The organism is Actinoplanes sp. NPDC048988, from assembly GCF_043197815.1.
Taxonomy (GTDB): domain Bacteria; phylum Actinomycetota; class Actinomycetes; order Mycobacteriales; family Micromonosporaceae; genus Actinoplanes.
On record NZ_JBICTW010000016.1, the window covers coordinates 151,506 to 208,566 of the forward strand.

At 71.5% G+C, this 57,061-nt stretch carries 44 protein-coding genes, 1 tRNA gene and 1 pseudogene (1 of these 46 running past the window's edge); 24 read left to right on the forward strand and 22 right to left on the reverse strand.

The window, feature by feature from the left end; all coding sequences use genetic code 11:
* Positions 1 to 204: 204 nt before the first annotated feature.
* Positions 205 to 1,551, forward strand: coding sequence for a D-alanyl-D-alanine carboxypeptidase family protein (locus ACGFJ7_RS36495; RefSeq protein WP_392646483.1), 1,347 nt, complete (start codon positions 205 to 207; stop codon positions 1,549 to 1,551).
* 67 nt (positions 1,552 to 1,618) lie between these two features.
* Here the strand turns inward: ACGFJ7_RS36495 and ACGFJ7_RS36500 are convergent, their stop codons facing one another.
* Positions 1,619 to 2,512 (reverse strand): LysR substrate-binding domain-containing protein, encoded by an 894-nt coding sequence (locus ACGFJ7_RS36500; RefSeq protein ID WP_360253970.1) that lies wholly within the window; start codon positions 2,510 to 2,512, stop codon positions 1,619 to 1,621.
* 81 nt (positions 2,513 to 2,593) lie between these two features.
* Here ACGFJ7_RS36500 and ACGFJ7_RS36505 point away from each other — a divergent pair, with 81 nt between their 5' ends.
* Entirely contained in the window at positions 2,594 to 3,004 is a 411-nt protein-coding gene (locus ACGFJ7_RS36505; protein WP_360253972.1) for a RidA family protein, read from the forward strand.
* Here ACGFJ7_RS36505 and selB read toward each other — a convergent pair.
* Positions 2,999 to 4,777 (reverse strand): selenocysteine-specific translation elongation factor, encoded by a 1,779-nt coding sequence (gene selB / locus ACGFJ7_RS36510; RefSeq protein WP_392646485.1) that lies wholly within the window; start codon positions 4,775 to 4,777, stop codon positions 2,999 to 3,001. The two genes, ACGFJ7_RS36505 and selB, sit on opposite strands and share 6 nt — an antisense overlap.
* Positions 4,778 to 5,214: 437 nt before the next feature.
* Positions 5,215 to 6,489, reverse strand: a pseudogene (selA, locus tag ACGFJ7_RS36515) (L-seryl-tRNA(Sec) selenium transferase); the annotation flags it as partial.
* A 635-nt stretch (positions 6,490 to 7,124) separates the two neighbouring features.
* Between selA and ACGFJ7_RS36520 the strand changes: the two are divergent.
* Genes ACGFJ7_RS36520 through ACGFJ7_RS36540 form a run of 5 tightly spaced genes read left to right on the forward strand, consistent with a single transcriptional unit; the run spans position 7,125 to position 12,725 of the window.
* On the forward strand, positions 7,125 to 9,881 hold the full coding sequence (locus ACGFJ7_RS36520; RefSeq protein ID WP_392646487.1) for a BTAD domain-containing putative transcriptional regulator: 2,757 nt from the start codon (positions 7,125 to 7,127) through the stop codon (positions 9,879 to 9,881).
* Positions 9,882 to 9,886: 5 nt separating this feature from the next.
* Positions 9,887 to 10,942: a class I SAM-dependent methyltransferase gene (locus ACGFJ7_RS36525; protein ID WP_392646489.1), complete on the forward strand. Its 1,056-nt coding sequence runs from the start codon at positions 9,887 to 9,889 to the stop codon at positions 10,940 to 10,942.
* A gap of 44 nt (positions 10,943 to 10,986) precedes the next feature.
* Entirely contained in the window at positions 10,987 to 11,610 is a 624-nt protein-coding gene (locus ACGFJ7_RS36530; protein WP_360253980.1) for an alpha/beta fold hydrolase, read from the forward strand.
* Entirely contained in the window at positions 11,586 to 12,257 is a 672-nt protein-coding gene (locus ACGFJ7_RS36535) for a phosphoribosyltransferase (RefSeq protein ID WP_392646491.1), read from the forward strand. Before ACGFJ7_RS36530 ends, ACGFJ7_RS36535 begins: the two co-directional genes overlap by 25 nt.
* 18 nt (positions 12,258 to 12,275) lie before the next feature.
* Positions 12,276 to 12,725 (forward strand): hypothetical protein, encoded by a 450-nt coding sequence (locus tag ACGFJ7_RS36540; protein WP_360253984.1) that lies wholly within the window; start codon positions 12,276 to 12,278, stop codon positions 12,723 to 12,725.
* Between the two features lie 133 nt (positions 12,726 to 12,858).
* Here the strand turns inward: ACGFJ7_RS36540 and ACGFJ7_RS36545 are convergent, their stop codons facing one another.
* From ACGFJ7_RS36545 to ACGFJ7_RS36555, 3 genes are all read right to left on the reverse strand, one after another.
* Positions 12,859 to 13,227 (reverse strand): plasmid mobilization protein, encoded by a 369-nt coding sequence (locus ACGFJ7_RS36545; RefSeq protein ID WP_360253986.1) that lies wholly within the window; start codon positions 13,225 to 13,227, stop codon positions 12,859 to 12,861.
* A complete protein-coding gene (locus ACGFJ7_RS36550; protein ID WP_360253988.1) occupies positions 13,224 to 13,502 on the reverse strand; it encodes a hypothetical protein in 279 nt (92 codons plus the stop codon). Before ACGFJ7_RS36550 ends, ACGFJ7_RS36545 begins: the two co-directional genes overlap by 4 nt.
* Positions 13,503 to 13,592: 90 nt before the next feature.
* Positions 13,593 to 13,686: transfer RNA gene (locus tag ACGFJ7_RS36555), tRNA-Sec, on the reverse strand.
* A gap of 41 nt (positions 13,687 to 13,727) precedes the next feature.
* On the opposite strand from ACGFJ7_RS36555, the gene selD reads away from it, so the two are divergent.
* Complete coding sequence (selD, locus tag ACGFJ7_RS36560) at positions 13,728 to 14,720, forward strand: selenide, water dikinase SelD (RefSeq protein ID WP_360253990.1); 993 nt, start codon at positions 13,728 to 13,730, stop codon at positions 14,718 to 14,720.
* A gap of 10 nt (positions 14,721 to 14,730) precedes the next feature.
* Positions 14,731 to 15,126: a MerR family transcriptional regulator gene (locus ACGFJ7_RS36565; RefSeq protein WP_360253992.1), complete on the forward strand. Its 396-nt coding sequence runs from the start codon at positions 14,731 to 14,733 to the stop codon at positions 15,124 to 15,126.
* Here the strand turns inward: ACGFJ7_RS36565 and nrfD are convergent.
* Genes nrfD through fdh form a run of 3 tightly spaced genes read right to left on the reverse strand, consistent with a single transcriptional unit; the run spans position 15,107 to position 20,164 of the window.
* The gene (gene nrfD / locus ACGFJ7_RS36570) at positions 15,107 to 16,051 is read right to left on the reverse strand and encodes an NrfD/PsrC family molybdoenzyme membrane anchor subunit (RefSeq protein ID WP_392646494.1); all 945 of its coding nucleotides are present in this window, start codon (positions 16,049 to 16,051) and stop codon (positions 15,107 to 15,109) included. The genes ACGFJ7_RS36565 and nrfD overlap by 20 nt on opposite strands.
* On the reverse strand, positions 16,051 to 16,956 hold the full coding sequence (locus ACGFJ7_RS36575) for a 4Fe-4S dicluster domain-containing protein (protein ID WP_360253996.1): 906 nt from the start codon (positions 16,954 to 16,956) through the stop codon (positions 16,051 to 16,053). Before ACGFJ7_RS36575 ends, nrfD begins: the two co-directional genes overlap by 1 nt.
* Positions 16,946 to 20,164, reverse strand: a complete 3,219-nt coding sequence (fdh, locus tag ACGFJ7_RS36580; protein ID WP_360253998.1) for a formate dehydrogenase — start codon at positions 20,162 to 20,164, stop codon at positions 16,946 to 16,948. The genes ACGFJ7_RS36575 and fdh overlap by 11 nt, the downstream gene beginning before the upstream one ends.
* 76 nt (positions 20,165 to 20,240) lie before the next feature.
* Between fdh and ACGFJ7_RS36585 the strand changes: the two genes are divergently transcribed.
* On the forward strand, positions 20,241 to 20,447 hold the full coding sequence (locus ACGFJ7_RS36585; protein ID WP_360254000.1) for a hypothetical protein: 207 nt from the start codon (positions 20,241 to 20,243) through the stop codon (positions 20,445 to 20,447).
* Here the strand turns inward: ACGFJ7_RS36585 and ACGFJ7_RS36590 are convergent.
* Positions 20,444 to 20,677: a hypothetical protein gene (locus ACGFJ7_RS36590; RefSeq protein ID WP_360254002.1), complete on the reverse strand. Its 234-nt coding sequence runs from the start codon at positions 20,675 to 20,677 to the stop codon at positions 20,444 to 20,446. The two genes, ACGFJ7_RS36585 and ACGFJ7_RS36590, sit on opposite strands and share 4 nt — an antisense overlap.
* 6 nt (positions 20,678 to 20,683) lie before the next feature.
* A complete protein-coding gene (locus ACGFJ7_RS36595) occupies positions 20,684 to 21,994 on the reverse strand; it encodes a TIGR04013 family B12-binding domain/radical SAM domain-containing protein (RefSeq protein ID WP_392646497.1) in 1,311 nt (436 codons plus the stop codon).
* 260 nt (positions 21,995 to 22,254) lie between these two features.
* Here ACGFJ7_RS36595 and ACGFJ7_RS36600 point away from each other — a divergent pair, with 260 nt between their 5' ends.
* The 7 genes from ACGFJ7_RS36600 to ACGFJ7_RS36630 are packed head-to-tail and all read left to right on the forward strand — an operon-like array spanning position 22,255 to position 27,372.
* On the forward strand, positions 22,255 to 22,599 hold the full coding sequence (locus ACGFJ7_RS36600) for a metalloregulator ArsR/SmtB family transcription factor (protein WP_360254006.1): 345 nt from the start codon (positions 22,255 to 22,257) through the stop codon (positions 22,597 to 22,599).
* Entirely contained in the window at positions 22,589 to 23,041 is a 453-nt protein-coding gene (locus tag ACGFJ7_RS36605) for an SRPBCC domain-containing protein (RefSeq protein WP_360254008.1), read from the forward strand. Before ACGFJ7_RS36600 ends, ACGFJ7_RS36605 begins: the two co-directional genes overlap by 11 nt.
* Entirely contained in the window at positions 23,034 to 23,441 is a 408-nt protein-coding gene (locus ACGFJ7_RS36610; RefSeq protein WP_360254010.1) for a DUF6069 family protein, read from the forward strand. The genes ACGFJ7_RS36605 and ACGFJ7_RS36610 overlap by 8 nt, the downstream gene beginning before the upstream one ends.
* 47 nt (positions 23,442 to 23,488) lie before the next feature.
* The gene (locus ACGFJ7_RS36615) at positions 23,489 to 24,199 is read left to right on the forward strand and encodes an ABC transporter ATP-binding protein (protein WP_360261274.1); all 711 of its coding nucleotides are present in this window, start codon (positions 23,489 to 23,491) and stop codon (positions 24,197 to 24,199) included.
* Positions 24,196 to 25,476, forward strand: coding sequence for an FtsX-like permease family protein (locus tag ACGFJ7_RS36620; protein WP_392646500.1), 1,281 nt, complete (start codon positions 24,196 to 24,198; stop codon positions 25,474 to 25,476). The genes ACGFJ7_RS36615 and ACGFJ7_RS36620 overlap by 4 nt, the downstream gene beginning before the upstream one ends.
* Before the next feature lie 44 nt (positions 25,477 to 25,520).
* Positions 25,521 to 26,726 carry a sensor histidine kinase gene (locus ACGFJ7_RS36625; RefSeq protein WP_392646501.1) on the forward strand — a complete coding sequence of 402 codons (1,206 nt, stop codon included), beginning with the start codon at positions 25,521 to 25,523 and terminating at the stop codon, positions 26,724 to 26,726.
* Position 26,727: 1 nt separating this feature from the next.
* Complete coding sequence (locus tag ACGFJ7_RS36630; RefSeq protein ID WP_360261268.1) at positions 26,728 to 27,372, forward strand: response regulator transcription factor; 645 nt, start codon at positions 26,728 to 26,730, stop codon at positions 27,370 to 27,372.
* Between the two features lie 465 nt (positions 27,373 to 27,837).
* Here the strand turns inward: ACGFJ7_RS36630 and ACGFJ7_RS36635 are convergent, their stop codons facing one another.
* From ACGFJ7_RS36635 to ACGFJ7_RS36645, 3 genes are read right to left on the reverse strand one after another with little or no spacing between them, the layout of a single operon-like run.
* On the reverse strand, positions 27,838 to 29,064 hold the full coding sequence (locus ACGFJ7_RS36635) for an ABC transporter permease (RefSeq protein ID WP_360261266.1): 1,227 nt from the start codon (positions 29,062 to 29,064) through the stop codon (positions 27,838 to 27,840).
* The gene (locus tag ACGFJ7_RS36640; RefSeq protein WP_392646503.1) at positions 29,057 to 29,725 is read right to left on the reverse strand and encodes an ABC transporter ATP-binding protein; all 669 of its coding nucleotides are present in this window, start codon (positions 29,723 to 29,725) and stop codon (positions 29,057 to 29,059) included. Before ACGFJ7_RS36640 ends, ACGFJ7_RS36635 begins: the two co-directional genes overlap by 8 nt.
* Positions 29,722 to 31,137, reverse strand: a complete 1,416-nt coding sequence (locus ACGFJ7_RS36645) for a peptidoglycan-binding protein (protein ID WP_392646505.1) — start codon at positions 31,135 to 31,137, stop codon at positions 29,722 to 29,724. Before ACGFJ7_RS36645 ends, ACGFJ7_RS36640 begins: the two co-directional genes overlap by 4 nt.
* Before the next feature lie 288 nt (positions 31,138 to 31,425).
* Between ACGFJ7_RS36645 and ACGFJ7_RS36650 the strand changes: the two genes are divergently transcribed.
* Both ACGFJ7_RS36650 and ACGFJ7_RS36655 read left to right on the forward strand, forming a co-directional pair.
* Positions 31,426 to 31,854: a hypothetical protein gene (locus ACGFJ7_RS36650; RefSeq protein ID WP_360261260.1), complete on the forward strand. Its 429-nt coding sequence runs from the start codon at positions 31,426 to 31,428 to the stop codon at positions 31,852 to 31,854.
* Between the two features lie 69 nt (positions 31,855 to 31,923).
* Positions 31,924 to 32,874, forward strand: a complete 951-nt coding sequence (locus ACGFJ7_RS36655) for a hypothetical protein (protein WP_392646507.1) — start codon at positions 31,924 to 31,926, stop codon at positions 32,872 to 32,874.
* Between the two features lie 47 nt (positions 32,875 to 32,921).
* Here ACGFJ7_RS36655 and ACGFJ7_RS36660 read toward each other — a convergent pair whose 3' ends face one another.
* Entirely contained in the window at positions 32,922 to 38,243 is a 5,322-nt protein-coding gene (locus ACGFJ7_RS36660) for a GH92 family glycosyl hydrolase (RefSeq protein WP_392646509.1), read from the reverse strand.
* A gap of 215 nt (positions 38,244 to 38,458) precedes the next feature.
* Between ACGFJ7_RS36660 and ACGFJ7_RS36665 the strand changes: the two genes are divergently transcribed.
* Together ACGFJ7_RS36665 and ACGFJ7_RS36670 are read left to right on the forward strand one after the other, a co-directional pair.
* The gene (locus ACGFJ7_RS36665; protein WP_392646511.1) at positions 38,459 to 39,118 is read left to right on the forward strand and encodes a Bax inhibitor-1 family protein; all 660 of its coding nucleotides are present in this window, start codon (positions 38,459 to 38,461) and stop codon (positions 39,116 to 39,118) included.
* Between the two features lie 45 nt (positions 39,119 to 39,163).
* Positions 39,164 to 39,364 (forward strand): VOC family protein, encoded by a 201-nt coding sequence (locus ACGFJ7_RS36670; protein WP_392646567.1) that lies wholly within the window; start codon positions 39,164 to 39,166, stop codon positions 39,362 to 39,364.
* Between the two features lie 237 nt (positions 39,365 to 39,601).
* Here ACGFJ7_RS36670 and ACGFJ7_RS36675 read toward each other — a convergent pair whose 3' ends face one another.
* Positions 39,602 to 40,702, reverse strand: coding sequence for a DUF3500 domain-containing protein (locus tag ACGFJ7_RS36675; protein ID WP_392646513.1), 1,101 nt, complete (start codon positions 40,700 to 40,702; stop codon positions 39,602 to 39,604).
* A gap of 218 nt (positions 40,703 to 40,920) precedes the next feature.
* Between ACGFJ7_RS36675 and ACGFJ7_RS36680 the strand changes: the two genes are divergently transcribed.
* Positions 40,921 to 41,559 (forward strand): hypothetical protein, encoded by a 639-nt coding sequence (locus ACGFJ7_RS36680; protein WP_392646515.1) that lies wholly within the window; start codon positions 40,921 to 40,923, stop codon positions 41,557 to 41,559.
* Positions 41,560 to 41,643: 84 nt separating this feature from the next.
* On the opposite strand, the gene ACGFJ7_RS36685 is transcribed toward ACGFJ7_RS36680, so the two are convergent.
* Positions 41,644 to 42,156, reverse strand: a complete 513-nt coding sequence (locus tag ACGFJ7_RS36685) for a GrpB family protein (RefSeq protein WP_360261248.1) — start codon at positions 42,154 to 42,156, stop codon at positions 41,644 to 41,646.
* A gap of 879 nt (positions 42,157 to 43,035) precedes the next feature.
* On the opposite strand from ACGFJ7_RS36685, the gene ACGFJ7_RS36690 reads away from it, so the two are divergent.
* Positions 43,036 to 44,448, forward strand: a complete 1,413-nt coding sequence (locus tag ACGFJ7_RS36690) for an NAD(P)/FAD-dependent oxidoreductase (RefSeq protein WP_360261244.1) — start codon at positions 43,036 to 43,038, stop codon at positions 44,446 to 44,448.
* 8 nt (positions 44,449 to 44,456) lie between these two features.
* Here the strand turns inward: ACGFJ7_RS36690 and ACGFJ7_RS36695 are convergent, their stop codons facing one another.
* The 5 genes from ACGFJ7_RS36695 to ACGFJ7_RS36715 form a co-directional block, all read right to left on the reverse strand.
* Positions 44,457 to 45,254 carry an ATP-binding protein gene (locus tag ACGFJ7_RS36695; RefSeq protein WP_392646516.1) on the reverse strand — a complete coding sequence of 266 codons (798 nt, stop codon included), beginning with the start codon at positions 45,252 to 45,254 and terminating at the stop codon, positions 44,457 to 44,459.
* A 72-nt stretch (positions 45,255 to 45,326) separates the two neighbouring features.
* Entirely contained in the window at positions 45,327 to 50,114 is a 4,788-nt protein-coding gene (locus tag ACGFJ7_RS36700) for a DUF4011 domain-containing protein (RefSeq protein ID WP_392646518.1), read from the reverse strand.
* Between the two features lie 1,027 nt (positions 50,115 to 51,141).
* Positions 51,142 to 53,319 (reverse strand): MMPL family transporter, encoded by a 2,178-nt coding sequence (locus ACGFJ7_RS36705; RefSeq protein WP_392646520.1) that lies wholly within the window; start codon positions 53,317 to 53,319, stop codon positions 51,142 to 51,144.
* Positions 53,320 to 53,331: 12 nt separating this feature from the next.
* Complete coding sequence (locus tag ACGFJ7_RS36710) at positions 53,332 to 53,898, reverse strand: TetR/AcrR family transcriptional regulator (protein ID WP_360261235.1); 567 nt, start codon at positions 53,896 to 53,898, stop codon at positions 53,332 to 53,334.
* 120 nt (positions 53,899 to 54,018) lie between these two features.
* Positions 54,019 to 54,774: a trypsin-like serine protease gene (locus ACGFJ7_RS36715; protein ID WP_360261233.1), complete on the reverse strand. Its 756-nt coding sequence runs from the start codon at positions 54,772 to 54,774 to the stop codon at positions 54,019 to 54,021.
* A gap of 230 nt (positions 54,775 to 55,004) precedes the next feature.
* On the opposite strand from ACGFJ7_RS36715, the gene ACGFJ7_RS36720 reads away from it, so the two are divergent.
* A protein-coding gene (locus ACGFJ7_RS36720; RefSeq protein WP_392646523.1) for an MMPL family transporter crosses the window boundary here: on the forward strand, positions 55,005 to 57,061 show its 5' portion. 157 nt of this gene lie beyond the right edge of the window; 2,057 of the gene's 2,214 nt are visible here — the first part of the coding sequence; it begins with the start codon at positions 55,005 to 55,007; its stop codon lies off the right edge, out of view.

The window sequence follows — 57,061 nt, forward strand, 5'->3', positions numbered from 1 at the left end:
GCCACAGCGCCCACCGCGCCACCCTCGAATCGGCCCGCCACAGCGCCCACCGCGCCACCCTCGAATCGGCCCGCCACAGCGCCCACCGCGCCACCCTCGAATCGGCCCGCCACAGCGCCCACCGCGCCACCTTCGACGCGGCCCGGCGCGTGGCCCGCTACGCCGCCTGGCGCGCGGACTGCGGAAGCCGATCTCACTCAGCCGATGAGCGCCGCGGCTCCGGTCACGGTGAGTGCCAAGTCTGCCGTCACAGTTCCGGGCACTCGCCCTTCCTCCGTCACACCCCCGCCGCCCGACCGCCCCGGCTCCACTGTCTACGGCGGCCAACACCCGGCGGCCCCGGCCCGCCGGCGCCGGCGTCTTCCCGTACTCATCGCCCTGGTTCTGCTCGTCGTTCTGCTCGGCGGCGGCGCCACCCTCCAACTGACGCGCTCGCTGCCGGCCGCCACCCTGACCACGTCGATCGCCGCCAGCATGAAGATCCCGGGGGCCGCGCCCGAGCTTCCGTGGCCGGCCACCGGCAGCGCCGAGCTCATGATCGAAGGGCTGGGCCGCATCGGCGGTTCCGGTAGCACCGCCGCCGCGCCCATCGGCAGCGTCGCCAAGGTTATGACCGCGTACGTGATCCTGCGTGACCACCCGCTCAGTGGCGCCGAGGAGGGGCCGACACTGACAGTGACCGCGGCCGACGTCGCGGACTTCGAGTCGCGGATCGCGAGCGGCCAGTCCCTCGTACAGGTGGAAGTCGGCGAAAGACTCACCGAGCGTGACGCCCTCGAGGCCCTGATGTTGCCCTCGGCCAACAACATCGCCCACCAGCTGGCCGTCTGGGACGCCGGGTCCGAGGAGGCGTTCCTGACCAAGATGAACGCCGCCGCCGAGGACCTGGGCATGAAGAACACCAACTACACCGACCCCAGCGGCTATCTGCCGACCACCACCAGTACGGCGCCCGACCAGGTCATTCTCGCTCGCGCCGCGCTCAAGAGTGCCGTCTTCGCCGAGATCGTGGCCCTGCCCGAGGCCGAGATCCCGGTCGTCGGCACGATCAAGAACTACAACGACCTGCTCGGGGTGAACGGCGTGTTCGGCATCAAGACCGGCTCCACCGACGAGGCCGGCGGTAACTTGGTGTTCGCCTCTCACCTCACCGTCGGTAGCCGCAAGCTGACCTTGGTCGGTGCCGTCTTCAATCAGCCGGGCGCGCAGACTCCTCAGCAGCTGGCCAAGGTCAACCGGGAGGTCAAGAAGTTGCTGACCGCCACGGCCAAGGTCGTCAAGGAATACACCCTCCTGCCCACCGATCCGGTCGGGCAGGTGGAGACGGCGTGGGGCGCCACCACCACGGTCCGCCCGGCCCAGGCTCTGAAGGTGGTCGGCTGGCCCGGCCTCACGGTGCCGCTCAAGGTCACCACAACGACGCCGTCGGCCGAGGTCACTGCGGCCCAGTCGGTGGGCACGGTGCAGGCTTCCGGTGTACGGGTGGAATTGCGCACCGACAGCGCCATCGCATCGCCGTCGGTGTGGTGGCGCCTGACCCGTACCTCATAATTATCCGAGCGGTTCGTCGGCGATCGGTTGCCATTCTCAAGGCAGCCGGTCGCGACGGCCGGAATGGTCAGATCCCCGGCACGGCGTGCGCGAGAAAGCGCAGGAATTGACTGACCGCGGGCGGCATCGAACGACCGGCCACCGTTGCCGCGTACACCCGCCGGGTCGGCTCGTCGTCGCGATGAAGGCGTAACAGAGCAATGTCGGGCGGCGTGCTCCGCAAGGCGAGCGCGGGCACCAGCGCCACTCCCAGTCCCGCCGCGACACAGCCCAATTTCCCCGTCCATTCCGCGGCCACGATCTCGATCCGCGGCTGGAACCCGTCGGGCAGGCTGGCCCGCAACAGCGTCTCCTCCGCGTTGGCCGACCCCGCGATGAACGGGTCGCCGGCCAACTCCGCCAGCCGGACCGTTCTCCTGTTCGCCAGCGGATGATCCAGCGCGACGGCCACCAGGAGACGCTCGTCCAGAATGTGCCGCAATGCGAAGCGATTGGCGTCAATAGGACCGGTCGGTGACGAACTCACCACGGCCACGTCCGCCTCACCCTCGGCGAGTTTTTCCAGCAGCGTCGGGGTCAAACCCTCGACCAGACCCAGAGCCACTTGCGGGTACGCCTTGCGAAAGCCGGCAAGCGCACGAGGCACCAACGCCGCCAAGGCCGTGGGAAAAGCACCCACGCGGAGCCTGCCACCGCCGAGTTCCCGCAATTCCGCCACGGCCTTCCGGGCATGCGAAAGCCGATTGAGTACGGCCTCCGCGTGCGGCAGAAGCACGCGTCCTTCCTCGGTCAGCGCCACCCCGCGCGGCAACCGGTCGAAGACCTGCGCACCCCATTCCGCCTCGAGCACGCCGATCTGCCGGGACACCGCCGACTGCGTGAATTGAAGCTGTTTCGCGGCGGCGGTGATCGAGCCCAGACGAGCCACGGTCCGGAACACTTCCAGCAGCTGGGTCTCCATGCCGAGCCATGCTAGCGCCGCATCCCGTCCATGCCAGACATTCGCTGGTCGCATACGTGGCCCCTCCGTACCGTCGAGCCCATGCCGAATTTGACCCTCGACAACCCCGCCACCGTCGCCGCGCCCTTCGGCGACCGATTCGCGCACGTGGCCCGGGCCGACCTGCCCGGCGGCGGCGCCTTGTTGCTGCTCTCCGGCCAGGTCGCCGTCGACGCCACCGGCGCCGTGGTGTCGCCCGGCGACGCCGGCGCTCAGGCCACCCGCGTCTTCGAGGTCATCACCGAGCTGCTGGCCGCGCACGGGGCGGCCCTGACCGACGTCATGCACGTCCGCACGTTCATGACGAGCCTCGACGACCTGCCCGCGTACGGCGCCGTCCGACGCCGTTTCTTCCCCGGGAACCCACCGGCGAGCACCACGGTGGAAGTCAGCCGCCTGTTCCTGCCCGGCGCCGTTCTGGAAGTGGAGGTGACGGCGATCGCCCGGCTATGACCCGATCGTCCGCCGGTCGTCGGGCAGCCGGCGCGTGTGGCCCTTGCGGTCGAGCAGCTCCAGCAGCGGCACGGCCACCCGCCGCGTCGTGCCCAGGGCTTGGCGTGCCTCGCTCAGCGTGAACGGCTGCGGCAGCGCGGCCAGCAGACGAACAGCTTCCTCGACCGCGCCCGCGCGCAGAACCACCTGCGGCGTGAGCCGAAGAAGCAGCCCCGTCCGCTCGGCCGCCGCCACCTGCCGCGCACCCAGACCGAGCGCCGCCAGGTCGTAGGCCTCAGGCGCGGCGAACGCCCCAAGCCCGTCGAACGCCTTGCCCACCAGCCCCACCAGCTCGTCCGGCGCCCCCGTCGGGCCCGCCACCACCCGCCCGTTCCGCACCACGACCGGAGGCCGAACCAGTGCCGTCACCAGGATCCGATCCGGCAGTCCCAGCCGATGCCGAAGCGCCTCCACGGGCATGCCCGCCTCGAGCGGGTGCTCCCTGGCGTACGCGGCCACCTCCTCACCGAGCCGCCCACCAAGCGCCGACCAATGATCCGGATCGGCGTACCAGTCCCCCGCCACCGGCTGCCCAGCCGCCGCGTCCGCGGGTGACATGGGCTCGGACGATGGGGTGGGCAGGAGCACGCCCATGGCGGCCAGGTCGGCGCCTTTGATCAGGAGGCGGCGGCTGAGTTCGGAACGGAGCGACGGGTGGGCGTCCATGCTGGTCAGCTGGGCGGCGCGGGCTGCGGCGGCGCCGCGGCGTTTGAGGCCGGGAGGTGCTACGTCGAGGATGGTGACGCCGCCGGCCACGTGGTGGCGGCCGGGGTCGCGGAGCAGGGCCCGGTCGCCGATGCGCAGGGGCAGGGGATGAGAGAGACGCAGGCGGGCGGTGTCGGTGCCGAGGGGGCGGATGTGGACCGGAACGGCGGCGGAGCCGACGTGCAGGGTGGCCTGGGCGGGGAGGTCGGCCACGGGGTCGCCGTGCACGCGGACGTCGACCAGACCGGCGAAGCGGAACCGGCCCGGGGTGAGCAGGGCGTCGCCGCGGCGCAGGTCGTCGCGGGGAGTGCCGCGCAGGTTGACGGCCACGCGGGCCACGGCGGTCACCTCGTCCCGCTGCTGTCCCATGCTCTGCAGGCCGCGGACCCGTACCGTGCTGTCGCCCAGGGTCAGTTCGTCGCCGGTGCGGAGCCGGCCGGCGCCGAGGGTGCCGGTGACCACCGTTCCGGCGCCCTTGACCGTGAAGACACGGTCGATCCACAGGCGGACCGGTCCCGGCTCGGCGGCCGGCAGGCGCCCGGTCAGACGGTCGAGCGCGGCCCGCAGATCGTCGAGACCGGCCCCGGTGACCCCGCTGACCGCGACCGCCTCCACGTCGCCGAGCGACGTTCCGGCGATCTCCGACCGGGCCAGCTCGATCGCGGCCTCCGGCTCGGCCAGATCGCTGCGGGTCACCACCAGCAGCCCGTGCCGCACGTCCAGCGCGTGCAGGGCGGCCAGGTGCTCGGCCGACTGTGGCATCCACCCCTCATCGGCCGCCACCACGATCATCGCCGCCGGCACCGGCCCTACCCCGGCCAGCATGTTCGGCACGAAACGCTCATGCCCGGGTACGTCGACGAACGCCACCGTCTCCCCCGACGGCAGCCCCATCCAGGCGAACCCGAGGTCGATGGTCATCCCCCGGCGCCGCTCCTCGGCCCACCGATCCGGCTCCATCCCGGTGAGCGCCCGAACCAGAGTCGACTTCCCGTGATCGACGTGCCCGGCCGTAGCGATGACGTGCACGCCTACTCCCCCGCCACCGCCGGCGCCGGAGGCGCACCACTCGGTGCCGCCCCGGCCGGCACGGCGGGTCCGTCCGTAGCAACAGGCGCCGCGGTTCCAGCCGTCGCGGCCGCTCCGGCCGAAACGGCGGGTCCGTCCGTAGCAACAGGCGCCGCGGCTCCAGCCGTCGCGGCCGCTCCGGCCGAAACGGCGGGTCCGTCCGTAGCAACAGGCGCCGCCGCTTCAGCCGTCGCGGCCGGTCCGGCCGGAACGGCGGGTCCGTCCGTAGCAACAGGCGCCGCGGCTTCAGCCGTCGCGGCCGCTCCGGCCGGAACGGCGGGTCCGTCCGTAGCGACGGGTGCCGCGGTTCCGGCCGTCGGGGGCGGGCCGGCCGGAACGGCGATCGCCGTCGGGTCGATGGCGGCACGCGGTGTGGACGCCAAGGCCCTGCCGGCGGTCAGGATCGCGGCGGTCAGCTGGGGGTCGGCGTCGACGGGGACGCAGCGCAGGTCCAGGAGGAGGTGGCCCCGTTCCACGCGGCCGACCACGGGTGTTGCGCCTGTGCGCAGGGTGTGGGCGTACGTCTCGGGCAATGAGAGGGACCACGACGGAAGGGTGACCTCGGGGGCGCCGCCGCCGCCGACCACCGCCGACGACTCGGTGAGGGTGACCGGAATGCCCTGGGCGGCCAGGTGGGCGCGGACGGCCTCCGTTCGGGTGCGCAGGGCGGACGGGTCGGCGCGCAAAGCCTGCCACGTGGGGGTGAGGGGGCCGGTCAGGGTGGCCTGGAGCGCGGCCAGGGTGAGCTTGTCGACGCGCAGCGCGCGGGCCAGGGGGTGGCGGCGCAGGCGCTCGATCAAGGCAGGCTCGCCGAGGAGGAGGCCGGCTTGGGGGCCGCCCAGAAGCTTGTCGCCGCTGGCCGTGACCAGGGCGGCGCCGGCGGTCAGGGTCGTGGTGGCGTCGGGCTCGCCGGGGAGCAGGGGGTCGGGGTGCAGCAGGCCGGAGCCGATGTCGGCCACCACCGGTGGGTCCAGGGTGGCCAGGGCGGCGACGGGGGTGTCGCTGGTGAAGCCGCGGATCACGAAGTTGGAGGGGTGGACCTTCAGGATGAAGCCGGTGTGGGGGCCGATGGCCCGTTCGTAGTCGCGCAGCGTGGTGCGGTTGGTGGTGCCCACCTCGCGGAGGCGGGCGCCGGTCGACTCGAGCAGGTCGGGCAGGCGGAAGCCGTCGCCGATCTCCACCATCTCGCCTCGGCTGACGATGATCTCGCGGCCGGCGGCCAGGGCCGTGGCCGCCAGGACCAGGGCGGCGGCACCGTTGTTGACCACGTGGACGTCGCCGGCGGCGGGCACGGCGGCGGCCAGGGCGGCCATGGTGGCGCGGCCCCGGCGGGCGCGGCGGCCGGTCTCCAGGTCGAGTTCGACGTCGGTGTGCCCGGCGGCGGCGACAATGGCCTCGCGGGCCGCGGCCGACAGGGCGGCGCGGCCCAGGTTGGTGTGCAGGACGACGCCGGTGGCGTTGAGGACCGGGCGGGGACCCCGGGGCAGTGCGGCCAGGGCGGCGTCCACGGCGTCAGCCGGCGCCAGCTCACCGTCGCGGACCCGCTGAAGCGTGGCGACGACGGCGGCCTTGACGGCCGCACGGCCCAGCGTCCCGGCGGCGGCCAGAAGTTGAGGATCGGCCAGGACCGCGTCGGTACGGGGTACCCGCCGCCGCGGATCCGCCGAAGCCACCGAAGCCGCCGAAGAGCCTGAAGCCGAAGCGGCCGGCGAGCCCGAGGCAGAAGCAGCCGGCGAGCCCGAGGGAGAAGCAGCCGACGAGAGGACAGCGGACGGACCCAAAGCCGGAGTGGCCGGCAAGGCGGTGGCGGCCGAACCCGAGGCCGGGGCGGCCGACGAAGGTATGGCGGGCGAACCCGAACCCGCAGTCGCCGGCAAGGCGGCGGCCGAACCCGAAGCCGGGGCGGCCGACGAAGGTGTAGCGGCCGACGAGGGTGTAGCGGCCGACGAGGGTGTAGCGGCCGACGAGGGTGTAGCGGCCGACGAGGGTGTAGCGGCCGACGAGGGTGTGGCGGCCGACGAGGGTGTGGCGGCCGACGAGGGTGTGGCGGCCGACGAGGGTGTGGCGGGCGACGAGGGTGTGGCGGGCGAACCGGAAGCCGGGGCGGCCGGTGAAGGAGCGGCGGGCGACGGTGGAGTGGACGGCCGCGGATCCTCGGGGGCGGCCGGTGCGGGGCCGGTCGGGTGTGGATCCTGGGGCATGGGACCAACCTACCGCCAGGGGTGGTTGACCATGCGGGGTGCGGTGGGGTCGCGTACGGGCGGAAAGTGTCTTGGTCTGTGGTGGGTCAGCGGCCGAGAATGGGGCCGTGAGCGTCGAGGTGTGCCTGCTGGGGCCGGTCGAGCTGCGCGTCGGCGGGCGGACGGCGGCTCTCACCGGGGCGCCGCAGCGGGTACTTCTGGCCCGGCTCGCGCTGGCCGGTGGGCGGGTCGTGCCGGTCGGTGAGCTGATCGAGGCGCTCTGGGAAGGTGAGCCGCCCGCGAACGCCCTGGGCAATCTGCACAGTTACGTGTCGCGGCTGCGGCGGCATGCCGGTGGGGACGTCATTCGGCGGGAACCCGGTGGCTATCGGCTTGTCCTGCCGGACGGGGCCGTCGACATCGGCCGGGTCGAGCGGCTTGTCGCCGCCGCCGGCCGGCAGGGGGACGAGCAGGCCGCGGACACGCTCGCCGAGGCGCTCGGGGTGTGGCGGGGTGATCCGCTGTCCGGTGTGGCCGGCCGGCTGAGCTTCGCGCCTGATGTGGCCCGGCTCGCCGAGTGGCGGCGGCACCTGCGCGAGGAGTTCCTGGATCGGCGGGTGGCGGCCGGCCGTGGGGCCGAGGCGCTGCCGGAGATCGAGGCCTGTGCGACGGCCGAGCCGATGCGGGAGCGGCCCCATCTGCTCTGGATGCGGGCTTTACATCAGACCGGCCGTACGGCCGAGGCGCTGGCCGTGGCGCGGGCGTTCCGGGACCGGGTAGTGGACGGGCACGGCGTCGATCCCTCGCCGGCCCTGGACGAGTTGCGACAGCGCATCCTCGGTGCGGATCCCACGCTGCGGCCGGCCGTCCGGGCGCCGCGGGCGGCGCGGCCGGACCGGTTCTTCGGGCGGCGGGACGAGATGGCCGTACTGCGGAAAGCCCTGTCCGACAGCCGGGTGACCACGATCGTCGGGCCCGGTGGGGTGGGCAAGACGCGGCTGATGAGCGAGGCGCTGACCGGGGACGAGCTCGTCGTGGAGCTGGCCGAGCGGTCCGTGCCGGACGATGTCGGCGCGGCCGTGGCGGGGGCGCTCGGGCTGCGGGCGGCGCCGCGCGGTGCGGTGGCGGCGGTCGCGGAGCGGCTGGGCGGGTCGGCCGTGGTTCTGGTTCTCGACAACTGCGAACATCTGCTTGCGGCGGTACGGGACCTGGTCGCTCAGATCGTGTCGCGCTGCCCGCGGGTGCGGGTTCTGGCCACCTCCCGGCAGCGGCTCGGGGTGCCCGGGGAGCGGGTGCTGCGGCTGCGGCCGCTGCCCGAGGAGGACCAGGTGGCGCTGTTCTGCGATCGGGCGGCCCTGCTGCGGGCCGGGTTCTCCCCCGACGCGCGCAGCCGGGAGCTCGCGGCCGAGGTGTGCCGGCTGGTGGACGGGCTGCCGCTCGCGGTCGAGCTGGCGGCCCGGCGGGAGGCGGTGTTCGGGCTGGCCCATCTGCGGGATCGGCTCGGCGCCGGGTTGCAGGTGCTCGACCCGGCCCGCGGCGGCGACCGGGCCACCGCGGTCGCGGCCACCGTCGAGTGGTCGTACCGGCTGCTCGATCCGGCGGCGCGGCGGCTGCTCGACCGGCTCGCGGTGTGCCGGGGCGGGTTCGGGCTCGAGGCTTTGCCGTACTTCGCGGACGGCGCCGAGCCGCTGCTCGCGGAGCTGGTGGACGCCTCGCTGGTCGTGTGTGACCTGTCGGCGGGGCCGCCGAGGTACCGGTTGCTCGACACCGTACGACATGTCGGGCTCGCGCATCTGGGAGAAGATCTTGCTGCGGCGAGAGACGCCCACGCGCGCTGGATGCTCGACTTCGTCACCGAACTCGTCGAGCGGCAGCGGCGCCGCAATCCGCACACGTCGCCGGCTCTGCGGCGTGAGCTGGGCAACGTTCAGGAGGCGCTGGCCTGGCTGGGCGACCGCGACGAGGGGGCCCGGCTGGCGGCCTGGGCGGCGGTGGCCGGGTCCGACGCGCCCGACCCGGGGCTCACGGCGCAGTTGGTGCGGTGCGCTCCCCCGGCCGTCGTGTCCGAAAATGATGCCCTGCGCGCGGTCGCCGCCGGCACCGGGGAATGGCTCACCAGCAATCTGGACGAGGCCGAACGCCTGCTGCACGCGGCTCTCGCCGTGCTGCCGGCGGGACATCCGGTGCGCGGGCCGGCGATTCTCATCCGCATCTCGAACTCGATGTTCGCGGGAAGGGCGGGGGACGTACGGGCGGACGCGTTGCGGTTGCGCGACGAGCCGGGCGCGTCGGGGTGGGTGCGGGTGACCGGGCTGTGCTGCGCGGCCCTGATGGACGCCTACAACGGGGACGCGGCGGCCGGAATGCGCTGGCTGAAAACGTACGAGAAGGAACTGACGGCCGGCGAGGACGACGGTTTCGAGCCGTTCACCCGGGGTGAGTTGCTGGCCGCGAGCGATCCGGTGGCGGCGCTCGCGTGCTACGAGGAGTCGCTGCGCCGCACCACCCGCGCCGGGTTGGATTACACGGCGAACATCGCCCGGACCGGCCGGGCCGCGGTCCTCATCCGGCTCGGCCGCCACGACGAGGCCGCGGACGCCTGCCGGGAGGCCATCGCCGCCGTTCGCGCCGCGGGAATGACCGCGCAATTGTGGACGCTTCTGCGGCTCACCGCGGAATTGCTCGCCGACCGGGGGGACCATGCCGCGGCCGCCGCGATAGTGGCCGCGGCGGACGCCGACCCGTACGCCCCGGCCGTCATGGGCCCCGACCGTGACCGGCTGGAACGGCTGCGCGCGGCGGGCGCCTTGCCGGCGGCGGACGCGGCCGATTTCGCCCTGGCAAGGCTTCAGCAAGCAGCCGGCAAGGACGCGGCCGCACCGTAGGCGGCATGACCGACACACGCATTGACGAAGCCCGCGCCGAAGCGTTCGCGGGACAACTCCTGACCGATTTCGCCGGGGCCGGCAGCACCGCGCTCACGGTTGCCGGCGACCGGCTCGGGCTCTATCGGGCGATGACCGGCGCCGGCCCGATGACCCCGGCCGAACTGGCTGCGGCCACCGGGCTGCATCCGAGGCTGGTCACCGAATGGCTGCGCGCACAGACCGTTTCCGGATACGTGACCAGCGACGGCGAGACCTTCGAACTGCCGATCGAGCACGCGCTGGCGCTCTCGGTCGTCGACTCACCCGCCTACATGGTGGGTGGCGGTGAGATCATCGCCGGCTATTTCCTGGCCCTGCCCCGGCTCGAGGCCGCTTTCCGCGGCGACGGCGGCCTCCCCTACGGCGACATGCCGGGATGTCTGCACCACGGCATCGAGCGTTTCTTCCGTACGGCCTATGTCAATCATCTGGCGCGACAATGGTTCCCGGCCGTGCCCGGTCTGCTCGAAAAGCTCGAGAAAGGCGCCCGCGTGGCCGACATCGGATGCGGGCACGGCGTCGCGACCCGGCTGATCGCCTCGACCTGGCCGGCGTCCACGGTGACCGGTTTCGACAACCACGAGGCGTCGATCGTGAACGCCCGCGCCGCCCTGGCGCCGGGGGTCGACTTCCACGTCGCCTCGGCGACGGAGATCAACCGGTACGGCCGGTTCGACGTGGTGGCGTTCTTCGACTCGCTGCACGACCTCGGCGACCCGCCGGCCGCCCTGAAGGCGGCCTACGAGGTGCTGGAGCCGGGCGGCATCGTGGTCGCGGTCGAGCCGTGGTCGGCCGACGACTTCACCACCGTCGTCGGCAACCCGGTGGCCCGGGCCAACTACGCGGCGTCGACGGCGCTGTGCACGCCGGGGTCGCTGAGCCAGCCCGGCGCGTACGGCCTGGGCACCCAGGGCGGGCCCACGGCGCGGCTGGAGCTGCTGACCGCCGCCGGCTTCGAGGGGGCGGTGGTCGCCGCCGACACGGGCCTCAACCTGGTACTGGCCGGCTTCAAGAGCTGACAAGTCGGACGTATAGGACGCATGCCTCCGGGTATCCCGGGGGCATGGCCACCGTGACGCACGAACGCACGTTCAACGCGGCCGGCACCGAACTGGCCGGGGATCTCACTCTGCCCGACGACGCGTACGGGATCGTGCTCTTCGCCCACGGCAGCGGCAGCTCCCGGCACAGCCCGCGCAACCGGGCCGTCGCCGCCGAGCTGAACCGGCGCGGCCTGGGCACGTTGCTGACCGACCTGCTCACCCACGACGAGGAGGATCGGCGCTTCGACATCGGCCTGCTCGCCGACCGCCTGATCGGTCTCGTCGACTGGCTGGTCGGGGCCTACCCCACCGCCCGGATCGGCCTGTTCGGGGCCAGCACGGGCGCCGCCGCCGCGCTCGTCGCCGCCGCGGCGCGTCCCCGGCCCGTACGGGCGGTGGTCTCCCGGGGTGGCCGCCCCGACCTGGCCGGGCCCGCGCTCGTCCAGGTGAGCGCGCCGACGCTCCTGCTGGCTGGCGGGAACGACCAGACCGTGATCGAGATCAACGAGGAGGCCCGCAACGCCATGACGGTCACCGCCGAACTGCGCGTCGTGGCCGGCGCCACCCACCTGTTCGAGGAGCCCGGCGCCCTCGACACCGTCGCCGAGGAGGCCGCCGCATGGTTCGCGACGCACCTGCGCTGATCTTCGAGAACCGCGACGACGCCGGCCGCCAGCTGGCCGACGCGGTCGCCGCCCAGCTGCCCCGCCACCCCGGCCCGGCCCCGCTCGTGCTGGCCCTCCCGCGCGGCGGCGTGCCGGTCGCCGTCCACGTGGCCGCCCGCGTCGGCGGCGAACTGGACGTGGTCATCGCCCGCAAGATCGCCGCACCCGGCCGTCCCGAGTACGGCCTCGGCGCGATCGCCGAGGACGGCCCGCCCGTCTTCGACGAGCCGGCCCTGGCCGCCCTGGGCCTGACCCCGTCCGATCTGACCCCGGCGGTGGTGGAGGAACGCGCGGAACTGGCCCGCCGTACCCGCGAATACCGGGCCGACCGGCCCACCCCGGACCCCACGGCCCGCGAGGTCGTGCTCGTCGACGACGGCCTGGCCACCGGCGTCACCGCCCGGGCCGCCCTGCGCTGGCTCCGGGGCCGCCACCCCGCCCGCCTGATCCTGGCCGTCCCGGTCTGCGCCCCACCGGCCCGGGACGCGCTGACCGGCGACGCCGACGCGGTGATCTGCCTGAGCGCCCCGGCGGAGTTCCGCGCGGTCGGCCAGTGGTACCACGACTTCACCCAGCTGACCGACTTCGACGTCGCCCGCGCCCTGCGAGGTTTCGCCGCCACCTGACCGGGCAGGTGCTTGTTCATGCGTACGGGCCTGCTCGCCGGAGCCGCAGCCGGGGCCGCCGGCACCGCGGCCCTGAACGCCGCCACCTACCTCGACATGGCCCTGCGGGGCCGCCCCGCCAGCCCGGCCCCGGAGGACTCGATCGAGGCCCTGCCGGTCTCGATCCCCGGCGACCCGGAAACCCGCGACCACCGCGTCTCGGGCCTGGCCAGCCTCACCGGCATAGCCACCGGCGTCGCCATCGGCGCGGCCTTCGGCCTGCTCCGCCGGGCCGGCCTGCGCCCCGGCCCGCTGGCCGGCACCGCCCTGATCGGCGCCACCACCATGGCCTCGACGAACGCGTCGATGATCGCCCTCGGCGTCACCGACCCTCGCCACTGGTCGGTCACCGACTGGCTGAGCGACGCCCTCCCCCACCTGGCCTACGGCGCCGTCACCGACGCGGTGTTGCGAGCCCTGGACCGCTGACGGCTCCCGCCTCGTTCGACGTCATACACCGCCAGCGCCTGTTTCGTACCTGGGGTGGGTCCAGGTTTCGTCCGGTAGGGGCCCAGGCGGAAGCTGGCCAAGCCGCAGCACCGCCTCAGGGACGAAACAGGTGCTAGGCCGGGGGCTTCTTGATGCCGCCGGCACTCGCGAGACTGACGACCTCGGCGGCCACTGTCACCATGGCCGTAAGAAGCTTTTGAAGCTGACCGGCATCTCGTCGCAGCCGTTCGAGGTCCACTGCTTCCTCGCTCGACGCGGCCGACAGCGCAACCTGGCGCATGAAGGCAGAAACCGAAAGTCCGGCCTTTCCGGCGCCGGCCCGAATCGCCGCGGCTTCCTCGGTGGACACTCGAACCGAAAACATGACATCAAGCTTCGCCGGACTTAGGGTCGGCACAGGCTCGCCAACGAGATCGTGCCGCTCGGAGTAGTAGAAGTCAGCCAGCTCTGCCTGGCTCATCTCCTCTGGCTGCTTGCTCACGCGCCCTCCTCCCACGCGGTAATCGGTCGCATCACAGCAGTGGCGGGACGCCATTCGACGACTACCACCACGGTCCTGCCGCCGCGGGTGAGACCAATTGCCACCAGATCGCCGCTGCGCCCTTTCCTGTTCCGATAATATTTCGGCCCACTGTTGAGTACCTGATCTACTTCGGCGGCCGACACGCCGTGCCTCGTGGCGTGCTCGAGATTGTGGTCGTCCCACTCGATGTGCTCTGGCCATATCTCAGGCACAGCCGCCTCCGCGCGTGTCATACACACTACTCGTCATGTCATACACACAGTACGCGGGTAAATATGAGAGATCCGTCACTCTTTCGAGTGAGATCTCGGTGCGTGACGTCAGCGGAGGCGGACGGGAATCGAACCCGCCTGACCCGGATGCCGGGTCACACCAGTTTTGAAGACTGGGAGGGGCACCAGCCACCTGAACGCCTCCGCGCGCGAGCCTAGCGGGTCGCGACGTGCCAGAGTGGGCGGGTGACTCGTCTTACGCAGTACGCGCATGGTGGTGGATGTGCCTGCAAGATTCCGCCGGGGGAACTCGAGGCGGTCGTGGCCGGGCTGGTCGGGGTGACGACGCCGGAAGGACCCGGGGAACTGCTCGTCGGGCTTGACGACGGGGATGACGCGGCGGTGGTGAAGATTGCCAACGGGACGGCGATCGTGGCCACGGCCGATTTCTTCACGCCGGTGGTGGACGACGCGTACGACTGGGGTCGTATCGCTGTGGCCAACGCGCTCTCCGACGTCTATGCCATGGGCGGTACGCCCGTCGTCGGCGTCAACCTGCTCGCCTGGCCGCGGGAGGTGCTTCCGATGGAACTGGCCGCCGAGGTTCTGCGGGGTGGGCTCGACGTCGCGGCCGAAGCCTCCTGTCACGTGGCCGGTGGGCACAGCGTGGACGATCCCGAGCCCAAGTACGGCATGGCGGTCACCGGGGTGGCCGATCCGGCTCGGCTCATGCGCAACGACGCCGGGAAGCCGGGGGTGCCGCTCACGCTGACCAAGCCGCTCGGGATCGGCGTGCTCAACAGCCGGCACAAGGCGACCGGTGACGTCTCGGCCGAGGCCGTGGCCGCGATGACCACGCTCAACGCCGACGCCTCGCGGAAGGCGCTCGAGAACGGCGTCGTGTGCGCCACCGACGTGACCGGGTTCGGGCTGCTCGGGCACCTGCACAAGCTCGCCCGGGCCAGCGGGGTCACCGCCCGGGTCGACGCCGCCGCCGTGCCCTATCTGGACGGGGCCCGGCGGGCCCTCAAGGACGGCTACGTCAGTGGGGGCACGCGCCGCAACCTCGACTGGGTGCGGCCGCACCTGGACAGTGATGTCAACGAGGACGAGCTTCTGCTGCTCGCGGACGCGCAGACCTCGGGCGGGCTGCTCGTCGCCGGTGAGGTGCCGGGCTACCCGGTCATCGGCGAGCTCATCCCGGCCCGGGATGGCAAGACCCTGGTCATCGATGCCTGAGGGAGGAACCATGGCGAGCGGGCTGACCGTCGGCGAGGTCGCGGAGCGGGTCGGGCTCACCGTGCACACGCTGCGGTGGTACGAGCAGGAGGGCCTGGTCGACCCGGTCGAGCGGGACACCGCCGGGCGCCGCCGCTACAGCGACGCCGACCTGGGGTGGCTCGAGCTGCTGATCCGGCTGCGGACGACCGGCATGCCGGTGCGCGACATGCGGCGCTACGCCGACATGGTCCGGGCCGGCGACGACACGGTCGGCGACCGGCTGCGGCTGTTCGTGGAGCACAAGGAGCGGGTGCTGGCCCGCATCGCCGAGCTCCAGGCCGACCTGGCCGTCCTCGACGCCAAGATCGAGATCTACGGGGAGCTCGATCGGCAGCAGCGTGAGGTCACGTCCGCCGTTCGTTAAGCTGATCACGCTGGGCGAGGCGCTCCCGCTGCGGCACCACCGTGTACTTCGGGTCCTTGGCCGACGCCACGCCGGCCTCGAACACGCCGAAGCGGGTCAGGGCCGAGCCGGCCAATAGGGACAGGCCCGAGAGGGCCGACACGGCGCGTGAGCGGCGGCCGAGCACCGCGCCGACCGCTCCGGCCGCCGTGAGCAGGCGGGCCGCCTTGAGCAGCTTGCCGGGGCGGCCCCGCTGGTAGGGCTCGCTGAGCAGCCCGTGGCCGTGTTCGACCTGGTGGCCGGCGACCAGTTCGATGCCCGCGCCCAGCACCGCCATTCGCCGGGCCGGCGTGCCGGGCGCCGCGATCAGGCCCACGCCGGCCCCGCTGGCCAGCGCGCTGCCGGCGAACATGAACGGCAGTTCCGGGTGGACCGCGTTCCAGCTCGGCACGGCCGTGTCCGCGAAGAGCACCGCGGTGTAGGTGGCCAGCGCCGGAGCGAGCGCCGCGGCCCCGTACCCGGCGAGGTCGCCCACCGGCGGCAGCAGCCGGCGAAGCAGGCGGGACGGGAGCAGCGGCGCGAACTCGGCCGCCCCGGCGACCGCCGCCACCCCGCCGAACGTGGCCAGCACCCACGTGCCGACCGACATCGGCGAGGTCGGCTTGGCCACCCGCAGCATGTGGTGGAAGCGTTCCGGCCGGCCCAGGTCGATGATCAGGAAGTACGTGCTGGCGCCGAGCGCGCCGAGCGTCGTGAGGCGCCCCGCGCGGCGCAGGTTCGTGTTCCCGGTGGCCTGCCCGCCCGCCGCCAGCAGCGCCGACCCGGCGGCCAGGCCGCCGGTGAACAGGTACGAGGCGATGTCGTGGGTCCACACCGGCGGCCGGACGATCGGGCGCCCGTAGTACGACTCGAACTCCGCCTCGGGCACCATGGAACGGTCTTTCATCAGCGCCTCCCGGCGAAGGCCACGACGGCCGAGGCGGCCATGGCCAGCGCGGCCAGCCCGGCCCGCTTCCACATCTTCGGCAGGTCACGGGTGGCCACGATCGGGTCGGGCGGCAGCCCGTACACCTCGGGCTCGTCGAGCAGCAGGAAGAACGCCCCGTCCCCGCCGACGCCGTTGTTCTCGTCGTGTCCGTAAAGCCGCGCCGCCGGAACACCCTGAGAATGGAGGTCGGCGACCCGCTGCTCGGCCCGGGTGCGCAACTCCGACAATTCGCCATACTGGATGGATTCGGTCGGGCACGCCTTCGCACAGGCCGGCGTCAGACCGTCGCCGATACGGTCGTAGCACAGCGTGCATTTCCAGGCCCGCCCGTCGTCCTCACGACGATCGATCACGCCGTACGGACAACCGGAAACGCAGTAACCGCAACCGTTGCAGATGTCCTGTTGCACGACGACGGTGCCGAACTCCGTACGGAACAGAGCGCCGGTCGGACAGACATCCAGGCATCCCGCGTGCGTGCAGTGCTTGCACACGTTCGACATCATCAGCCAGCGGAAATCCGACGTCGGCCCCGGCGACGCCTTGCCCGGCAGCTCCGTCGTCGGCATTCCCAGGAACTGTGGTCCGGCCGTGTCGCCGAGAACGTCACCGGTGACCGGCTGCTCGATGAACGCGACGTGGCGCCACGAATTCGCCGACAGGCCGCCCGTGTTGTCGTACGAATGACCCAGGAGATTGAAACCGTCGTCCGGGACCGCGTTCCACTCCTTGCACGCGACCTCGCACGCCTTGCATCCGATGCAGACGGAGGTGTCGGTGAAGAAACCCATGCGCGGGGGCGCGTCGACGTAACCGGCGTCGGTCGCCGGGTCGATCGGCCCGTACAGGCTGTTACTTCCCACTGTCGTCCTCCAGCCCGGCACGGCGGCGATAGTCCTGCACGTACGCGAGCAGGCCCGGACCGGCGGGCCGTCGCCCGGCCCGGATGTCACACGTGCCGACCTTGCTCTCCTGGATCAGCACGTTCGGGTCGAGGGTGATGCCGATCAGGTCGTTCGCCGAGTCGCCGGTGACCACGCCCTCGCTGCCCCAGTGATAGGGCATCCAGAGCTGATGGACGGTACGGCCCTCGATCCGCAACGGCCTCAGCCTATCGGTGACCATGACCCGGGCCTCGATGGCCGCCCGCGCCGTCACGATGTGCGCCCATCCCATGTGGGTCAGGCCGCGTTCCTCGGCCAGGGCCGGCGAGACCTCGACGAACATCTCCGGCTGCAATTCGGAGAGGTACGGCAGTTGGCGGCTCATCCCGCCGGCGGTGTGGTGCTCGGTGAGGCGGCTCGTGCTGAAGACGTACGGGAACACCTCGGCGTGCCGATCGGGCGCGCTGGGGTTCGTCAGGTTGTCGGTCCGGTCGTACACCTTGCGGGTCGGGTTGGCCTGCTGGCCGTAGAGCGGATTGGCCACCCCGGACTCGGCCGGCTCGTAGTGCGTGGGCATCGGGCCGTCGATGAGCCCGCTCGGCGCGTACAGCCAGCCTTTGCCGTCGCCCTGCATGATGAAGGCGTCGTCGCCGGAGATCGCCTCGACGCCGGAGGCGCCCTCGGGCGGCCGGTACGACGGCGGTTTGGTCTTCTCGAAGTCGGGGACGTCCTCGCCGGTCCACTCCCCGGCGGCCTCGTCCCACCAGACGTACTTCTTCCGCTCCGACCACGGCTTGCCGTCCGGGTCGGCCGAGGCCCGGTTGTACAGCGTGCGCCGGTTGGCCGGCCAGGCCCAGCCCCACTCGGGGGCGACGTAGTTCTGCTCGCCGCCCGGTTTACGCCGAGCGGCCTGGTTGACGTCGTCCTTGTAGACGCCGGTGTAGATCCAGCAGCCGCCGGAGGTGGAGCCGTCCGGCTTCATCTCCGTGAACGAGCTGAGCAGCTTGCCGCTCGTCAGGTCGTACCCGTTGATCTCTTTGAGCACGAGAGAGGCGTCCGGCTCGTCGTCGCCGTACTCCCAAGTCAGGTTTTTGATGCCCTCGTCTCGTGACTTGCCGGAATCGTGCAGGCGGGCCCGCAAACGGCGGCCGAGGTGGTAGAAGAACCACAGCTCACTGCGCGCGTCGCCCGGCGGGTTCACCGCTTTCTCGCGCCACTGCAGCAGCCGCTGGGTCTGGGTGAACGTGCCCTCCTTCTCCACGTGGGAGGCAGCCGGCATGAAGAAGACCTCGGTCTTGCACTGCTCCGGCACGATCTCGCCGGTCTCCACCTCGGGACCGTTCTTCCAGAACGTGGCGCTCTCGATCATGAACAGGTCGCGCACCACCAGCCAGTCGAGGTTGGCCATGCCGAGCCGTTGCGCGCGACCGTGGGCCGACCCGACCGCGGGGTTCTGCCCGAGCAGGAAGTACCCCTTGATCTTGCCGTCGATCATGTCGAGGACCTGCTGGTACGTGCCGTGGTCGCCGGTCAGGCGCGGCAGCCAGTCGTACCCGTAGTCGTTCTCCTCGGTCGCCGCGTCACCCCAGTACGACTTGAGCAGGCTCACCGCGTACGACTTCGCGTTGGCCCAGAAGCCCTTCTGCTCCGGATGCCGGATCGCGTCGATCCACTGGTCGAACGTCTCGTGCTGGGTGACATGCGGCATCGGCAGGTAGCCGGGCAGCAGGTTGAACAGCGTCGGGATGTCGGTCGAGCCCTGGATGCTGGCGTGTCCGCGCAGCGCCATGACGCCACCGCCGGGCCGGCCCATGTTGCCCAGCAGCAGCTGGATGATGGCGCCGGTCCGGATGTACTGCACACCCACGCTGTGCTGAGTCCAGCCCACCGAGTAGACGAGCGCCGTCGTGCGCTCCCGCCCCGAATTAGCCGTCCAGGCCTCACAGACCTCCAGGAACTTGTCTTGGGGTACGCCGCACAGGCGCTCCACGACCTCGGGCGTGTAGCGCGCGTAGTGCCGCTTGAGGATCTGGTAGACGCAGCGCGGATCCCGCAGCGTCGGATCGCGGGGAACGTCGGCCGGGATGGGCGGGCCGTGCGACTCCTGCTCGAGGCCGGAGGCGGTCTCCCGGTCGACGTGCGACTCGCCCTCCTCCTGGCCCTCGTCCTGCTGACCCGCGTACTGCCAGCTCGACTGGTCGTACGCCCGGGTCTCGGGGTCGAAGCCGGAGAACAGCCCGTCCAGCTCCTCGGTGTCCTGGAACTCCTCGCTGACGATCATGGACGCGTTGGTGTACGCCAGCACGTACTCCCGGAAGTCCTTCTCGTTCTCGAGGATGTAGTTGATCACTCCACCCAGGAACGCGATGTCGGCCCCGGCCCGCACCGGCACGAAGCTGTGCGCCAGCGCGCTGGTCCGGGTGAACCGCGGATCGACGTGAATGATCTTCGCGCCGCGCTTCTTGGCCTCGATCACCCACTGGAAGCCCACCGGGTGCGCTTCCGCCATGTTCGAACCCTGGATGATGATGCAGTCGGCGTTCGCCAGATCCTGGAGGAATCCGGTGGCCCCGCCACGGCCGAAAGAGGTTCCCAGACCGGGAACGGTGGCGGAGTGTCAAATACGGGCCTGGTTCTCGATCTGGATGGCCCCGATCGCCGTGAAGAGCTTCTTGATCAGATAGTTCTCTTCGTTGTCCAGCGTCGCGCCGCCCAGGCTCGAGATGCCCAGCGTACGGTTCAGGGGACGCCCCTCGGCGTCGTTGTCCTCCCAGGTCTGCTCACGCGCGGCGAGCACCCGGTCGGCGATCATGTCCATGGCCGTGTCGAGGTCCAGCGACTCCCACTCGGTCCCGTACGGCCGCCGGTAGAGCACTTTCTGCTGCCGGCGGTCCGTGGTGACCAGGCTCTTGCTGGCCGAGCCCTTGGGGCAGAGCCGCCCCCGCGAGATGGGGCTGTCCGGGTCGCCCTCGATCTGGACGACCTTCTCGTCCTTCACGAAGACCCGCTGCCCGCAGCCGACCGCGCAGTAGGGGCACACCGACTTGGCCACCCGATCGGCGGTCTCGGTACGCGCCGTGAGCTCCTTGGACCGGTCGGACTGGGCCGCGGCACCACGCCCGAGCGGGTCGGTCCCGGTCAACTGCCGGTAGACCGGCCAGCCCTCGATCCAGGTCCGCACGCCCACGACTCAGACCTTAACCCCCACACCGAAGATCCGCACGTGATACTGAAGGGCGATGGTCCCACCCGAAGCACCAGTGATGCGCCGCTGCCCCCGCTGCGGCCACCTCACGCGCGCCGACCGCATGGTCAAGGGCTTCGGCCGCGACTGCGCCACCCAGCTGGGCCTGACCGGCCGCTCCATCGACACCGGCCACGAGGGCCCCGACCTGCTCGACGTCCTCCGCGAGCAACTGGACGAGGAAGACGCCTGCGACGGCTGGGACCGCCCGGCCGACCGCCCCTAGTCGTTCCAGATGACGCCGAACGCCGCGAGCACCCCCATCGCGATGAACGCCCCGCCGACCACGAACGCCAGCACCTGGGTGAAGACGGACTGGAAGGCCGCCTCCCGCGGGCCGGTCGCACGCCCGAAGACCTCCCGGCTCGCGCGCGAGCCGGATCTCACGAACCGCAGGCGACCGACGATCACGGCGACGCCGGCGACCGCCATCAGCCCGTAGAGGATGCGCTCCATGGTGGCCTATCCGTCGGTGGGCAGCGTCGGGAGCAGGGTACGGCTACGACCGGGCCGGGGGTACGCCTCGGCCGCCGCGGCCAGGCGCTGCGCGTGGTCGCGCTGCCGCTGCCAGTGCCCGTAGAGCGCCCCCCGCTGCGACAACCGGTCGACCTCGCTGATCGTCTCGGGGGCGACGTCACCCGGCGGGGCGTCCCGCCACGGCGTACCCGGCAGCGGCATGAAGGTGTGGGCGTGGATCCGGGCTCCCAGATCCGCGAGCTCCCGGGCCAGACCCAGCGACGCGTCCACGTCACCCTGATCCTCACCCGGCATCCCGAAGATCATGTCCACGTTGATCTGGAACCCCTCCTCGATGCCGAGGCGCGCGGCCCGCCGTACCTCCTCGACGCCGTGCCCCCGCTTGGCCGCACCCAGCACCCGGTCCGACCCGGACTGCGCACCCACGATGATGTTCTTGTTGTCGCAGTACTTCTTGACCAGCCGCAACGCCTCCCGGCTGACATGCTCGGGCCGGATCTCACTCGGAAACGAGCCGAAGAAAACCCGTCCGTTCGGCCCGATCCCCTCCCGGCAGGTGGCCAGCAGCTCCTCGACGGCGGCCAGGTTCGGCTCCTCACTCCGACTGCCGTAACTCATCGCCGTGGGCGTGATGAACCGAACGTCGCGAAGCCCACGCTCCCGCATCCGATCCACATGCCACCGCACGTTCTCCACGCTGCGATGCCGAAACCGCGCCGAGAACATGAACGGCGTCTGGCAGAACCGGCACGCGTAGACACAACCCCGGGTGATCTCGAGCGCGTTGAACCGCCCCCATTTGAGCGCGAACCCCGGAAAGTCGTTGAGATCCCGCTGCCTGGCCTTGCCGCTCCGCTTCACCTCGCCGGCCGCGTCCCGGTAGGCCAGCCCGGTGATCCCGGCCGGATCCCCTTTGGCGTCGACCAGGCTCAGCAGGGTGGACTCCCCCTCGCCCACGGCCGCCATGTCCCACCCGGCGTCCAGCGTCTGCACCGGCTCAGCGGTGGCGTGCACTCCCCCGGCCAGATGCGTGACGTTCGGCCCGTCGGCGAGCCCGCGGATCTGCTTCAGCTCCTCGGCCAGCGCCGCCGCATCGGGCGAGTAGAAGGACCAGAGCACGAGGGTACGGACGTCGCCCGCCTCCCGGATGTGCCGCGCGGTCTCCTCCACGTCAGCCCCGAACCGCACCTCGTACCGGGTGGCGGTCTCGTGCTCACCCAGCGCGCCCAGCAGCACATGGAAGCCATACGTCACCGCCTTGCGGTAACGCAGCACCAACACCAGCTCCGGCTCCATGGCCGCGATTTTGCCAGAGCCCGCGGCGAGCCGGGTGGTGCCGCCCTTGCCGTTGGTGCCGGAGTCCAGCGCGCCCCGGCGCCACTCTCGACGGCCAGTCCCCCGTCCGTCACGGCCACGACCGTACCGGGGCCCCGATGGCCCGGGCAGTGCTCGGAAGCCGCCTTGCGACAGGAGGCGGCGGTGGCCCTCGACCGGCGGGAAAACCGGGATGGATTTCGACATTGAACCCGGCGGTTCAGTGTTCTATGGTGAACCATATGGTTCAGCAAGCGGCCCTCGATCGCGTCTTCTCAAGCCTGGCCGACCCGGTACGGCGTGAAGTTCTGATCCGGCTCGGTGAAGGGCCGGCGACCGTGGGGCAGCTGGCCGAGCCGGCCGGGATGAGCCTGACCGGGATGAAGAAGCACCTGCGGGTGCTCGAGGAAGCCGGGCTCATCGTCACCGAGAAGGTCGGGCGGGCGCGGGAGTGCCGGCTCGCGCCGGCGCCGCTGGACGACGCCATGAACTGGATCAGCTTCTACCAGCGTCTCTGGGCTCGCCGCCTGGACGGGCTGGACGTCTACTTCACGCTCCGGAAAGGGAACGGCGACCATGACGCTTGACATGCGAGTGACGCGGCAGCTGCCGGCGACGCCCGAGGAGGTCTTCGACGCGTACACCGACGCCGAGAAACAGAAGATCTGGTTCAGCATTCTCGATGAGGAGCCCGGCATCGTCGAGATCGAGGTGGACCTGCGGGTCGGCGGCCGGCAGACCGCGGTGTGGGGCCCCAGCCCGGACGCGCTGTTCCGCGAGACCCAGACCTTCGTCGAGATCGACCGGCCGCACCGGCTGGTCACCGACTCGACCGGCTCCGGCCCGGACGGCACCACCATGACCACCCGCATCGAGATCACCTTCGAACCCCACGACGGCGGCACCCTGATGACCGTCGTCCAGAGCGGCTTCCCCGCCCCCGAGATCCGCGACTTCTTCACCGGCGAGGTCTGGACCGGCGCGCTCGATCGCATCGAGGCCTTCCTGACGGCGAAGAGCGATGCCTAAGACCGTCCTTCTCATTCTCGCCGTCGCCGTCGCGGTCGCCGTCAACCTCCTGGTGTACGCCGTGGGGCGCGCCGCCGGGGGAACCTTCCGCTTCACCACGTCGGGGGAGCCGGCCGAGGTGGACGCCCTCACCGTCGCCGGGTTCAGCGCCGTTCCGTTGCTGATCGGCTTGACTGCGGTGGCCCTGCTCGGCCCGTGGGCCGCCCGCACCGCGCTGGTTCTGGCCCCGCTGCTGGCCCTGGCCACCATCCCGCTGCTGACCCTGCCCGCCGACTTCGACACGGTCAGCACCGTGACGCTCGCCCTCTGCCACCTCACGCTCGTCCCGTTCGCCGTGGCCGCGATCCGCGCCCTCGCGCCGCTCCCTCGGCGGGTTCGGTTAACCGAACCCGCCGACTAGCGCCAGCACCGATGACCGGCGGGCCCGTTCCGGCCAGGCTCGACGGCATGGAGAACGTCGTACAACTCGAGAACGTCGACCGCCGGTTTCCGCGGGGGATCGTCGCTCTGCGGAACGTGTCATTGGCCGTACGGGCCGGGGAGTTCGTCGCCGTGATGGGGGCGACCGGGTCGGGCAAGAGCACGCTGCTGCACTGCGCGGCCGGGCTCGACCGGCCCAGCTCCGGGTCGGTTCGGCTGGCCGGGCGGGAGGTCAGCCGGATGCGGGAGGGGCCGCTCGCCCGATGGCGGCGGGATCGGGTCGGGTTCGTGTTCCAGTCGTACAACCTGCTGTCCGAGTTGACCGTGGCGCAGAACCTGCGGCTTCCCGGGCGGCTGGGCGGGCCCCGGCGGCGCGGGGTGGACGAGGTGCTGGCGGCGGTCGGGCTGGCCGGGACCGGGAAGCGGCCGGTCGGTGAGCTCTCCGGCGGGCAGCGGCAGCGGGTGGCGATCGCCCGGGCGCTGATCACCGGGCCGTCGGTGATCTTCGCGGACGAGCCCACGGGGGCGCTCGATCCGGCCACCGGCGGCCAGATCCTCGGTCTGCTGCGCGGGGCGGTCGACCGGGACGGGGTGACGGTGGTGATGGTGACCCACGATCCGGGCGCCGCCGCCTGGAGTGACCGCCTCGTGCTGCTGCGGGAGGGTGCCGTCACCACCGACACGGCCACCCCGGACGCGGCCGCCATCGCCGACCGGCTGCGGGCGGTGGCCGCGTGATCCGGCAGGCGCTGCGGCGCAATCCGTGGTCGTTCCTCGGCCCGTTCTCCACTCAGCTGCTGGCGGCCGCGCTGGTCGCGGCGGGGCTCGGCATCGGCGAATCGGTGGGTGAAGGGGATCTGGCCGACGTGGCGGTCCTCTTCGTCATGATCGCCATCTATCTGTCGATCATCATCGTCGGCGTGACGATGAACGCGACCATCGCCCAGCAGGCCCGGGACATCGCTCTGGTGCGGGCGATCGGCGCCACCCCGGGCCGGGTGCGCCGGGCCGTGGCCTTGCAGGCCGCCATCGTCGCCGTGCCCGCGACTCTGCTCGGCGTTCCGCTCGGCGCCTTCGGCGGTCGGCTGTGGATCGACGGCGTTGTCGGGCACGGGCTCGCCCCGGCCGACCTGACCTTCCACTCTCATCCCGGCGCGCTCCCGATCGCGCTGGCCGTCACCGTCGGCACCTCGCTGGCCGGCGCGCTGATCGCCGCGATCCGCCCGTCCCGGATGCGGCCGGCGGCGGCGCTGGCCGAGTCGGGCGCGCCGCGACGGCGGATCGGCCTCACCCGTACGGCCGCCGGTCTTGTCCTGGTCGCCGGCGGGGTCGTGCTGTCCGTCGCGATCGCCGATCTGGACGCGGAGACCACCGGCGACCTGGGTCTGTTCGTCATGCTCGCGCTCTGCGTCGGCGCCGGACTGCTCGGCCCGGCCCTGCTCAAGCTCACCGCGCTGGTGGCCCGGGCGTTCGGCGACACCGGGCGGATGGCGGGAGACACGATTGACGTACGGGCGAAAGCGCTCTCCGGCGCACTGGTGCCCCTGACCCTGGCCATCGCGTTCACAGCGGTCAAAGTGATCATCTTGAAGACCACCGAGCACGCGACGGGTACGCCGGCACCGGCCGCCGAGACCTGGCTGGAATACACCGGAACCGCCGTCTACGTGGCCTTCGCCGCCGTGGCCGCCGTCAACACGCTGGTGACCGTCGTGCTGGCCCGCCGCCGCGATCTGGCCGTCATCCAGCTGGCCGGCGCGACGAGGGGGCGCGCGCTCGCCGTCGTGATCTGCGAGGCTCTGCTCGTGACCGGAACCGCCCTGGTGGTCGGCGCGGCCGTGGCCGCCACGACGACGTTGCCGATGCTGCACACCGCTCTCGGCACCTGGACCCCGCACGTGCCCGCCACCTGGTTGCTGACCGGCGTCCTGGCCACGGCCGCCCTGGTCTTGGCCGGCACCGCCCTGCCCGCCGCCCTGGCCATGCGCCGCCCGCCGATCGAGGTGGTCTCCTGACCACGGCCCGCTGGAGCCGGGCCGGCGCCACCGCCGGGACCGCGGTGACGGCGTGGGCCACCGGCCGCGCCTGGCGGGAGCTGGCCTACCTGGTGTCCGGCGTCGTCCTCGGCCTGCCGCCGTTCGCGCTGGCCCTGGTCGGCGTCGTCGCCGCGGCCGCGTCGGTGCTGACCGTCGGCCTGCCCCTGCTGGTCGGGGTGCTGGCGCTGGCCCGGCTCCTCCCCCGCTACTTCCGGGGCCCGGCCCACCGGATGCTCGGCTGGGAGTGGGGCGACCCGCCGCCGTTGGCCGGGCGAACCCTGTGGGGCCGGATCCGCGCGTTGCCCAGCGACCCGACGGCCTGGCGTGCCCTGGCCTACTGCCTGGCCCACTGGCCGATCACGGTCGCCGGCGCCTACCCGGCCCTGGTCTGCGTGGTGCTCGGCCCGATCGGCATCACCTATCCCCTGTGGTGGCCGGCCGTCCCCGACGGCTGGCTGTTCGACAGCGACTCCTGGGCCGGCACCTGGCAGGTGGCGGGGCAGGGCCTGGCGCTGCTGCTCGCCACGCCGTGGTGGCTTCGCTTGATGGTGCTGACAGACCGGTTTCTCGTCCGGGGTCTGCTGCACCCCAGCCGGGCCCAGCAACGCATCGCCGCCCTGGAAGCCGGCCGCGCGGCCCTGCGGTCGGACGCCGCCGCGCTCCTGCGGCGGGTGGAACGCGACCTGCACGACGGCACCCAGGCCCGGCTGGTCGCGCTGGGCCTGACCCTGTCCCGCATCGAGGCCCGCAGCTCGGAAGACCCGGTGCGCGCGCTGGCCTCCGACGCCCGCGACACGGTCACCGAGGCTTTGGCGGAGCTTCGCGACATCGTACGGGGAATGCACCCGCCCGCCCTCGACGACGGCCTGGAGGTCGCCCTGACCACCCTGGCCGCCCGCAGCGCCGTCCCCACCCAGGTGAGCGTCTCCCTACCCGGCCGCCCACCGGACGCGACGGCGTCGGCGCTCTACTTCGCCGCGGCCGAGCTGATGACCAACATCGCCCGCCACGCCGGCGCGACGAGGGCCCACATCGAGCTGCGCGCCGGCGACCGCCGCCTGCGCCTGACGGTGACCGACAACGGCCACGGCGGCGCGGCCACCACCGGGACGGGCACCGGACTCGCCGGCCTGGCGCGGCGGGCGGCGGCCCTCGACGGCGAGCTGACCGTGGACTCCCCCACCGGCGGCCCGACCACTGTGACCATGACCGTCCCCGAGGAGGGCTGACATGCGCGTGATGATCGCCGAGGACAACCCGCTGCTCCGCGACGGCATCGCCCTGTTGCTCGGCGAGAACGACATCGAGGTGACGGCCGCCGTCCCGGACGCGGAGGCGCTGTTGCGGGCCGTCGCCGCCGACCCGCCGGACGCCGCGGTCGTCGACGTGCGCATGCCGCCCACGCACACGGACGAGGGCTTGCGGGCGGCGTTGACGATCAGATCCGCGTACCCCGCAATCGGGGTCCTGGTCTTCTCGCAGTGGGTCGAGACCGGTTATGCGCGCCGCCTGCTCTCGGACAACACCGGCCACGTCGGCTACCTGCTGAAGGACCGCATCGTCAGCACCAGCGAGTTCATCGGCGCCCTGCGCCGCGTGGCCGGCGGCGGCACCGCCCTCGACCCCGAGGTGGTGCGCCAGCTCCTGGCCACCCCCGCCGTCGACGCCGGCCTGGCCCGCCTCAGCGACCGCGAACGCGAGATCCTGGCCCTGCTGGCCGAGGGGCGCTCCAACGTGGCCATAGCCGAACACCTGCATCTGGTGGAGCGCAGCGTGGAGAAGCACGTGACGGCCATCTTCACCAAGCTCGACCTCCCCCAGGCCCGCACCGACCACCGCCGAGTCCTGGCCGTCCTGCGCTACCTACGCTCCTGACCGATCCGCCAAGCCGCGTCAGGTCCACGGTGCGCACTCGGGTTCTGCCCGTCCCGGCCGGCCGTCGCTACTCATCCGGCGTCCCGGTCGTGGGCCGAGAGCTAGACGCCGTGCTTGCGGAAAGCGGCCGGCGCGAGGGCGGCCAGCAGAGCGTCCCCATGATCGTCGCCGGTGGGCGACGGCTCTTCGCGGAAGAGTGGCGGGCACTTTTCGGCCGGCTCCCACCGATACTCCTCGGGAAGCTCTCAGACGTACTTCCATCTGACTTTCTCGTCCTGCTGGCGACGCAGGTTTTCGGCGAGATCAGTCATCGCCATCGGCCGATGTTCCACGGATCCTGATCCTACGAGTCGGCGCACCGGCCGCGATTGCGATCGGCCCGCCGATCGGCTGGCTCACTCGGGGACGTTCGCATGACGGCGGTGCTGCGGTGTCCGCGCTTCGTCGGGGCGGGGGCGGTGCCAGCTAGCGGCGCAGGGCCTCGAGCGGTTCGATGCGGGCGGCGCGCAGCGCTGGGTAGGCGCCGGCGAGGAGGCCGGTCACCGTGCCGATCAGTGGGGCGGCCAGGGTGGTGGCCGGGTCGAGGACCGCCGTCCACTGGTTGGCCAGGGCGACGACCACCGTGACGCACACGCCGATCGTGCAGCCGACCAGGCCGCCCAGGGTGCCGAGCAGGGCCGACTCGGTCAGGAACTGCCACGCGATGTGGCGGGGGCGGGCGCCCAGCGAGCGCCTGATGCCGATCTCGTTGGTTCTCTCCATGACGGCGACCAGTGTGGTGTTCGTGATGCCGGCCGCGCCGATGATCAAGGTCAGGCCGGCGAGCAGCAGGAACAGGGTGTCGAGGTTGCCGGCGACCTGGTCCTGGATCTGGCGCGGGTCCGGCGGGGGTGTGGCGGCCAGCAACTCGGGCCGGTCGGGGCGCAGGGCGCGCGGCGCCTGGGCGGCGATCAGCGGGGCGGCGCCGAGGCGGGTCTCGATCAGCATGCCCGGTGGGGTGTCGACGCTCGGCGGTCCGTACTCGGCGCGGGCCGTGCCGGCCGGGAGCAGCACCTTGAGCAGGGCGTCCGGGTTGCGCTGGACGGCGTCGAGGATTCCCACGACGGTGTATCCGACGCCGTCGACGAAGACGGCCGGCGCGGACGCGACGTTGGCTATGCCGAGCTGGGCCGCGGCCGCGGAGCCCAGCACCGCGACCCGAAGCTTGCGCTGGTCGTGGAAGCGGTCGAAGAGCACGCCGCTTCTCAGGGCCGGGTGCAGCGCCCGCAGGTAGCCCGGTGACACCGCGTCGGTGGCGATGGGATGGGACGGCGCGATCGGCGACGCCGACACCTGGGGCTGCTTCTTGCTGAAGACGGGCCAGGTCACCCCGGCGTGCACCACGCCGTTGAGGCGTTCGATCCGGGCGTCGGCGTCGGCCGGGAAGTCGTCGACCGTACGCCGCACCTCACGGTCGTGCGGGGTTCCGACGTCCTGCACGACGACCTGGGTGGCGGCCAGCTCGGTGAAGTCGCGGGAGATCTGGCCGGAGGCGGTGGAGGTCAGGCCGAGGGTCAGCGTGAAGGCGCCGACGCCGAGGATCGTGCCGATCATGGTGAGCAGGGTGCGGCCGGGCCGCTGGCCGACGCCGGCCAGCGCCTCGCCGGCCAGGTCGCGGGCGCGCAGGCGGGACGGCTTGATCGGGCTAGGCATCGGTGAGCCGCCCGTCGCGGATGCCCACGACCCGCTCGGCGCGGGCGGCGACCGCGGCGTCGTGGGTGATCATGACGATGGTGACCCCGTCGGCGTGTACCTGGTCGAGCAGGTCGAGCACCGTGGCCGAGGTGACCGAGTCGAGGTTGCCGGTCGGCTCGTCGCACAGCAGCAGACTGGGCCGGTTGACCAGCGCCCGGGCGATGGCGACCCGCTGGCACTCGCCGCCGGACATGGTGGCCGGGAAGGCGTCGAGTCGATGGGACAACCCGACCCGGCTCAGCGTCTGCCGGGCGGTCCGGGTGCGCTCCCGGGCCGCGACTCCACTGTAGAGCTGGGCCAGGGCCACGTTCTCCGTCGCCGTTCGGTGCGGGATGAGGTGGAAGGACTGGAAGACGAAGCCGATCCGGCGGCCGCGCAGCGCGGTGCGTTCCCTTTCACGCAGCGATTGCGTGTCGACGCCGTCGAGGCGGAGGGTGCCCTCGTTCGGCCGGTCGAGGAGACCGAGCAGGTTGAGCAGCGTCGACTTTCCGGAGCCGGACGGGCCGATCACGGCCAGGAACTCACCGGCCGCCACGGCGAGGTCGACCGGCAGCAGCGCGTGCACCGGCGGCGGGCCCGGGTAGGCGCGGCTCACGCGGGTCAGTTCCAGGACGTTCACCCGATCACCACCTCGTCACCGGCGCGGAGCCGGGCGCCGGCGGCCGGGCGCACCTCGACGAGGCCGTTGGCGTCGAGCCCGGCGGCGACGGGTACGCGGGTGCGCCCGCCGGAGGCGTCCAGGACGGTGACCGCCGTGCCGCCGTCCTGACCGGCCGATACCGCGGCCACCGGCACGACGAGCACCGGGCCGCCGGTCGACGCGGCGTCGACGGAGATGCGGACGTCCTGACCGAGCCAGCCCTCGGGCAGCGCCGGCTTCGGGGTGACCGTCAGCGGATGGCCCGCCGGGCGGGCGGCGGCCGGGTCCTGCCCGGGACCGGCCGTGCCACCCGCCTCGTAGGCGCCGATCGCGGTCACCGAACCGGTGCCGCGCTGGTTGAGCTGCTCGGCGTCGAGTCGCACCGCCATGCCGGGCTTCACCAAGGACTTCTCGGTCGGCGGGAGGATGCCCCGGACGGCGAGCTTCCCGGTGTTGAGCGTGACGAGCGGCGCGGTCACCGGGGCGCCGACGCCCCCGCGCAGCCGCTCCAGCCGCGCCGGGAAGCGCGGCACGAAGACGAACTCGTTGAGCGGCATCATGGCGCCGGTGGTGGCGACCAGCCGGGCCTGGTCCTGTTTCGCGGCCGCGAAATCCTCCCTCGCGTAGGTCAGGGTTTCCTTCGCCCGGTCGCTTTCCTGCTTCGCCCGGGCGACCGCGCCCGGGTCGGCCGGGGTGGCGGCCCGGGCCGCCGTCAGGCCGCTCTCGGCCTGAGCGGCCGCCTCCTCCGCGCTCGACACCGCCCGCCGCGCCTGGGTGACGGCGCGCTCCGCGGTCCGCGGCGTGGTCTCCGCGCCGCCTGTGGTCGGCACGTTGTAGCCCAGCTTCTGGTAGAGCCTGGTGACAGCCCGTTTGGTGCCCGGCCCGAACTCGCCCCGCGGGTCCCGGTCGGCGTATCCGAGGCTCCGCAACGCCTTCTGCAGCTGGGCGACGTCCCCGCCGCGGTCACCGGGGCGCAGGTCGCGGTAGGCGGGCACCGCGCCGGGCAGCGCGATGAGCGGCCGGCCCGACACCTCGACGAGGACCTTGCCGGCGGCCACGGCGGCGCCCTGCCGGGCCGGGGTACGCGTGACCACCAGAGCGCTGGCGCCCTGCGCCGCGGTCGGGGTGACGGTCAGGGAGGACTCGGCGGCGACCGTGCCGCGCAGCACCACACTCTTGCGAAGCACCTGCTCGGTCACGGCGGCGGTCAGCGCGCTCGGCGCCGGCGGGCCGTGCTCGGCGGCGAGCTGGGCCGGTGACTTCACCCGTGTCGAGGCGATCAGGCCGGCGGTGGCGAACAGGGCCGTGGTGACGACCACCGCGATCAGGAAGCGGTGCCGCCGAAAACCAGGGCCGCGGACAGACATGGACGGGCCGACCTGCGTGGTCATCGTTTCCCCCGTGGATTCGGATCTCACATTGGCCTGTTTCTATCATCGTCCCGCTTGCCGCGCCTTCGCAATCCCGTTCGCATTTCGATCATCGACGGGATGATCGAAAGGTGAACCGGGCTGCCCGTTGCAGGTTTCTGCCATTCCGGGGAGCGGCCTTGCCGGAATGTAAATGAGACGCCTAGCATCCAGAACCAAGTCGTAATCGACGGGGTTCCGGCCGGAGCCATGCACCTCAGGGAACGCATGCAAGGTCAGAAGGTTCGATTGCACACACGGGGAGGAAAAATGCGCAGAATCATTGCTGCGCTCGTGGGCACCGCGGTGGTCACCGCGGGAGCCGTCGGCTTGTCGACACCGGCGCTCGCCACCGACGCGCACGCCGACTGCTACGGCGCGTACAACGGCAACGGCGACGCCTGCTTCTTCTATCGGGACGGCCTCAAGGGCTCGTACGTCGGCATCTCCGACAACTCGGTGAACGACGTGATGAACCCCTGGGTGGTCTTCATGACGTCGACGCCCAGCAGTGACGGCAAGGGCAAGGGCATCGGCAACGCCGCCGGGTCCGAGCTCAACGGCGACTTCAGCTACTCGCTGCGGATCTGGGAGCACGCGGGCTGGTGGGGCCGTTACGACACCCTGCCGCCGAACACCTGGATCGGCCACAACCAGGGCGTGACCATCAACAACGAGCGGTCGTTCTCGCTCGTCTAGCCGCTTGACCGGAGTCGCCGGCGCCCGGCGCCGGGCGCCGGCGGCTTCACGCCTCACGGGGGAGTCACTGTGTTGTTGAGAGCCGCACGCTTCGTCGCGGCGGGAATCGTCCTGACCATCTGCGCCTCGGCCTGCGGTTCCCATGCCGCGCCACCGGCCGGCGACCGCAGCCGGTTCACTGTGGACAGCCCGCCGCCCGCCACCTTCACCCCGTCCACCGACGGCCCGGCCGGGCTCACGTTCCCGGTCGACGCCTACCGCGCGACCGCGTCGCAGAGCCTGGCCATCGAGAACGCGACGCAGATCCTGATAGCGCGGTGCGCGAAGCAGTTCGCGGTGACCGTCCCGGTCCAGCTACGGGCGATCGAGCCGGTACTGAGCTACCGCCACCTGTACGGCGTGACCGATCCGGCCGAGGCCCAGCGCTGGGGCTACCAGGTGCCGCCGGGGCAGGCGCCGGCCGCCCCCGCGGCCGCCGAAGCGGAACCGGTCTCCCGCGACGACATGACAGTGGTCTCGGGCTGGCCGCAGGGCCGGATCGGCGACCCCGCTCACCCGCCGGCCGACCTCGTCCGCAACGGCCGGAAGGTGCCGGTCGGCGGCTGCCGCGGCGAGGCGACGCGCACGCTCGGGCTGCGCGCCAACGAGAATCCGCAGGAGTCGCCCACGGTGCGCGGCATCGCCGACAGCGCCAGCCATCAGGCACAGGCCGACTCCCGGGTGACGGGGGCCTACCAAGCCTGGTCCCAATGCATGAAAGATCGGGGATTCAATTATCAGAGTCCCTGGGAGCCGATCGACAAGGTGTGGCCGAAGCCGACCGCCGGAGAGGAGACGAACACGGCGGTCGCCGACGTGGCCTGCAAAAAGAAGGTCGATCTGATCAGCATCTGGCATGGCGTCGAGGTGGCCTACGAAAAGGTCCTCATTCAGCGGAACCTGACGACGCTGACCGAAGAGAAGAAACGATTCGACGTGATCGCCGAAAAGGCGGCGAAGGTGCTCGCCGAGGGGGCGTAAAAAAATGGGCCGGCCGTGATCACGGCCGGCCCATTCAGGAATTACCGTCAGTCCGTTCCGGTCACCGTGAACGGCAGCTTCACCGTGGCCGCCGACTCGGCGCCGGTCAGGGTGACGCCGGTGGCGCCGGGCTTGGCCGCTCCGGGGACGCTGACGGTCTCGCCCGAGACGATGCCGTCGGCGTTGGCCCGCAGGGTCGTGGTGGTGAGGCCGTCACCGAAGGTGCCGGTGACCGTCTCGTTCGGGGCGAAGCCCGAACCGTCGACCGTGATCGCCGTGCCGCGCGGGCCCGACGTGACCGACAGGGACGCCTCCGGGGCCGTGGCCGGCGGAGCGGACTCGGCGGCCGCCTTGAGGGTGGTCGCCGTCGCCGCCGACGCCGTGCCGGTCACCGTCACGGTGAAGGTGGCCGTCCGGCTCGACTGCGCGTCCCACGCGGTCACGTGCACCGTGTAGGTGCCGGCCTGGGCGTACGTGTGCGCACCGCTGATCACCCCGCCGGTGACCGTGGCGCCGGCCGGCGCCGTGCCGTCGCCCCACTGGACGCGGGCGTTCGTGCCGGTCGTCGTGCCCAGCTGGGCCGTCAGCGACTGGCCGGCGGTAACCGTCTGGTCGGCCGGTGCCGTCAACTCGAGCGCCGGCGGCGGCGTGCCGTCGTCGGCCACCGCGAACACGTGGATCCGTCCCGCCGAGCCGGGGTCACCGGACTGCGTCGGGAGGGTCACCGAGACGAGCGTCTTGCCGGCCGGGATCTGGTAGGGCGCGGTGGCGAACAGGAACGGCTGCGCGTTGTCCCGGCTCGTGCCCAGCAGGCGGTACGCCGACTTGGCCACGATCACATTCCCGTACGACGGAGTGCCGTTGGGGTTGCCCCCGAGCGTCCAGTCGCTCATCTGGATCGGAAGGGATGCCGTGGTGCCGTCGGAGAACCTGGCGACGCCGGTCGTGCTCTGGTTGCCCTGGGTGCCGGCCCCGATGAACGAGATGCTCTTGGCGTCGGCGGGCAGGTTGAGCGTGATCGTCCGGCCGTTGCCGGTCGCGTTGTCCGGCTGCCCGGCCGGGATGGCCGGCGGGGTGAAGTGCAGCGCGGTTCCGGGCACCGTGGCCTGCTTGCCCGGCGTGACACCGGCCGCGGCGAGCGCCGTGGCCGAGTACGCCCAGTTCTTGGCGTCGCAGTTGGCCGCCCGCACCCCGTCCTCGCCGATGCAGACGTTGTCGAACGCCCGGACGAGCCCGCCCGCCGGCGCGTACGCCACGTCCACCCCGACCGTGGCCGAGCCCTGGCTGACGCCGTCGGTCACGGTGACCGAGGCCTGGTAGTAACCGGGCTCGGCGTACGTGTGGGAACCGCTCACGCTGTAGACCGCCCGCGAGCTGAGCGCCGTCGTGCCGGCGGTGACCGGCGTGCCGTCACCCCAGTCGATCGTCGCCTTGTATCCGCTCGCCGTGCCGCCCGTGACCGTGGCCAGCGGCACCGACACCGCCGCGCCCGAGGTGGCCGGCACCGCGGACACGCCGTCCACGGTGACCGCTCCGCCGCCGAGCTCGACGTCGCCGCCCGCAAGCAGCTCGATCTCCGCGAGTGAAACCGAAGCGGCGCTTGATTTACCGACGACCAAGCGGAACTGCGAGAAGCTGCCCGGCTTGGCGATGGCGAACGGCCGGGTCTGGTTACGCCACGCGAAGACCTCACCCTTGCGCGAGTCCACTGTGGTCCACGTGACCCCGTCCTTGGACCCCTGGAGTTTCCAGTCCGTGGGGTCGCCGGCCACCGCGCCCGAGGTGAGCGTGTAGTAGGTCGGCGTCTGCTTGCCACCCCGGTAGGCCCAGGTGACCGTCGGCGTGGCCGAGTCGAAGGTCAGCTGCGTGCTCGACGAGTCGTCGAACAGCTGCGCCGCGTTCGTGGTGCCGAGGCCGGGGCCGGTGGTGTCCTGCAACGGCTTCGGCTTCTCGGTGCCCTCGGTCAGCGACGGCGGGGCGTCCTTGGCCGCGGAGCCCCACGACGACGGGTTCGGTCCCATCGCGAACTCGATGGTGCTGCCCGTCCGGAAGATCGACGAGTCGACCGTGGTCGAGGTGTACTTGCGGCCGTCGACCTTCACGCTCTGCACGTACACGTTCTTGGTGCTGTTGTTGGTGGCCTTGACCGTGAGGTCGCCGCCCGGGCGGTGCACGGTCATCTGGGTGAACTGCGGCGAGCCGAACGCCCAGCCCGACGAGCCGACCTGCAGCGGGTACAGGCCGAGCGAGCTGAGGATGTACCACGACGACATCTCGCCGTTGTCCTCGTCACCCAGGTAGCCCTGCCCGATCTCACTGCCGACGTAGAGGCGGCGCAGGATCTCGCGGACCAGGGACTGCGTCTTGGCCGGGGCGCCCACGTAGTCGTACATGTAGGGAATGTGGTGCGAGGGCTGGTTGCTCATGCCGAGCTGGCCCATCCGGACCGCGCGCGCCTCGAGGATCTCGTGGATGATGCCGCCGTAGCCGCCGGGGTGGTCGGCCTTCTCCGGCGTGGCGAAGAACTCGTCGAGCTTCTTCTCCAGGGCCTCCCGGCCGCCGTACAGATTCGCCAGTCCCTGACCGTCCTGCGGCGCGGTGAAAGCGAAGTTCCAGCCGTTGGTCTCGGTGTAGGCGCCGCCCCAGTCGAGCGGGTTGCTGTCGAGGAACGTGCCGGTGGCGGTGCGGCCCTGGAAGAACTTCGACTTCGGGTCGAACATGTTGACGTAGTTGCGGGCCCGGTTGAGGAAGTACGTCGACTCCTCGGCCAGCTGCGCCCGTCGCGCCTTCGGCGTGGCCGGGTCACGCGAGAGGTCGTACGCCATGTTGCCGATGCCGTAGTCGTTGATGAACCCCTCGAGGGCCCAGGACACCGACTCGCCGGTCGTGGTCGGCGTGTAGCCGAGGAACAGCGAGGTCTCGATGCCCTTGCGGCCGACCGCGCCGCGGCCCGAGGCCACTGTCGCGTCCTTCACGGCCGAGTCGTAGGCGGCGAGGGGGTCGGGGAGCTTCACATAATTGACGTACGCCTCGGCGAGCGCCACGTTCGCACTGGTGCCGGTCATCAGGTCGGCGTAACCGGGCGACGACCACCGGGCGACCCAGCCCCCGTCGCGGTACTGCTGGACGAACCCGTCGGCGATCTTCCCGGCGATGTCCGGGTAGAGCAGCGTGTAGGCCGGCCAGACCGTGCGGTAGGTGTCCCAGAACCCGTTGTTGACGTAGATCTGGCCGTCGGCGACCTTGGCGCCGGTCGTGGTGGCGGTCGACGCGCCGGTCGCCGCCGACACCGGGCTCGCGTACTGCCAGCGCGGCGCGGCCGCGGTGCCGGTGTTCTCCGACTGCGAGTTCGGGTAGAGGTTCAGCCGGTACAGGTTCGAGTAGAGGCTGACCAGCTGCGTCTCGGTGGCGCCCTTGACCGAGATCCGGTCCAGCCGGTCCTGCCACGCGGCGGTGGCGGCGGCCCTGATCTCGTCGAAGCTCTTGCCGGTGGCCTCGAGGTCGAGGTTCTTGTGGGCCTGGTCGACCGAGAGGAACGACGTCGCGAAGCGCACGGTCACCCGCGGGTTCGCGGCCAGGTCGAAGGTGGCGGACGCGGCCGCCGTGCCGGTCGGCGCGCGGTCGAAGGCGCCGTACACGAACATCCGGCTCCGGCCGGCGGACAGACCGCTGCCGTTGTCCACCCAGCCGGTGAAGGTGCCGTCCGCGGCGTACGTGAAGGTCCCGTTGTGGAAGACGAGGGCACCGATGGTCTGCCCGGCCGGGAACGTGAAGTCCATGATCGCGGCGTGGTCGGTGGGCGCCATCCGCGCGGTCAGGCCGTTGCGCAGCTTGACGCTGTAGAAGTCGGGCCGGGCGATCTCGTCGTCGTGGCTGAACGGGACGGCCCGGGTGCTCGGCGTCCCGGTGGTGTTGCCACCCGCGAGCACCGGCATGATCGACATCTGGTTGCGGTCACCCATCCACGGGCTCGGCTCGTGCGAGATCGCGAGACCCTGCAACAGCGGGAGGTTGGCCGCGTTGTTGGCGCGCTGGTAGTCGTACTCCCAGGAATCGGACGTGGCGTTGGTGACCGGCGTGAGGAAGTTGAAGCCGTTCGGCACGGCCGACAGCGGCAGGTTGTTGCCGCGCGAGAAGCCGCCGGTCGCGTTGGTGCCGCGGCGCGTGTCGACGTAGTTGGTGAGGACCGAGCCGTCGATGGCCGCCGGCGTACCGGTGACGGTGACGTCGTCGATCCAGCCCTGGAACCGCGTCGCGGCGGTCGCGCCCGGATTGTCGTACGAGAGCAGGATCCGGTCGATCGTCTTGCCGTTGGCGACGGCGCCGAGGTCGGTCTGCACCGCGTTCCACTCGTCGGCGAACAGCGCCTTGGCCGCGCCCTGCCCGGCCGCGGTGAGCGCGTTGCCGTGCTGGTCGACCGGCGAGCGCTTGCTCAGGTAGCTGCCGTCGGTGAAGTGCAGGTCGAGGGCCGCGAAGGTCGACGGGTACTGCAGGTTCTCCCCGGTGAGCTCGGGGAAGATCTTGTAGCTCAGCCGCGACTTCGGGCCGACCGGGATGGTGACGTCGAAGAGCTTGTTGGTGGCGTACGAGCGCCCGTCCACCTCGGAACCGCCGGCGTACCGCAGCGACGCGACACCGGTGAACCCGGCCTTCGGCAGCATGTTGGCCCCGCGGACCGGCCCGTCGGCGACGACGCTGACCATCGGGGTGGACGGCGGCAGCACGTTCGAGCCGTCGCTGATGTCCCAGTCGGCCAGCTGCACCAGCGAGTCACCGGAGTTGGCGGTGACGTTCAGCCGGTAGTAGACGTACGGCGTGGTGTTGGTGAAGGTGTACGTGTTCGTCGCGTACCGCCCGCCGAAGCTCTGGCCGGTCCGCTTGTCCAGATCCTTCCAGGCCGAGCCGTCGTTCGAGCCCTGCAGCGCGAAGTCCTTGGGGTCGCGCCCGGGCGCGTCGTTGGCCGAGGTCAGCGAGTACTTGACGACGGTGACCGGCGCCGCGAGCTGGTAGGCGGCCCAGCCGGTCGGGCTGAAGACCAGCCACTTGGTCGACGTGTCGCCGTCCTTGAGCTTCACCGCGGTCTCGTTCGGCGCGTTCTCGCCGCTGGCGGTCACCGCGGTGACCTGGCCGAGAAGGCTGCCGGGGAGCCCGGTGCGGATCGAGCCGGTCAGGTTGCCCTGTACCGGTTCGCCGGCCGCGTCGAGCTCGGCGGTGCTGGCCGCCGGCTGCTGGTCGCCGGTCTCGAACGACGAGCCGAAACTGCCGGGTTTCACGGCTGCGCTGGCCGCGGTGGGGATGCCGAACAGGCCTATCGGTAGCAGAAGCGCACCGGCGACGGCAACCCACCGCCGTGGCAGGACAGGGTTCATGCCTACTCCACTATGTAATCGAAGATCGCCAGCTTCACCTCCGCCTGACAACGTTGTCAAGAAAACTTCTCGAAATCGGCCCGAAACAAATCCGGCTTGGCCCCTGTGGCCATCCCCTCGACGGCGTGGGCCGCCTTGGACGCTGGTCCAACACCACGCGTACCTCATCCCCGGCGAAGGATTTCCGCACGTTCCCGCCGGTACAGAGTGATGACATGGATGAGACCTACGCCTACCGTCCGGCCGTGGCCGCCGCCCGCGACCGGGGCCGCACCCTGTTCGCCCAGACGATGGGCTACGTCGCCGCGACCACCGCGCTGTTCGCCCTCGGCGCCTACCTGGGCCGCGACCTGTCCGGCCTGGCCGCCTTCCTGGCCTGGCTGGGCGCGTTCGCCGCCCTGATCGCCATGCAGTTCAGCGTACGGAGGTCCCGGCCGGCCACGGTCGCCCTGCTGGCCGCGTTCGGCCTGCTGATGGGCGTGGCGGTCGCCCCCACGATCGTCTACTACGCCACCACCGACCCGCAGGCCGTCTGGCAGGCGGGCGCCGCCACGGCCCTGTTCGTGGCCGGCTTCGGCGCCGCCGGCTACGCCACCCGGCGGGACCTGAGCGCCGTGGCCCGCATCTGCTTCTGGGCCCTGCTCGCCCTGATCGTCTTCGGCATCGTGCTGATCTTCGTCAACATCCCGTACGGCTCGCTGATCTACTCGATCCTCGGCCTGGTCATCTTCGCCGGCTTCATCATGGTCGACTTCCAGCGCCTGCGCCGCTCCTCGAACGTCGAAGCCGCCCCGCTCATGGCCGCCGCCATCTTCCTGGACATCCTCAACGTCTTCCTGTTCTTCCTGCGCATCTTCCGGGGCGGCAGCCGCTGACCCCGCGGCCAGCGCCTCCTGCTGGACCGCGGCGCCCCCTCGGCCCTGCACTACTTCCTGGTCGACGACGTCACCGCCACCGTCGACCGCCTCCGCGCCGCCGGCACCCCGATCGAGTCCGAGCCCCACGTCATCTTCACCCACCACGACGCCCTCCTCGGCCCACCCGGCACCGAGGAGGTCCACGCTTTCCTCCGCGACACCGAGAACAACCTGGTCGGCCTCGTCGAGCACCGCCCGCTCTGACCTCGTCGAAGGCGGCCCGAAACTGGGCGAAGGTGTCGGCCACGCGGTGGGAGGACGCGGTCGTCGCCGATTCAAGCGACTGCGGGCTCGCCGGGGGTGGCGTAGTCCAGCATCACCGTGTCCGGGCCGGCCGCCGTTCTGGATGCGCAGCACGTCGAGGTAGGAGGCCGGCAGGCGGCATCTCGGCGTCGACGGGTGGGCCGGTCCACGCCGGCGGGCCGGGTTCGAAGGGGGCCGTCATGAGTGGTGGCGGGAGCGGTGGGCGGCCAGCACGTCGAGGCCGAAGTCGTTCGACGGGTCTCGCCACACGGAGTGGGCGTGGTTGGCGCCGCGCTGCGTGTTGTCCCATTCGATCAGCAGCCGTGAACCCTGCACGCGGTAGTAGTGGGGCGCCCCGGGCTCGGTGGAGCCGGCCCAGGCGAAATGCGCATCGTCGACGGTGTACGCCGTGGGCACCGGCACACGGTCGAAGTAGGTTCCGAGCAGGGCATCGAGCAGGTCGCGCTGCCCGGCCGTCAGGTCGGCGCCGGGGACGCCCTTCGGCCGTGCCGTGTACTTCAGCGCCTCGTGTTCCCGGTCCCCGTAGCCGGCCGCGTCGTCGATGGCGTCGCTGGCCGCGCGCAGCTTCGCCCACTCGGCCGGGTCGGCGAAGGCGGAACGCCAGATGCCGGCCAGCGGAATCACCCGGTCGCCCTCGGCGATCGTGCTGCGGTTACCGGTCACCAGGTCGGACGGGGCCTTCGCCGACAGCAGGGCGCGGTCCCCCAGCGACACCGCGAGTTCCCGGGCCAGGTCTTCGACGCGGCCGAGCGGCCGGTTGGCGGCGCCGCCGAGCAGCGGTGACGTCGCCGGGTCGGCGCCCATGAAGCACGGCGTGGCCGAGACCAGTTCGCCGTCGGCGACCAGGTTGTTCAGTGACACGTGATGGCCGCCGAACCGCCAGCCCCACGTGCCCTCGCCGGACGGAGTACCGAAGACCCGCAGGTAGTACAGGCCGGGGTCGCGGCCGCGTTCCCGGTCGAAGCGGGCCGTGAAGCCCTCGGTGTGGTCGAGGACGTTCTCCAGGCCGATGATCGTGGCCACCGTGACGTAACCGGCCCGGGACAGCCCCGAGGCGACCAGCTTCATAGCCGCCCGCTGCTGCGCCGGCCGCTGCTCGTGCAGGGTGAGCCCGCCGTGGTCGGTCGGCGTGTAGAACCAGCGCAGCCGCTCGCCCCCGTCCACCGTCCCGGTCGCGGCCGGACGCTGCGTGGCGTCGAGCAGGTCCAGCCACGACAGCGCGGCCGACGTCATGGCCGCGGCGACCTCGCGACGAGTGGAACGGCGGGAGTCAGTCATGGCCTCAATCTATCCTCGCCTTTGTGGCGCCCGTCACACGACAGAAGGAGGCGCTGAGGAGCCGGGCTACGTCAACTACGACCTTCACCAGGGTACGGAGGATCCGGCGGCCTCTTCTTCTACGAGAACTGGGAGTCGGCCGAACCTGGACGCCCACCTGGCGACGCCGCATCTGGTCCACTTCGCCGAGATCATGGGTGGGCTCTCGACGAGAAGGGTTGAGCGAGCTCGAAGAGCGGGTCTACGTGGAGGTGCTCAGCGGGCGCGCGGCCGCGGTTGCCGCGTTCGCCGACCGTACCCAAGCGGGCTTGATTGAAGTCCGGGCGGCGGTGGACAAGCTCCGCGAGCAGCGGCTCGTCGCGGTGGACGGCGACCGGGTGTCGCCGGCGCCACCCGACCTGGCCATCGACTCGTTGCTGCTCGACCGGATGTGGCAGTTGCAGGAGGCCCGTCTCGGGCTCGGCGAGCGGGTGCGCCGCCAGCGTGGTGACAAGCCCCCCGATCAGGGCGTCGAGGCGGTGGTCGGCGCGGCCGAGGTCAGTCAGGTCTTCGATCAGGTGCTGCGCGGGGCCCAGGAGGAGGTTTTCGGCTTCGACTGGCCGCCCTATCTGGGCGCCTGCCACGACAATCCGGCCGAGTTGGCGTTGCTGGCCAAGGGCGTACGGTTCCGGATCGTCTACGACCGGCGCACTCTGGAACGGCCGATGGCCGCGCAGCGGATCGGCGCCCGGGTGGCGGCCGGCGAGCAGGCCCGGGTGGCGGCCGGCGAGCAGGCCCGGGTGGCGGCCGGCGTCCCGGCCAAGCTGGCGGTGGCCGACGGCCGGATCGGCATGCTGTCGTTCCCCGGTCCTAGGTAGGGGCCGATTCTTGGCTGCCGCGGAGCTCGGAGGGCTCTTCCGCCCCTGGCGAAGAAACGCCATGACGGAACTCCGCCACATTTGTTAAGACTCGTCACCTCCCCGCAACAGGGCGGCGATCAGCGCCCCTTTGCCCGCGGTGTACGCCTCCCGATCGTCCGCGTACCGCTGCGCCAGCTCCACCTTCAGCTCCGCATAGCGCCGAGCGTCCTCCGGGTGGCTCCGCAGCCGATCCCGAAACGCCAGCACGTCGGCGAACCGCCGGGACCCCACCGGAACGAGATGCAGATGGTGGGTCCGCCGAGCCGGATCCGGCTTGCAGAACCAGTGCATGACATCAGTCCGATAGGGCGCGTAGAGATAGTCGAGCCCCGCCACCAGCTCGATACAGCCCCGGCTCGACTCGAGGTCCCGAACCCCCACCATGATGTCGATGATCGGCTTGGCCGTCATCCCCGGAACAGCAGTGCTCCCCACGTGGTGCACCCCGCCCTCGACATGCTCCCCCAGCACTTCCTTGAGAGCCGCCGCTTCCCGCTCGAACCGCTCCCCCCACACCGGGTCGTAGGCCTCAAGCCGAATCCGCTCATCCGTCATGCCCCCACCCTGCCCCACCCGCGCCGACCCCGCTGCCCGCGAAGAACTCCTGCACGACTGAGTTGCCATATATCCCGCACGCGAAGCTGTGTTCCTGGTGGCTGGTGACCAGTCAGGCCAATGGCAAGCTTGGTATCACATGGCGATTCCCCTGGCAGATGACCGTTTCACCGAGCACTTGGCAGCCCGGAAGCAAGAGGAGCAGTCATGACGAAGCCCACCAACTGGCGTGACGTCAAGGCCAAGGCGCGCGCGACCGACCGGCGTGGGACAGCGATGAGCGGGTGGCTCGCCGTCAACAGATGCGGGAGCAGATGCTCGCTTCGGTGAGCGGGGCCCAGCTGGCCGAGATTCGTCAGCAGCTCGGGGTGACCCAGGTGCAGCTGGCCGAGGCGACGGGCCTGTCGCAGGCCCCGCATCAGCCAGATCGAGAACGGCGACGCCGTCAGTCTCGACACCCTCCGGGCCTATGTCACCGGCCTGGGCGGCCAACTCGACGTCGTCGCCCGGATCGGCAACATCCAGCTCAACGTGGCCTAGTTCGCACCTTGCCCGATCAAAAAAGCGGGCGTGAGCGGACCGAGGTCAGGAACGGGTCGCCGGTGGCCGAACGCCAGTGCTCCGCCGGAGACGCTGGTACACGCGATCGAGGGCGACGGCCGGGAGATCGCCAACCTGAACGATACCGGGCACGGGTGGGACAACGTGGCCATTTTCGACTGGAGCGGCCGGGTTAATCCCTCGCTGCGCTGGGCAAGCTGATGATCGGCGTCCGGCGGGCAGTTTGCGCCGGGCGCTCCACAGTGTCGGTTCTCACGGCATACTGAGCCTGTTCAGGGTGCTCTACTAGACGAGTCACCGAGCACCGAGGGAGTGTCAATGCAGCGGCATCGGGTGGCAGTGATCGGCGCCGGCTTCGGGGGTCTTTTCGCGATCAAGGCGCTGCGCAATGCCAACGTCGACATCACGCTCATCAACGGCACCGCGTACCACTTGTTCCAGCCTTTGCTTTACCAAGTGGCCACCGGCGTCCTGTCCGAGGGGGAGATCGCCCCGCCGATCCGCGAGGTGCTGCGCGGTCAGGACAACGTCGATGTGAAGCTCGGCTGGGCCGAGAGCGTCGACACCGACAACAAGGTCATTTCTGTACGGGGTCCGGGCATCGACTACACGGTCGAGTACGACACGTTGATCGTGGCCGCCGGCGCCTCGCAGTCGTACTTCGGCAACGACCACTTCTCGGACAACGCGCCGGGCATGAAGAGCATCGACGACGCGCTCGAGCTGCGGGCCAAGATTTTCGGCGCCTTCGAGATCGCCGATCTGCAGACCGACGAGGAGGCGAAGGAGCGCTGGCTCACCTTCGTCGTCGTCGGCGCCGGCCCGACGGGTGTCGAGATGGCCGGTCAGATCGCCGAACTGGCCCACCGGAACCTGCCGGGGCAGTACAAGCACATCGACCCGCGCCGGGCCCGGATCATCCTGATCGACGCCGTGGGCGCGGTGCTCAACACGTTCGGCGACCATCTGTCGACGCGGGCGCTGGCCCAGCTGCACAAGATGGGTGTCGAGGTCGAGCTGAACACCAAGGTCGTGAACGTCGACCGTACCGGCATCGAGGTCGAGTCGGAGCGCGGTCACCAGCGCATCCCGTCGATGACCAAGGTGTGGGCGGCCGGTGTGGCCGCTCCCCCGCTGGCCCGCAAGATCGCCGCTTCGACGGGGGCCGAGGTCGACCGGGCCGGGCGCATCATGGTCAACCCCGATCTGACGGTGCCGGGTCACCCGGAGATCTTCGTGCTGGGCGACATGATGAACCTGAACGATCCGTCGACCGGCCGTCCGCTGCCGGGTGTCGCGCAGGTCGCGATGCAGGGCGGCAAGTACGCGGCTCAGACGATCAAGGGGCGGCTCAAGCGCAAGCCGGCCGGTGACCCGTTCAAGTACTTCGACAAGGGCAGCATGGCGACGATCTCGCGGTTCTCCGCGGTCGCCAGCATCGGCAGCAAGATCCGGTTGTCCGGCTTCTTCGCCTGGGTGATGTGGCTCGTGGTCCACGTGTTCTACCTGGTGGGTTTCAAGAACCGCTTCACCACGGTGCTGCACTGGGCGGTCAGCTTCCTGGGCCGCGGCCGGTCCGAGCGGGTGGCCACCGAGCAGCAGGCCTTCGCGAGAAAGGCCATGTACGAGTACGGCAACCCGTTCGAGCGGGCCCGCCTGGCCGACGCGCCACCGGCCGACGAGTTGTCGACGACGCAGGTCGAGCCGGAGAAGGTCTCGGCCAAGAAATAGCCGGGAAGCTACGAGGGGAAGACGGTAGCCCAGACCATCTTCCCCTCTGCTGTCGGCAGGGCTCCCCATGCCGCCGAGGCCGCCTGCACCGTCCGCAGTCCCTGGCCGCGGGCGTTCCACAGGTCGCCCGGCGGCTCTTTCGGTGGGGGAAGCAGGGTGGGCAGCCGCGGGTCGCGGTCGTTGACGACCAGGTGCAGGCCTTCGTCGCGGCGCAGGACGACGACCACGATCGGGGTACGGGCGTGTTCGACCGCGTTGGCGGCGAGTTCGCTCATCACGAGCCGGGCCGGGTAGAGCACGCCGGAGGGCAGCCGCCAGGCCGCGCAGGCGTCGGTGACCAGGTTGCGGGCCAGCGCCGGGGTGTCCGGTTCGGGCGGCAGGGTGAGGCGCCGCTGGTCGGTGTGCGGGCGGGCGGCGATGGCCGCGGCCCGGGCCTGGATCAGGTCGGCGTAGGTGGGCAGGTAGTACGCGGCGCCGAGCCGGTCCAGGCGGTCGGCGAGCACGCTGGTGGCCGGCACGCAGGCGACCACGTGCACGGGCGGGTCCATGGCGTCGGCCACCCGGCGGGCCGTGATCCAGGTGAGGGCGCTGGCCGCGTGCGGGTCGTCGAGGTCGCACAGGTCGATGATCACCGCGTCGGGGTGACCGCCGAGGGATTTCTTGAGGGCCAGGAACGCGTCCCGGCTGAGCGAGCGTCCCCATGAGCCCCGAACGGTCACGGTGGTGACAACGTTGTCGACGTCCGCCGTGACCGTGACCTGGCTTGCTCGTACCGTGCGGCGGGCGAAGGGGTGGCGTGCGCGCATGACAGGCCAACGAGGGGTGTACATGAACGGGCACGCCTACCCGGCGAAGAGATCACCATGCGCGAATACCGGCTATTCACTCGTTAGTGGCAGGTCCTCTTCCGAGTGAAGTGGGGGCAGCAGCTCGCCCGAGATCGCGCGGTACGCCGACGGCGCCGGCGCCGCCAGCTGGTCCACGCCGACCGGGTCGGCCAGGGCCCGCTGGATCGCGACCCGCAGCCGCTCCTGCTCGGCCGCGGGATCCTGGTACCAGGCCACCGACCACACCCGGTGCACGTGCCAGCCGAGCTCACGCAGCTCCTCGTCGCGCAGGCGGTCCCGCTCGCGGGCCGACGGCACCCGCGCGTACTCCGGGCCGTCGAACTCGATGCCGAGCGCGAAGATGTCCTTCTCCTCCCCCGGGTGCAGCACGGCCAGGGGGATCCAGTGCCCGGCGGCGCCGACCTGACGGCGTACCCGATGACCCCATTCCAGCAGCACGGCGGAGACCGCGTCCTCGAACGGCGACGCGTCCTCGCGATCGGCCAGGTCGCGCCCGAGTGTGGCGGCGGACCTCTCGGCGTACTCCAAATAGGCCTTGAGATGACGCACGCTCTCGTTGCCCATGTCGGGAACGTCGCCCGAGCGGATCGAGGAGACCACCTCGATGCGGCGGGAGGCGCGGGTGATGGCCACGTTGAGGCGGCGCCAGCCCATCGGGCGGTTGAGCGCGCCGAAGTTCGTGCTGATCTTGTCGTTCTCGTCGTAGCCGTAGCCGACGGACAGGATGATCACGTCGCGGACGTCGCCCTGCACGGCCTCCAGGCTCTTGACGAAGAAGCCGGTGAGCCGGTCGTCGTCGGTGAAGAAGTGCTCCAGGTCGGGCCGTTCGGCCACCGCCCGGCGCACCGCGTCGTCGATCGCGTCGGCCTGGGCCACCGAGAGCGTGACCACGCCGCACGTCTGGCCGGGACGGGTCGTGTAGTGGTGCAGCACCCGCTCGGCGACCGCGTCCGCCTCGATCGGGTTGTCCGAGGTGGTCTGCCGCCGGTAGACGCCGTCGACCAGGTACATCTCCACGCCGTGGTCCGGCTCCTGCGGGTACGCGCGGGTCAGGCTGACCAGCCGGCCGTGGTAGTAGGCCAGGTCGGCGAAGGCGAACAGCGCCTCGTGGCTGCTGCGGTGGTGCCAGGTCAGATGCAGGATGGGGAAGGTGTCGCGGGCCAGTTCGAGGATGGACGGGAAGTCGGTCACGTCGTCCTCGACGCGGTCGTAGTACGAGGTGGGCGGCAGCTGCTGGTGGTCGCCGGAGACCACGAGCGCGTCGCCGCGGTAGATGCAGTTGATCGCGTCGGCCGTGGTCACCTGGGACGCCTCGTCCAGGATGACCATGTCGAACTCCATCTCGGGCGGCAGGTAGCGGCTGACCGCGAGCGGCGACATGAGCAGGCACGGTTTGAGCGCCTGGACCGAGTGCCGGGCCTGGGCCAGCAGTTCCTGTACGGCGAGGTGGCCGCTCTGCTTGTTGCCCTCGCGCCGCAGGATGCCGGGCTCGCCGGTGGCCGACGACGACGGGCGGCGGGCCTCCACGGCGTACACGATGTCGGCCAGCGCGGCCGCCGTCAGCTCGTTGTCGAGCAGCCGGAACACCTCGACGATATGGGTGCGCTCCTCGGCCGACGACGGGTGCAGGCCGGGGTCGTCGCGGATCACCGCGTCGGCCCACCCGCGGAGCAGAGCCCTTTCCAGTACGGGCCACACGTGCTCCACACTGATGTCCTCGGCCGCGCAGTAGTCGAGGGCGCCCTCGAGCCCGTGCTCGACCAGCACGCTGCGCGCGTCCTCGTGGCGGAACCACTCGTGCTGCCCCTCGGTGTCGTGCAGCAGCTCGACCAGCAGGTCGCGGGCGCTGTCGTAGTCGCCCAGCCGCTCGACCAGCTCACGGTGGCGGGCCGAGCCGAACGCGTCCAGCACCTGGCCGCGAGCCGACTCCCAGCCGGCCACCGCGGCCGGCAGGCCCTCGGTCGGGTGGGCCTCCATCAGCGCGTGCGCCTGCCCCGGGCTGAGCGGGGCGTCCTCGCCGGTGAGCACCCGCCGGGCGTGCGCGGTCCACGCGACGATCTCGTTCATCACCTCGTCGTCGGTCTTGGTGCCCCGGTAGACCGAGCCCAGCACGGCCGCGTGGGCGGCGGCGTCGGCCCAGATCGCCGTCTCGGCGTCGGTGGCCTTCTGCCGCTGGGCGGCGATCTCGCGGGCCTCGGTCAGGGTCAGGTCGCGGCCGGTGGGCACGCTGTAGGCGCGGATCATCTCGGCCGCCGCGTGCAGCGGGGCGATGTGCGCGCGCAGCCAGGTCACCGCGTCGGCGATCGGGCCCTCGCCCAGCTCGGGGCGGGGCGCGCGGGCCGGCGCCGGGCGCAGCGTGGTGCGGAACCGGGTGAACTCGTCGCGGGCCTCGCCGACGATGCGCAGCAGGGCGCTGTTCGGCCGCGGCGCGCACACGTGCACGGTCACCGCGGGCAGGGCGTCGGCCGGCACCTCGCGGATCACCTCGTCCGCGTTGTGCAGGGCGTGCTGGATGGCCGCGAAGTCGGTGTCGCGCCCGTCCCAGTGCCGGCCCAGGATCTCGGCGTGCTCGGCCTCGGCGTCGGCCAGGTCCTCCAGGGCCTGCTTCCAGGCGGCCGCGTCCTCCACGTTGGCGATCGCCTCGGCCGGCTTGACCTCGGGCCGCGCGGCCTCGACGGCCGCGTCCTTGGCCCGCCGGTACGGCCGCAGCAGCTTGCGCGGGCCGCGGTGCCGGGTGAGCCGGTCGGCGATCTCGGTGACCGGCTCGTTCAGCACCTCCTCGTTGAAGTGCCGGCGCGCCTGCGCCTCGGCCTCGGCGACCGCCTCGACGGCCAGCCGCAGGGCCCGGACGGCGGCGTGCGCCTTGGCCATCCCGCCCGGCTCGAACCAGGCCGCCTCCGGCTTGTGCTCGCGGCCGATCAGGTCGGCGATGGTGATGACCCGGGCCGAGTCGGGGAAGGTGACCACGTTGGGCAGGCCGAGCCGGGCGGTGACCCGGTCCATGCTCTCGTGCCGGCTCTCCAGACGGTCGGCCTCCTCGGCGAACTTGTTGGCCAGGTGGTCGGCCTGGGCGGCGTTCAACGGCCCCAGGTCGACGGCCTCGGGGACCAGTTCGGAGAGGTCCGGTACGCCGGTCAGGTCCTCGGCCGACGGCAGCTCGGCCCACGGGATGCCGCCGTAGCGCAGCGCGGCCAGGTGATGCGTGAGATCCGTGGCCGCCTTCTGCACCGGGGCCAGGCTCTCGATGGTCAGCCACTCCTCCTCCACCTTGGGCGGCCGCTTGGCGGCGTGCCCGGCCAGGGCGGCCAGCTTGGCCGCGCCGGCCGGCTCGTGCAGGTCGAACGCGTCGGCCAGGGTCGAGTTGGCGATCACCGCCTCGGCCAGCTTGGTCAGCGAGGTCAGCGCCTGGCGCAGCCGCCCGTCGAGCGGCTCGCGGTCGGTCGCCTCCCGCCACAGGTAGGTCTCGCTGCTCACCCGCCCGAGCCGGGCCACGGCGTCCCGGATCCGGTACAGCGACTCGGCGGTCAGATCCTGCGGGTTGATCGTGGCGACCGGGGCGGCCGGCGCGTCCAGCAGCCGGGTGCACACGCCCAGCACGTCGAACAGGCTCCGGCCGAGCGGCTGACGAACGCGGTTGAGGGCTTCGGCGTACGCGCTGAGCCGCTCCCGCCGCTCCCGGACCGCCCGCCGGTCGATCGGGTCCATGGTCGCCAGCGCCGGCGGGTCGGTCTCGAGCGAACCGGCCAGGGCGGTGGCCACCTCACGCCGGCCGACCAGGTTGCTGTGCAGGGCGAGCAGGTAGTTGCCGAGCCCGGCCTCGGTGAGGCGGCGCTGCACGGTGTCGAGGGCGGCCGCCTTCTCCGAGACGACCAGCACCCGTTTGCCGGCGTGCAGCAGCCCGCCGACGATGTTGGCGATGGTCTGCGACTTGCCGGTGCCGGGCGGCCCGTCGAGCACGAAGCTGCGCCCGGCCAGGGCGGCGGCGACAGCCACCCGCTGCGAGGCGTCGGCGTCGAGCAGCAGCGGCGTGTCCTCGGGCGGCGCGACCTGGTCGATCTTCTCGGGCGCGATCGGCTCGAAGGCGAACGCCCGGTCGGCGTCGTGGGTGGCCAGCGCCCGGACGACCGGGTGCTCGACGATGTGCGGCTCGTTCTCGTAGAGGTCGTAGTACATCGCCTCGCGGTGCACGCTGAGGCAGGCCAGCACGACGGTCTCGTCGGCGTACCAGCCGCGGCGCTCCCCGATGGCCACGTCGACCTTGGCCCACAACACGGTCACGTCCAGCTCGGCCAGCGAGTTGATCTCGGGGATCTCGATGTCGAGGTCGGCCATCCGGATCACCAGGGCCGGGTTGACGATCGGATCCTCGGGCCGGGCGACCAGCTTGGGCCCGGTCGGATCGATCTCGACGGGGACGAGCAGAATCGGGCTTTCGTACGGCGAACCGTCGTCGTCCGACCAGTGCATCATCCCGATGCCGAGGTAGAGAGGCGAGACACCGCGGTCCTGCATCTCGGCCCGCGACCGGCGGTAGAACCGGTGCAGCAGGGCGCCGAGCACTTCATCGGGCAGATCGGTGCGCAGAACGTGCGCCGACCCGTCGTTCTCGAAGGCGTACCCACCGCCCTCCTGAAGAACCTTGACGATCGCCTTGGGCGACGGCCCGGTGATCTCCACCGAGCTCTGCGCGATCCGGGCGAAGTTGAGCAGCGGGTTGGCCCCGGTCAGGTCGACCAGTCCCGAGCGCCAGGTCTCGAGGGCACTCCTGACCTCGGCACCGGGCAACCCGACGACTTCAACTTCAGTTTCCGGCCACATGCCCTCAATTCCAGCAACCGAACGGCTGTCACGCTGGTCATTTCGCCGCTTACTTCCGGATATTTACGATATCGCCAATGACTCCCCCGCCGCCGACCCTCTACCCCACCCACAAACAGTCCCGCCCCGGCAGGCAACCACCCCCTCCCCCGACCCACCCCCGCCCCGCACGGACAGCCACCCGAAGCCGGCACTCACCTCTGTCCCGCGCGGGCAGCCACCCGAAGCCGGCACCCAGCTCCCCACCGCAGGCACTCCGCCCACTCATCCCCGGGACGGCCGGCAATCCACCCACTCACCTCCGGACTTGGTGCTCAACCCACTCACCTCGGCCCTGGCGTGCTCCACCCCCTCACCTCCGCACGTGGCGCTTCCACCCCTCACCTCCGGACATGGCGCTTCGATCCACTCACTCCGGACAGCGGGCAATCCACCCGCCCACCTCGGGAGCGCGATCGCCAGCGGCAACCCGCCTCTGGGCGACGGCGCAGGGATCGGCATCGCCGGACACCTCAAGGCGATCAACCCCCTCGGCGTCCCGCTCACCTTTCGCCAGCCCGCTCGGGCGATCACGAGAGCTCCCCGAAGGCTCGTTGAGGGCTGCCAGCGGCAAGGACCACCACCGCGAGGCATCTAATGCCCCATGTCCGCTAAATCACCTTTTAGCGCACGGGCACATAAGGGCCGAGCCGTCGCCTGAGAAGGTGGATGCAAGCCGATCCAGCGCCTCAGAAGCCGAGCCGGCGCCGCAGAAGCCGACGCAAGCCGGGCCAGCGCCGCAGAAGCCGACGCAAGCCGGGCCAGCGCCGCAGAAGCCGGCGCAAGCCGGGCCAGCGCCGCAGAAGCCGACGCAAGCCGGGCCAGCGCCGCAGAAGCCGACGCCAACCGAGCCGGCGCCGCAGAAGCCGACGCCAACCGAGCCGGCGCCGCAGAAGCCGACGCAACCGAGCCGGCGCAAGCCGAGCCGGCGCCTAGGACTTCGGGCGCCGGCTCGGGTGGGGGCTGAGGGGCCGCTGGGGCCGAGGGGTCAGGAGGTGCTCAGGGCCTGCTCTTCGGTGCGCTTCGTGGGGGCCTCGCGCTCCAGGGCCGCGCCCTCGACGTCGACGGCCGGGAGCCAGGTCAGCCAGCGTGGGAGCCACCAGGCGGAGCGGCCCAGCAGGGCGATGGCGGCCGGTACCAGGATCATGCGGACCACGATGGCGTCGAACAGGATGCCGATGGCCAGGGCGAACGCGATGGGCTTGATCGTGTCGTTGCCCTCGGGGACGAAGCCGGCGAAGACCGAGAACATGATCGTGGCCGCTGCCACCACCACCGGGGCCGCCTGTTTGAAGCCGGTCACCACCGCGTCGCGGGGGGAGGCACCGTGGGCGTGTGCCTCGTGCATGCGGGAGACCAGGAAGACCTGGTAGTCCATGGCCAGGCCGAACAGGATGCCGACGATGATGATCGGGGCCAGGCTCAGCAGGGGTCCCGTGGTCTGGGCGTTCACCAGGCCGGACAGCCAGCCCCACTGGAAGACGGCGACCGTCGCGCCCAGGGCCGAGCCGATGGTCAGCAGGAAGCCGAGCACGCCGACGACCGGGACCAGCAGGGAGCGGAAGACCAGCACCAGCAGGATGAAGGCCAGGCCGACGACCAGGATCAGGTAGCGCGGCAGCGCCTGGTCGAGTTTCTGCGACACGTCGATGCTGACCGCCGTCTGGCCGGTGACGTAGACCTTGGCGTCGGGGCCGTCGGCCACGTCGTCGCGGATCGCGTGGACCAGGTCGATCGTGCCGGTGTCCTCGGGGCCGGAGGTCGGGATGATCGTGATCAGGGCGGCGTTGCGGGCCTGGTTGGGCTGGGGCGGGGCCACCACCGCGACGCCGGGGAGCGTCTGCACCTTCTGCTGGACCGTGGCCGCGTACGCCGAAGAACCGGAACCGTCGACCAGGACCAGCAGCGGGCCGGCGAAGCCGGGCCCGAATCGCTCGGCGATGATGGCGTCGGCCTTGGCCGCGCTGCTGCCGTCGGGGGACTTCTGGATGAGCGTGGTGCGCAGTGAGAAGAACGGGATGGCGATGACGGCCAGCGCCGCCACCGCGAGGACCAGGCTGATCACCCGCTGACCGGTGACCAGGGCGGCCCAGCCGCGGAAGAAGCCGCGGTCGCGGACCGGCGCCCCGGCCGGGTTGGCGCGGACCTTCTTCGGCAGCGCCCGCATGCCGAGCGCGCCCAGGAACGCCGGGAGCAGGGTGATCGCGACCAGCACGGCGACCACGATGGTGGCCGCGGCGGCCAGGCCCATCTCGGTGAGGAACGGGATGCCGGCCACCGAGAGGCCGGCCAGCGCGATGACCACGGTCAGGCCGGCGGTGACCACGGCGGATCCGGCCGTGCCGACGGCCAGCGCGGCCGCCTCGGCCGGTGGCAGCCCGCGCCTGAGTTCCTGCCGGTGCCGGGTGACGATGAACAGGGCGTAGTCGATGCCGACGGCCAGGCCGAGCATGACGGCGAGGATCGGGGTGGTCGACTGCAGGTCGACGAAGCCGGTCAGGGTGGTGATGCCGAGCGCGCCGATGGCCACGCCGACCAGTGCGGTCAGCAGGTTCATACCGGCCAGGACCAGGGAGCCGTACGTCACCGCGAGCACCACCAGCGCGACGACGACACCGAGGATCTCGCCGGTGCCGCCGATGTCGGCCCCGGACTCCTGTGTCGCGTCGCCGCGAGCCTCGACGGTGAGCCCGCCCGAGCGCGCCTCGCCGACCGCCGCGGTCAGCGCCTCCCGCTCCTCGGGGGTGATCTCCGAGTTCTGGACGCCGTAACTGACCGTGCTGTACGCCGTGCTCTGGTCCCGCGAGACGGTCGGCGCCTGCGGGTTGAGCGGGTTGCTGGCCGACAGGACGCCCGGGAGCTTGCCCAGCTTCTCGACGGCGGCGGCGACCTTGGCCGCGTTCGCCTGGTCGGTGATCTTGCTGCCGCTGGGCGCCTCGAAGACCACCTGCGCGGACGCGCCGGCCGAGCCGGCACCGAAGCGCTCGCGCAGCAGCTTGAGCGCGACGGTCGACTCCTGGCCCGGGATCTCGAACGTGTTCACGGTCTGGCCGGACAGGGTCGCCGCGCCCACGCCGAGGGCGATCAGCGCCACCAGCCAGACGACCATGACTATGGCCTTGTGTCGTACCGAGGCCAGTCCCAGGCGATGCAGCAACGTTGCCATTAGCGATGTCCCTTACTTGTGGCCGGTTTGTTGGTGGCCCAGCGCGTCGTAGCTGACGGCGATGAGGTCGTCGTGGGTGACGACCAGGGGCTTGTCACGCATGGTGATGCCGAGCAGGACCAGCGCCCCGAGCGCGCCGACGACCCGGATGGCGCGCGCGTTGTCGCACTCCGGCTCGAGGGCGAAGGCCGCGAAGATGCCCTGCCCGAGCTCGTGGAGGGCGAGGCCCAGGTCGGACTCCGGCTCGCTCTGCAGGCCGGAGAGGAGGAGGGCGACAGTGCCCGGCAGGTCCATGGCGAGCTGGGCGAACTCGCTGAGCACGGCCCGGTCCCGCGCGGGCCCGGGTGGCATGTCCTGAACCTGGGCGGCGATCTCGCGGACCGCGCTCAGGGCCTTGTCGACCACCGCCTGCTGCAACGACTCCTTGGTCGGGTAGCGGTGGAGCAGGCCGGTCTTGGAGTAGCCCACGGCGTCCGCGATGCGCTGGACGGACGTCTCCCGGAAGCCGTGGCGCGCGAAGAGGCTGGCGGCGGCTTCGAGGATTTCGTCGTCGATCTGCTGCTTGGTGGGACGCGGCATGCGGACCAGAGTAGTCGGTTGCGGACCAGTTCGGTCGGTAACCGACCGTGGCGGTCCTCACTAAGTACGGCGGCGGCCGCGGGGTTTTGACTTCCCCGCGGCCGCTGTTCGAATCCTCTTCTAGCGGATGGCCTGCCTGATCCACCCGGCGATGTTGTCGGTCCGGGCGGCGGTCTCGACGCCCATGTGCGGGCAGGACGGGCCCGTGCTCACCACGGCCACCAGTTCGCCGCGCTTGGTGAAGAACGGAGCTCCCGAGTCGTACGGGCATGGTGTCGTGTCGCGGTCCGGCGCGTACCCCTGAAGCCCCGTCACGTTGGCACTCAGCTCGACCACCTCGAGCAGACCCGTGCGCAGGTGAGTGACCGGCGCCGGATCGACGCTGGTGGTGGAGCCGTAGCCGGTGAGGCGCACGATCGTGCCGATCTCGGGCGGGGTGCGGCCGATCCGGATCGGCCGGATGTCGCGCACCGGCCGGGCCAGCTGGGCGACGGCGACGTCCGCCGTGGGCGACTGCCGGACCGCGACGATCGTGATCTCGTGACCGCGTGTGGTGTCGGTCAGATCGGTGCGGCCCACCGTGGCCGTGGTCAGGTCGGCGACCGGGCGTTCCACGCGGACGCCGGCCGCGTCCCGGAAGCAGTGCCCCGCGGTGATCACCCAGCGCGACGAGATGAGGGCGCCCGAGCAGGCGCTGTTCCGCTTGCCGCCGTCGGCGGTGGGAATCCCGGTCATGGTCAGCTTGACGGAGAAGGCGTACTTCCCGATCGGTACGGGTTCGCCGTTCGCGACCGCGTTCGCGGGCCCCGTGACGCCGAACAGCACGCCGCCGATCGTCGCCGCGGCGACGAGCATCGAGCCTATTCGCTGTCTCATGTGGAGCACGCTAGACCACCGCCGCATCAGGGGCATTCCGGGGAAAGCCCTGAGAGTTTTCCGGCCGACACGCCCGATTCGACCGCTTTGGACGCGCGTTTCTGCTGCTTATCCGACAGTTGTCGGGCACCGGCCCCTCGGGGGACGACGGGGGTTCGGCCCGGATGTTCCCAGCTCTCTGACTGCCTAATTTCAGGTTCGACACAGAAAACGTTCTGGGGGGCTCTCGAATGAGTAAGCGGCCGATAACAGTACGCGTGGCGCGGTGGAGCGCCGAGCATCCGTGGCGGGCCATAGCGTTGTGGGTGGCCTTCGTAGCGGTGTGCTTCATGGCCGGCAACATGGCCGGGGCCAAGGAGGCGACCGCCGAGGACAGCTCGATCGGCGAGGCCGGCCAGGCCTACGTGATGATCGACAAGGGCGGGTTCGACTCGGCCCCGGCCGAGGACAACGTCCTGATCACCGCCCGCTCCGGTGCCCTGGACAAGGCCGCCGGCGACCGCGCGGCCGCCGACGCGGCCGCCGCCCTGCGCACCGTCACCGGCGTCTCCGCGGTCGGCGCGCCGGTCCCGTCCCACGACGGCTCGGCGCTGCTGGTGCCGATCACGATGAGCGGCGACCCCGAGACCGCCTCCGACCGGGTCGGGCCGCTGCACGACGCGGTGGCCACGGTGCAGCGCAAGCACCCCGAGCTGCGCGTCGAGCCGGTCGGCGGGCCGACCATCGGCAAGGCGCTCGACGACACCCTCGGCAAGGACTTCCAGCGGGCCGAACTGCTCAGCCTGCCGGTCACCCTGGCCATCCTCATCCTGGTCTTCGGCGCGCTGATCGCGGCCGGCGTGCCGGTGCTGCTCGCCCTCATGTCGGTGGCGGCCGCGATGGGCCTGTCCACGCTGGCCTCCCACCTGATCCCGTCCACCGACACCACCAACAGCGTGATCCTGCTGATCGGCATGGCCGTCGGCGTCGACTACTCGCTGTTCTACGTCCGCCGCGAACGTGAGGAACGCGCCAAGGGACGCGGCCACGTCGACGCGGTCGAGATCGCGGCCGAGACCTCCGGGCACGCCGTGGTCGTCTCCGGCACCGCTGTCATCATCGCCATGGCCGGTCTCTTCCTGGCCCGCGACGCCGTCTTCTCCTCGCTCGCCGTCGGCTCGATCCTGGTCGTGGCGGTCGCGGTCATCGGCTCGCTCACCGTCCTGCCCGCCCTGCTGGCCAAGCTGGGCCGCTGGGTCGACCGCCCGCGCGTTCCGCTGCTGTGGCGCCTCTCGGCCCGCTCAACGTCGCCGTCCGGAAGCGGCGTCTGGCGCCGCATCCTGCACCCGGCGCTGCGCTGGCCGGCCGCCACGCTCCTGGTCAGCGTGCTGGCGCTGCTCGCCCTGGCCGCGCCCGCCCTGGGCATGAAGCTCAAGTTCCCCGGCACCGAGGACCTGCCCCGGACGACCCCGGCGATGCAGGCGTACGACCGGCTGACCGCGGCCTACCCGAGCAACGGCACCACGCACGAGGTCGTGGTGGAGGCGCCGGCGTCCTCGGCCGCTTCCGTGCGGGCCGCGCTGACCCGCCTCTCCGACAGCACGCGGGACAACCGCCTGTTCGCGCCGGTGGAGGAGACCGGACCGGACCTCGAGGTGTCGGCCGACAAGACGATCACGGTCCTGGACGTGGCGACGCCGTACTCCTCCCGCAGCGACGAAGCGGCCGATTCCCTGCACGAACTGCGCGACACGCTGGTGCCGGCGGCGCTGTCCGGGCTTCCCGGCGCCACGTACGCCGTGGGCGGTGGCGTGGCCGAGAGCGAGGACTACGCGGCCCACGTCTGGCGGACGCTGCCGCTGGTGGCCGGCTTCGTCCTGGTGCTGACGTTCCTGGTGATGGCGTGGACGTTCCGGTCGGTGGTGGTCGCGCTGACCTCGATCGCCTTGAACCTGCTGTCGGCGGCCGCCTCGTACGGCCTGCTGGTCCTGGTCTTCCAGGGCAGTTGGGCCGAGGGGCTGCTCGGCTTCGAGTCGATGGGCGCCATCGTGTCGTGGCTGCCGCTGTTCCTGTTCGTGGTCCTGTTCGGCCTGTCGATGGACTACCACGTCTTCGTGGTGAGCCGCATCCGCGAGGCGGTGCAGCGCGGCGTGCCGACCCGCGAGGCGGTGGCCGAGGGCATCACCGGCTCGGCCGGCACGGTCAGCAGCGCGGCCCTGGTCATGGTGGCGGTGTTCTCCATCTTCGCGACGCTGAGCACCATCGACATGAAGCAGCTGGGCATCGGCCTGGCCGCCGCGATCCTGCT

Excerpts from the sequence above, each read along its gene's own strand:
- ACGFJ7_RS36495 (WP_392646483.1), top strand. The coding sequence starts at position 205 with ATGAGCGCCGCGGCTCCGGTCACGGTGAGTGCCAAGTCTGCCGTCACA.
- ACGFJ7_RS36500 (WP_360253970.1), bottom strand. The coding sequence starts at position 2,512 with ATGGAGACCCAGCTGCTGGAAGTGTTCCGGACCGTGGCTCGTCTGGGC.
- ACGFJ7_RS36505 (WP_360253972.1), top strand. The coding sequence starts at position 2,594 with ATGCCGAATTTGACCCTCGACAACCCCGCCACCGTCGCCGCGCCCTTC.
- ACGFJ7_RS36525 (WP_392646489.1), top strand. The coding sequence starts at position 9,887 with ATGACCGACACACGCATTGACGAAGCCCGCGCCGAAGCGTTCGCGGGA.
- ACGFJ7_RS36530 (WP_360253980.1), top strand. The coding sequence starts at position 10,987 with ATGGCCACCGTGACGCACGAACGCACGTTCAACGCGGCCGGCACCGAA.
- ACGFJ7_RS36535 (WP_392646491.1), top strand. The coding sequence starts at position 11,586 with ATGGTTCGCGACGCACCTGCGCTGATCTTCGAGAACCGCGACGACGCC.
- ACGFJ7_RS36540 (WP_360253984.1), top strand. The coding sequence starts at position 12,276 with ATGCGTACGGGCCTGCTCGCCGGAGCCGCAGCCGGGGCCGCCGGCACC.
- ACGFJ7_RS36550 (WP_360253988.1), bottom strand. The coding sequence starts at position 13,502 with ATGACACGCGCGGAGGCGGCTGTGCCTGAGATATGGCCAGAGCACATC.
- ACGFJ7_RS36565 (WP_360253992.1), top strand. The coding sequence starts at position 14,731 with ATGGCGAGCGGGCTGACCGTCGGCGAGGTCGCGGAGCGGGTCGGGCTC.
- nrfD (WP_392646494.1), bottom strand. The coding sequence starts at position 16,051 with ATGAAAGACCGTTCCATGGTGCCCGAGGCGGAGTTCGAGTCGTACTAC.
- ACGFJ7_RS36585 (WP_360254000.1), top strand. The coding sequence starts at position 20,241 with ATGCGCCGCTGCCCCCGCTGCGGCCACCTCACGCGCGCCGACCGCATG.
- ACGFJ7_RS36590 (WP_360254002.1), bottom strand. The coding sequence starts at position 20,677 with ATGGAGCGCATCCTCTACGGGCTGATGGCGGTCGCCGGCGTCGCCGTG.
- ACGFJ7_RS36595 (WP_392646497.1), bottom strand. The coding sequence starts at position 21,994 with ATGGAGCCGGAGCTGGTGTTGGTGCTGCGTTACCGCAAGGCGGTGACG.
- ACGFJ7_RS36600 (WP_360254006.1), top strand. The coding sequence starts at position 22,255 with ATGGTTCAGCAAGCGGCCCTCGATCGCGTCTTCTCAAGCCTGGCCGAC.
- ACGFJ7_RS36605 (WP_360254008.1), top strand. The coding sequence starts at position 22,589 with ATGACGCTTGACATGCGAGTGACGCGGCAGCTGCCGGCGACGCCCGAG.
- ACGFJ7_RS36610 (WP_360254010.1), top strand. The coding sequence starts at position 23,034 with ATGCCTAAGACCGTCCTTCTCATTCTCGCCGTCGCCGTCGCGGTCGCC.
- ACGFJ7_RS36615 (WP_360261274.1), top strand. The coding sequence starts at position 23,489 with ATGGAGAACGTCGTACAACTCGAGAACGTCGACCGCCGGTTTCCGCGG.
- ACGFJ7_RS36630 (WP_360261268.1), top strand. The coding sequence starts at position 26,728 with ATGCGCGTGATGATCGCCGAGGACAACCCGCTGCTCCGCGACGGCATC.
- ACGFJ7_RS36635 (WP_360261266.1), bottom strand. The coding sequence starts at position 29,064 with ATGCCTAGCCCGATCAAGCCGTCCCGCCTGCGCGCCCGCGACCTGGCC.
- ACGFJ7_RS36645 (WP_392646505.1), bottom strand. The coding sequence starts at position 31,137 with ATGACCACGCAGGTCGGCCCGTCCATGTCTGTCCGCGGCCCTGGTTTT.
- ACGFJ7_RS36650 (WP_360261260.1), top strand. The coding sequence starts at position 31,426 with ATGCGCAGAATCATTGCTGCGCTCGTGGGCACCGCGGTGGTCACCGCG.
- ACGFJ7_RS36660 (WP_392646509.1), bottom strand. The coding sequence starts at position 38,243 with ATGAACCCTGTCCTGCCACGGCGGTGGGTTGCCGTCGCCGGTGCGCTT.
- ACGFJ7_RS36665 (WP_392646511.1), top strand. The coding sequence starts at position 38,459 with ATGGATGAGACCTACGCCTACCGTCCGGCCGTGGCCGCCGCCCGCGAC.
- ACGFJ7_RS36675 (WP_392646513.1), bottom strand. The coding sequence starts at position 40,702 with ATGACTGACTCCCGCCGTTCCACTCGTCGCGAGGTCGCCGCGGCCATG.
- ACGFJ7_RS36685 (WP_360261248.1), bottom strand. The coding sequence starts at position 42,156 with ATGACGGATGAGCGGATTCGGCTTGAGGCCTACGACCCGGTGTGGGGG.
- ACGFJ7_RS36690 (WP_360261244.1), top strand. The coding sequence starts at position 43,036 with ATGCAGCGGCATCGGGTGGCAGTGATCGGCGCCGGCTTCGGGGGTCTT.
- ACGFJ7_RS36695 (WP_392646516.1), bottom strand. The coding sequence starts at position 45,254 with ATGCGCGCACGCCACCCCTTCGCCCGCCGCACGGTACGAGCAAGCCAG.
- ACGFJ7_RS36700 (WP_392646518.1), bottom strand. The coding sequence starts at position 50,114 with ATGTGGCCGGAAACTGAAGTTGAAGTCGTCGGGTTGCCCGGTGCCGAG.
- ACGFJ7_RS36705 (WP_392646520.1), bottom strand. The coding sequence starts at position 53,319 with ATGGCAACGTTGCTGCATCGCCTGGGACTGGCCTCGGTACGACACAAG.
- ACGFJ7_RS36710 (WP_360261235.1), bottom strand. The coding sequence starts at position 53,898 with ATGCCGCGTCCCACCAAGCAGCAGATCGACGACGAAATCCTCGAAGCC.
- ACGFJ7_RS36715 (WP_360261233.1), bottom strand. The coding sequence starts at position 54,774 with ATGAGACAGCGAATAGGCTCGATGCTCGTCGCCGCGGCGACGATCGGC.